Below are 53,645 nucleotides of genomic sequence, written 5' to 3' on the forward strand. Positions count from 1 at the left end.
ATTGCGTCGACAAAGTTCCGAACCGTTTCGAGCTAGTGATGCTTGCCGCGCACCGCGCGCGCGAGTTGTCCTCGGGCGCCGGTCTGACCGTCGACCGCGACAACGACAAGAACCCGGTCGTCGCCCTGCGCGAGATCGCGGACGAGACGCTGACCGCCGAGACGCTGCGCGAGAGCGCGATCGAGAGCAACCAGCGTCAGATCGAGGTCGACGAGCCCGAAGAGGACTCGATGGCGCTGCTGATGTCGAACGACCAGCCCGCCCCGGCCGAGGACGACCAGTCCGAAGAGAAGTTGCTGCGCGCCCTGATGGAGGCGCAGGGCGAGGGGTGAACCCGCCTTGACCGAGATGCTGAGCGACGACGAACTTGTCGACCTCATCAAGGTCTACAACCCCCGGTCCGACGAGTCGCTGATCCGCGCCGCCTATGCCTATGGCATGGCGGCGCACGAGGGCCAGCTGCGCTCGTCCGGGGAGCCCTACTTCAGCCACCCGGTCGAGGTCGCGTGCCTGCTGGCCGAGCAGCGGCTGGACGACGCCACCATCGTCACCGCGTTGCTGCACGACACGATCGAGGACACCGGCTCGACCTTCCGCGCGCTGGAGAAACGCTTCGGCGGCGATGTCGCGCAGCTGGTCGACGGCGTCACCAAGCTGACCAACCTCGAGCTGTCCTCGGTCGAGACCGAGCAGGCCGAGAACTTCCGCAAGCTGCTGATCTCGATGTCCAAGGATCTGCGGGTGATCCTGGTCAAGCTTGCCGACCGTCTGCACAACATGCGCACGATCAAGTTCCTGCCGCACGAGAAGCAGGTCCGCAAGGCGCGCGAGACGATGGACATCTACGCGCCGCTGGCCGGCCGCATGGGCATGCAGTGGATGCGCGAGGAACTCGAGGACATCTCGTTCCGGGTGCTGAACCCGGACGCGCGCCAGTCGATCATGCGCCGCTTCATCACCCTGAAGAAGGACACCGGCGACCTGATTCCCCGGATCACCGAGGACATCCGCAAGCTGCTGGACGACTGCGGCGTCGAGGCGCAGGTCATGGGCCGCGAGAAGAAGCCCTACTCGATCTGGCGCAAGATGCAGGAAAAGGGCGAGGTGTTCGGCCGCCTGTCGGATATCTACGGCTTCCGCATCATCACCGGCAGCGTCGAGGACTGCTATGTCGCGCTGGGCGCGGTGCATCGCCGCTGGGCGGCGGTGCCGGGGCGGTTCAAGGACTACATCAGCCAGCCGAAGTCGAACGGCTACCGCTCGATCCACACCACGGTGTCGGGGCGCAGCGCGAAGCGGGTCGAGATCCAGATCCGCACCCGGCAGATGCACGAGGTCGCCGAGACCGGCGTCGCCGCGCACTGGTCCTACCGCGAGGGCGAGCGGTTCGAGAACCCGTTCGCGGTCGACCCGGTGCGCTGGCTGGCGCAGCTGACCGAGCGCTTCGAGGCGGCGGACAACCCGAACGACTTTCTCGAGCACGTCAAGCTGGAGATGTTCACCGACCAGGTGTTCTGCTTCACCCCCAAGGGCGAGGTCATCAAGCTGCCGCGCGGCGCCACGCCGATCGACTTCGCCTACGCGATCCATACGCGGATCGGCGATTCATGCGTCGGCGCCAAGGTCGACGGCCAGCGCGTGCCGCTGTGGACCCGGCTGCGCAACGGCCAGTCGGTGACCATCATCCGCGCCGAGGGCCAGCGACCGCAGGCCAGCTGGGAGGACATGGTGGTCACCGGCCGGGCGAAGGCGGCGATCCGCCGCAGCCTGCGCGAGGAGCACCGCGCCGGACACATCGCCCTGGGCCGCGAGATCGCCCGCGTGGCGCTGGAGCGGATCGGCAAGAAGGCCAGCGACAAGGCGCTGCGCACCGCCGCCAACCAGATGGGCCTGCCCGACGCCGACGAGTTGCTGGCGCGGCTGGGCGCGGCCGAGGTCACCGGGCGCGACCTGGTCGGCACGCTCTACCCCGAGCTGATCGACCAGTCCGGGCGCCCCGGCCACGCCGCCGACGCCGACGCCGAGCGCCCGATCGTCGGCCTGGGCGACGGCCAGCGCGCGCAGCCCGCGCCCTGCTGCCAGCCGATCCCGGGCGAGCGGATCATCGGCATCGCGGTCAAGGGTCAGGGCGTGCAGGTGCATGCCATCGACTGCCCGACGCTGGCCGCGCTGGAGGACGACGCCGAGAACTGGATCGACCTGGCGTGGACGCCCTCTGCCGCACGCGTGCCCCATTTGGCGAGTATCGAGGCGACGGTGGCGAACGACGCCGGTGTACTTGGACGGATCTGCACCTTGATCGGCGAGCAGCACGCGAATATCAGCGACATCGTGTTTACCGATCGGAAACCGGATTTCTATCGGATGGTTATCGATCTGGAAGTGCGCGACATGAAGCATCTGCACAACGTGCAGACCGCGCTGGAGGCCGATTCGGACATCAGCCAGGTACGCAGGTTGCGCGGGGCATCGGCCGAACCGGTGCGTCACAAGGTATGAAATCCCGCCCCCGCGGGGGGCCGGGCGAGGAAACGGGAAGGGGCGTTCCGGCGTCATGGTGTTCAAGCGCCGCAAACCGCTGTCGACGGTCAGGCAGGTACGGGAGTTCATCTACCCGTCCTCGGGCTGGCGGCGTGCGATCGAGTATTTCGGCCACCGGCTGAAGCGGCTGCCCGACACGCCGCACAAGATCGCCCTGGGGTTCGCCTGCGGCGTCTTCGTGTCGTTCAGCCCGCTGTTCGGGCTGCATTTCATCTATGCCGGGATCCTCGCGCTGATCGTGCGCGGCAACCTGCTGGCGTCGTTCCTGGGCACGCTGTTCGGAAACCCGCTGACCTTTCCGTTCATCGCCGGCACCGCGCTGGGCCTGGGCCGCAAGATCATGGGCGCGGCGCGCAGCGGCGAGAGCATGCACAGCCTGAGGGAAGGCTTCGCCGGCGCGACCTCGGGCCTGTGGCAGTCGACCAAGGCGATGTTCGGCTTCGGCGAGCCCGCCTGGCAACCGCTGGGCACCTTCTTCTGGGAGGTGTTCGTGCCCTACTTCGTGGGCGGCATCCTGCCAGGGCTGGCCACCGCCACGGCAATGTATTTCCTGACCCGGCCGCTGGTCGCCGCGTATCAGGCGCGGCGCCGCAAGCGGCTGTTCGAGCGGGCGCAGCAGCGCATCGCCTCGGCCGCGCCGGCGCGCAAGCGCCTGATCGAGGAGGGCGGCCGATGACCGGGCAGCCGACGACCGGACCGGATATCCCCGGATTGAAACGTCCGCTGGGCCGCCTGCGTCTGGGCGTGAACATCGATCACGTCGCCACCGTGCGCAACGCCCGCGGCGGCGACGTGCCCGACCCGGTGCGGGCCGCGGTCCTGGCCGAGGCCGCCGGCGCCGACGGCATCACCGCGCACCTGCGCGAGGACCGGCGCCACATCCGCGACCGCGACATCGAGGCGCTGCTGGCCCAGATCTCGGTGCCGCTGAACTTCGAGATGGCCGCCACCGACGAGATGCAGGCGATCGCCCTGCGCCACACCCCGCACGCGGTCTGCATCGTCCCCGAAAAGCGCGAGGAGCGGACCACCGAGGGCGGGCTGGAGGTGGCGCAGGACGAGAACCGGCTGGCGCATTTCATCGCCCCGCTGCGCGACGCCGGCTGCCGGGTGTCGATCTTCATCGCCGCCGACCGGCGCCAGATCGAGGCCGCGCACCGCATCGGCGCGCCGGTGATCGAACTGCACACCGGCGCCTATTGCGACGCCCATGCCGAGGGCCGCACCGAGGACCGCGAGCGCGAGCTGGCGCGCCTGCGCGATATGGCCCGCTTCGCGCACGAGCTGGGGCTGGAGGTGCACGCCGGCCACGGCCTGACCTACGACACGGTGCGCCCCGTCGCCGCCTTCCCCGAGGTGATGGAGCTGAACATCGGCCACTACCTGATCGGCGAGGCGATCTTTTCGGGCCTCGACAGCGCCATCCGCCGGATGCGTGCCGAGATGGACGCCGCCCGCCGCGCCGCCTTCGGCGAGGGCGCGGCCTGAGCCACCGCCGCGGTGGCGTTGCCCCCGGCGCGCGTTGCACCTACAAGGGCGCGGTCAGGCATCAGACAGATTATCCCCCGGCAGGCAGCATGATTCTCGGCATCGGCACCGACCTGTGCAACATCGACCGCATCGGCGCGACGCTGGAGCGTTTCGGCGACCGGTTCCGCACCCGCGTCTTCACCGAGACCGAGCAGCGCAAGGCCGAGCGCCGCGCCGATACCGTCGGCACCTATGCCAAGCGCTGGGCGGCGAAGGAGGCGTGCTCGAAGGCGCTGGGCACCGGGCTGCGCATGGGCATCGGCTGGAAGGACATGTCGGTCAGCAACCTGACCACCGGGCAGCCGGTAATGCACGTCAGCGGCTGGGCGGCCGAGCGGCTGCGGCAGATCACCCCGCCCGGCCACGAGGCGGTGATCCACGTCACCCTGACCGACGACCACCCGTGGGCGCAGGCGTTCGTGGTGATCGAGGCGCGGCCGGCGGCCGGCGCGCCGCCCGCGCCGGGCCCCGGTGGCGACATCGGGGCGGACGCTTGACAGAGGCAGGGTCAGGCGCGACAAGCGGCCCTGTTTCCCGGGACGAGGACATTCGAGCAGATGAGTAAGCGGGCGAAGGCCGCAGGCGGCGGCCTGCTGGAACTGATCAAGACCCTGGTCTATGCGCTGGTGCTGGCCGGGATCATCCGCACGCTGCTGTTCCAGCCGTTCTGGATTCCGTCCGGCTCGATGAAGGACACGCTGCTGATCGGCGATTTCCTGTTCGTGAACAAGTTCGCCTACGGCTATTCGGCGATGTCGTGCCCGTCCTACAAGAGCTTCAACCTGTGCGGCGCGTTCGAGGACAAGGAAGGCCGGCTGCTGGGCTCGATGCCCGAGCGCGGCGACGTGGTGGTGTTCCGCCATCCCGCCACCGGCGAGGACTACATCAAGCGGCTGATCGGCCTGCCCGGCGACACCGTCGAGACCCGCGGCGGCCGCGTCATCCTGAACGGCGAGCCGGTGCCGCAGGACCCCGCCGGCAGCTTCACCGAGACCTACCTGGCACAGGGCCCGATGGGCAGCTTCCCGCGCTGCCTGCGCGACGGCCCGGTCGGCCTGGGCGGCGAGTGCAGCAAGGAGAAGTTCACCGAGACGCTGCCCGGCGGCAAGAGCTACAGCGTGCTGAACATCGACGACACCCCGGCCGACGACAAGGGGCCTTTCACCGTGCCCGAGGGGCATTTCTTCTTCATGGGCGACAACCGCGACAACTCGGTCGACAGCCGCTTCAGCCCCGCCGCAAACGGCGTCGGCTTCGTGCCCTACCGCAACCTGATCGGCCGCGCGGACCGCATCATCTTCTCGTCCGCCGGCGCCTCGATCCTGTATTTCTGGACCTGGCGCGGCGACCGCTTCTTCAAGGCGGTGAATTGAAGCTGAACCCGGCACAGGCGGCGTTCGCGACGCGGCTCGGCCACGACTTCACCGACCCGCGCCTGCTGGTGGAGGCGCTGACCCATGCCTCGCTGTCGGGGCCGGTGCGGCGCGACAACCAGCGGCTGGAGTTTCTCGGCGACCGGATCCTCGGCCTGGTGATCGCCGAGGCGCTGCTGGCCGCCGACACCAACGCCCGCGAGGGCGCGCTGGCGCCGCGCTTCAACAACCTGGTCCGCCGCGAGGCGCTGGCCGAGGTCGCCGAGGCGATCCAGCTGGGCGACGCGCTGATGATGGGCAAGTCCGAACGCGCCACCGGCGGGCGCCGCAAGCAGGCGCTGCTGGCCGACGCGATGGAGGCGGTGATCGCCGCCGTCTACCTCGACGCCGGCTTCGAGCACACCCGCGCGCTGGTGCTGCGGCTGTGGCACGACCGCATCGCCCGCGCCGACGAGCACGGCACCGACGCCAAGACCGCGCTGCAGGAATGGGCGCAGGCGCGGGGCATGGCGCCCCCGGACTACATCGAGGAGGCCCGCGCGGGCCCCGACCATGCGCCGGTGTTCACCATCGCCGCGACCCTTGCCTCGGGCGAGCGTGCCACCGCCACCGCGAATTCGAAACGCGCCGCACAGCAGGCCGCCGCCGCCATGCTGCTGGAGCGGCTGGAGAGCACAGATGACCGATGAGCAGACCCGCTGCGGCTTCGTCGCGCTGATCGGCGAGCCGAACGCCGGCAAGTCGACGCTGCTGAACCGGATGGTCGGGGCCAAGGTCTCGATCGTCACCCACAAGGTGCAGACCACCCGCGCCCGGATCCGCGGCGTCGCGCTGGAAGGGGCCGCGCAGATCGTCTTCGTCGACACGCCCGGCCTGTTCGCGCCGCGCCGCCGCCTGGACCGGGCGATGGTCAGCGCGGCCTGGTCCGGTGCCGCCGACGCCGACATCGTCGTGCTGATGGTCGAGGCGCACCGCGGCATCACCGAGGGCGTGGAAAGCATCCTCGAGGCGCTGGCGGAGCGCGTCGGCAAGCCGGTCGTGCTGGCGATCAACAAGATCGACCGGGTGAAGCGCGAGGCATTGCTGGCGCTGAGCCAGCAACTGAACGCCCGCCGCGATTTCGCCGCGACGTTCATGATCTCGGCCGAGAAGGGTCATGGCGTCGCCGACCTGAAGTCCTGGCTGGGCGCGCGGATGCCCGACGGCCCCTGGCTCTACCCCGAGGACCAGATCGCCGATCTGCCGCTGCGGATGATCGCCGCCGAGATCACCCGCGAGAAGCTGACCCTGCGCCTGCACCAGGAACTGCCCTACCAGCTGACGGTCGAGACCGAGCAGTGGGAGGAACGCAAGGACGGCTCGGTGCGGATCGAGCAGGTGGTCTACGTCGCCCGCCCCGGCCATCGCGGCATCGCGCTGGGCCCCAAGGGCCAGACGATGAAACAGGTCGGCACCATGGCCCGGCAGGAGCTGTCCGCGTTCCTGGACCGCAAGGTGCATCTGTTCATCGAAGTGCGGGTGCGCGAGAACTGGCAGAACGAGGCCGAGCGCTATTCCGAGATGGGGCTGGATTACTCGGACGGCAGCTGAGCCGGCGCACGGCAGGGGCCGTGGCGGCCGCGGCCCGGCCGCCGGCGCGTTAGCCTTGCGCCGCGGCCGGCGCGTGCGCGACGCCCAGCGGAACGCGGATCTGGACCCGGCAGCCGCAGGCGTCGATGTGGCGCTCGAACCGCCCGCCCAGCCGGCCCTCGATCATGCCCGAGATCAGCCGGCTGCCGAAGCCGACGCGCGCGGTCGGATCGGCGCTCAGCGGCTCGGTCCGTCGTTCGTGCCAGTACAGCACCAGATCGCCGGAATCGGCGTCGATCTCGCCGCGGATCATCAGCGCGAGATCGCCGGAGTCGTGATCGCCGTGCTTCAGCGCGTTGGTGGCCAGCTCGTTCAGGACCAGTGACAGCGGCATCACCATGTCGCTTGCGATCTTCAGCGCCGGCACGTCGACGGGCACCTTCCCGGACTCGGGCACCAGACCGATCGCCTCGCGGACCAGATCCACAAGCTCGACGGACTGGTCCGCCTCCTGGATCGCCAGCCGGTTGGCGTTGCCGACCGCCGTCAGCCGGCCGAGGAACGCGGCGGACAGATCCTCGATCGTGGCGGCGCTGCGGGCGCAGTTGCGGTAGATCGAGGCGAGGATCGTGAGGCTGTTGCTGACCCGGTGCGCAAGCTCGCCGCGCAGCGTCTCGCGGCGTTCCGCCTCGTGCTTGCGCTGGATCGCCAGGCCGATCTGGCTGCCCACGGTCCGCACCAGGCGCAGGATGTCGGGATCGAAACGCGACGCCTCGGTGCCGAAGAATTCGAGCACCGCGTGGACATTGCCGCCGCGCAGCACCGGCAGGGCTATGCCGCAGGTCAGCCCGGCACCGGAAAAGGCGTCGCGCCGCGCGAAGCCGAGGTCCGACGCCAGGTCGGGCTGATACACCAGGCTGCCCTCCCGCCACGCGCGGCCGGGCAATCCCTCTCCGTACCCCAAGCGCACCTGCCGGGTGGCGTCGATCACCGGCGCGAACCGCCGCTCGCTGATGTGCCAGATGTTGCTGGGCACCAGCGTCCGCTCCCGCCCGCTGCCGCGCACGGTGAACAGGTGCCCCGCATGCAGCCCGGCCAGCGCGCAGACCTCTTCGAGGCAGAACAGGGTGAAATCCTCGAACGAGATGTCCTCGAGCAGCTTGTCGGCCACCTGCAGCAGGATTTCGGCCTCGCGGGTGCGCAGTTCCTGTTCGCGGCGGTGGCGCACCTCGGCGGCAAGACTGCGCATGAAACCATAGAAGATCCGCCTGCCGCCGTCCTCCTTCATCGGGAAGATCGACAGCTCGATCGGGAACCGGTGCCCGTCCCGGTGCCGCGCATCGATGCGGATCCGCGTCTCCAGCACCGGGCCCTCGCCGGTCCGGTTATAGTGTTCGAGACCGCGCTCGTGCGCCTCGCGGTGTTCGGGCGGCACGATCAGATCGCCCAGCCGGGCACCGATCACCTCGCTTCGCGACCAGCCGAAGATCTCCTCGGCCGTCCGGTTCCAGGCGGTCACCCGGCCGCATTGGTCCATCCCCACCACCGCGTCGAGCGCGCGGGCAAGAAGGGACTCCAGATCGTTCACCGCAGCCCTCCTGTCAGCATCGAACCTGAGTATTCCTGCCGGCACGCGCTGTCGAGCCGAAACGGGCCCTGCCACCGAGGATGGCGATGCATCGCCGCGCGCCCTTTCGCGGCGTGGCGTTCTGTGCTTTCAGGCGCGGATGAAACAGCGCAGCATTTTCCGGTCATGACCCGCGTCACCGCCGATTTCTGGGTCCGCGCCTACCTGGCGCGGCTGCGGCTTGCGGACATTCCCGCCTTCGTCGTCGCCAGCGGCGACGCCACCGCCGGCGCGGTTCTGGTGAAGCTGAACACGCTCGACGGGCAGGCCCGGCTGTTCCAGCGGCAGTTCGGGATGGACGGCGTGCGGATGTGGGGCCTGCTGGCCGAGGGCGAGGAGGCCGAGGTCGACGCCGCCGCCGCCCGCCAGCGCGGTTTCGATCCGGACCTGTGGGTGATCGAGGTCGAGGACCGGCAGGGGCGCACGCTGCTCGACCAGCCGGGTCTGGCGGACTGAGCGGCCGGATCGGGATCGAAGCCGCGCCGGCCGGCGGCGACCGACACTGACCCAGGTGCGATATCGCGCAGGCCCGCAATTCTCGTAGTCAGCTCGCCGCTACGCGGATCGTCCCGGGGTTGCCGCGCGGACCGTCCGCCCGGCGTCGCCGCCGGGCGCGGCTGCGGCGCAGGCGCGGCGTCAGAACCGGTCGAGCAGGCGGCGCAGGTAATCGAGTTCCTCGGTCGGGCGGGACTGCTCGCCGGCGCGGCGGCGGATCTCGTCGAACAGCTCGCGCGCGCGCTGCATGGCGTCGACACCGGGCAGCATGTTCTCGTCGGAGCGGATGTTGCCGCGCGCCCCCGACGGCCGGCCCAGCGGGTCGCGGTTGTCGTTGGCATAGCCCTCGCCCGGCTGCTCGCCCATGTTGCCCTGGTTCTGCTGCGCCTGCTGCATTTCCTCGCCCAGCCCGCGGATGCCGTCGCGCAGCGCGTCCATCACGTCGGCCTGTCGGTCGAGCGCGCCGCTCAGGTCGCCCTCGTCCAGCCGGTCGCGGGCCTGGCCCATGCTGTCCTCGGCGTCGCCCAGGCGCTCGCGTGCGTCGGCGCCCTCCTCGGTGCCGGGCGCCGGCAGGCGGCCGCGCAGCCCGTCGAGCATCTGGCGCAGCGCTTCCTGCCGCTCGGCCAGCTGTTCGGCCGACAGGCCCGGCTGGCCGTCCTGCCCCGGCTGGCTCGGCATCGGCTGCTGCCCCGGCTGACCGGGCTGGTTCTGCCCCAGCTGTCCCTGCCCCGGCATCTGCGGCTGGCCCTGCTGACCCGGCTGGCCCTGGTTGAACTGGCGCTGCAGTTCCTGGAAGCTGTCGTCGGCGAGACCCTGCTGCTGGCGCAGCGTGTCCTGCAGCTCCTGCATCATCTGCTGGCCCTGCTGGCCCTGACCGCCGCGCTGCACCTGCATCTGCAGGTTCTCCAGCATCTGTCGCAGCTGTTCCAGCAGCGCCTGCGCCTGTTCCTGCTGGCCGCTCTCCGCCAGTTCCTGGATCCGGTCCAGAAGCTGCTGCAGCTGGTCCTGGCTCAGCTGCATCTGGTTCTGCTGGTCCTGCTGCGCCATGTCATCGGCATTGCGCAGCGCCTCCTGCGCCAGCTGCTGCATGTAGTCCTGCATCGCCTGGCGCAGCTCTTCCATCAGCTGCGCGATCTCGTCGTCGGTGGCGCCGTTGCGCAGCGCCTCGGACAGCCGGTCCTGCGCCCGGCGCAGGCGCTCGCGCGCGTCCGACAGGGTGCCGTCCTCGATCGCAAGCGCGGCATTCCACAACAGCTCGGCGACATCGTCGCGCTCGGCGGCGGAAAGCTCGCCGTCCTCGCGCGCGTAACCCAGCCGGCGCAGCGCCATGCGCACCAGCATGAACGCCGTCGGGCCGGTGAAGATGTCCTCGGGCGCGTGGGTGATGGTGCGCAGCATCATGTCGACGCGCGGCGCGTTCTCGCGGTTCCACAGCAGGTCGCGGCGCTGTTCCAGCACCGCCCGCGCCAGCGGGTCGAAGAAGCTGCGGCCGGGCAGCGTCACGTCGCCGGCTTCGGCCTCGGCGGTCTGCTCGGCGGCGTCGAACACCTGCAGCTCGATGGTGACCGGCAGCCCGGACCAGGGATGCCGCGACAGATCCTCGACCAGGGTTTCGTCGATCCGGTCGGTGTCGCCGGTCAGCGGCAGCGGCAGGTCCAGCACCAGCGCCTCGCGCGGCTCGGGCGCTGCGTCGAGGCCGAAGCGGCGGTCCACCGCGTCCAGGTCCAGGGTGATGCGGGCGGTGCCGCCGGCGACGCCATAGTCGTCGCTGGCGCTGTAGGCCAGTTCCATCGCCCCCGAGACGTTCTGCGTCACCTCCTCGGCGAAGGCCACGTCCGGCGGCTGGTCGGGCAGGATCGAGACCTGCCATTCCGCCAGCTCGCGCCCCTGCTGGGTCAGGCCGAACGCCCCGGGCCGCCGCGCCTCGAACGTGGTCGACAGGATGCCCTCGGCGATCGGCTCCAGCCCGGCGCCGGCGCCGGAGACGCTTTCGCTCAAGGCGAAGCCGGCCTCGCCGCCGTAGACCCGGACGGTGATCTCGGTGCCGATCGGCAGCTCCAGGTCGCGCGGCCGGTCCTCGGTCAGGTAGACCGTCGGCCGGCCGGTGTAGGCCGGCGGGTTGGCCCACGCCTCGTAGCTGGGTCCGGCGGCGATGTCGGCGACGGACGGCCCGCCGGGGCCGACCGGCACTGCCAGTTCGACCGGCGCCGGCGCCCGCGCGAACAGCGCGGCGGCGATGATCGCGACCAGCGCCAGAAGGCGCAGCGCCCAGGGATCGCGCGACGAGACCCGCAGGTCGGGCCGCGCGGCGCGCGCCGCGGCGGCGCGCTCGGCCATGCGTTCCAGGTGCCGCGCCCACAGCGCCTGCGTGCCGGGGTCGTTCGCGCCGATGGCGATCCGGTCCTGCAGCGCCGAGATCGGCCGCCCCGGCAGCCGCGCGTCCAGCCGCGCCACCGCCTCGGCCCGCGTCGGCCAGCGGAAGCCGCGCGCGCCGCGCCACAGCGCGACCAGCAAGGCCAGACCCAGCAGCACCAGCGCCGCCAGCGCCCCCACCGGGCCGATCGCCGCCAGCACGCCGAACGCCCAGACCGCGCCCGCCAGCATCGCCAGCGTCGCCACCGGCCAGAATCCGCGCACGACGCGCTCCGCCGCCAGCGCCCGGCGCGCCCGGCGGATCTGCGTCGCCAGCCGCGCCTCGGCGGTCGCGATGGGGTCGTCGGTCGTGGTGGGGTCTTCGGGGGTCTGCATCGCTGCCTCCAGCCACGGCGAAGCCGGGTCTCGGGCCCGATTCACTCCAACCAATGGGGGATGGTATCGCGTGAGAGCATTTCGTCAAAGCTCGGCCGGGCACGCACCACGGCGAATTGATCCCCGCGCACCAGCACCTCGGGCACCAGCGGGCGCGAATTGTACTCGGACGCCATCACCGCGCCATAGGCCCCGGCCGAGCGGAACGCCACCAGATCGCCCGCGGCAAGCGGCGGCAGGTTGCGCGCGCGGGCGAAGGTGTCGCCGGTCTCGCAGACCGGGCCGACCACGTCCATCGGGCGCGGCGCGACGCCCGGCGCGGGCTCGACCAGCGGCACGATGTCGTGGTGCGCGTCGTACATCGCCGGGCGCACCAGATCGTTCATCGCCGCGTCGAGGATCAGGAAATCGCGGCCCTCGCCGTGCTTGACGTAGATCACCTTCGACACCAGCAGCCCGGCGTTGCCGGCGATCAGCCGGCCCGGCTCGATCTCGATCTCGGCGTCAAGATCGCCCACCGTCTCGCGCACCACGCGGCCGTAGTCGAACGGCAGCGGCGGCGCGGTGTTGCTGGCCTCGTAGGGAATGCCGAGCCCGCCGCCAAGGTCGATGCGGCCGATCCGGTGGCCGTCGGCGCGCAGCGCGCGCACCAGTTCGGCGACGCGGGTGAAAGCGGCGCGGTACGGCTCCAGCTCGGTCAGCTGCGAGCCGATGTGCACGTCGACGCCGACCACCGCGATCCCCGGCAGCGCGGCGGCGCGGGCGTAGACCTCGCGCGCGCGGGCGATGGGAATGCCGAACTTGTTCTCGGACTTGCCGGTGGCGATCTTGGCGTGGGTTCTGGCGTCCACGTCCGGGTTCACCCGGATCGCGATCGGGGCGGTGGCGCCGATCGCGACGGCGACCCGGCTGAGCAGTTCCAGTTCCGGCTCGCTCTCGACATTGAACTGGCGGATGCCGCCGGTCAGTGCCGTGCGCATCTCGCCTTCGGTCTTGCCGACGCCCGAGAACACGATCCGCGCGCCCGGCACGCCGGCGGCCTGCGCCCGCGCGTACTCGCCGCCCGAGACCACGTCCATGCCGGCGCCCAGCCGCGCCAGCGTGCGCAGCACCGCCTGGTTCGAGTTCGCCTTCATCGCGTAGCAGATCAGGTGGTCCAGACCGTCCAGCGCCTCCTGGAACACGCGGTAGTGCCGCTCCAGCGTGGCGGTGGAGTAGACGTAGAACGGCGTGCCGACCTGCGCGGCGATCTCGGCCAGCGGCACGTCCTCGGCCATCAGCTGTCCGTCGCGGTAGAGAAAGTGATCCATCGGTTCAGTCCAGGGGGCGCGAGCGCAGGAAAAGATACAGGGGCAGCCCGCAGGACACCCCGACGAGAAAGGTTGCCGGGATCGCCGCCAGCGACAGCCAGTCGCGGCGCACCGTCGCCTCGGCGATGACGAACACGGTCAGCGCCACCGCGGCGATCGTCAGGTCCCAGACCAGCCCCGAGGTCGCGGCGTTGGCGTGCCAGGCAGCTAGCATCGCCGCCGGCGACCAGCCGTTGACCGCCAGCCAGCCGACGAAATAATACGTCGGCAGCGCCGTGCCGATCAGCGTCAGGGCCAGATAGGTGATGCGGAGCGCGGACATGGGGCGGACCTGGGGGCTGTGGGACCAGCGCGGCGTAGCTTGGCCCCGGCGCGCGGTCAACCCTGAGGGATCGACGGCTAGAGCATGACCGCGTAGGCGAAGATCGCACCGACCACCGGCATCACCAGCGGTAGGGTGCGCGAGATCAGCACCTCGTCCTCGGCCGCCAGGCAGTTGCGGTCCACGCCGCGCACGATCTGCCGGCGTCGCACCAGCCCCTCGAACACGCGCGCCACCAGCGGCCCCGAGGTGGTCAGGATCGCGACCACGGTAAGGTGCACGCCCCGGTTGCTGACCGCGAAGCAGTAGACGATCATCAACGCGATGGTGGCGAGGATGAGCAGCGAGCCGACGATCAGGACGGAAGCGATTTCCTTGCGGATGTTCATGGGCCGGGCCTCGGGCTCGCTGCGGGCGACGTCAGGGTATCAAACCCGCGCGCGCACGCGATAATCACGCTTTTGACGGAATTGTTTCGCCTGCCGCGTCGGCCGGCAGCCCGGTGGCCGGGGCACGGCGCGCGGCCAGCCCTCAGGTACCCGATCCCGACAGCCCGAAACCGCCGGCGGCGCCCACTTCGCGCGCCGCGGTCAGCCTCGTCGCGGCCCGTCGCCGGGCTCGCCGCCTCAGTCCGTGCGCTGCTCGTAGGTCACGCCCAGGCCCGCGCTGCCCGAGATCGACAGATCGAAGCGCGGCTCGGTCGCGGCAACCGATGTGCCGCCGGGCACCGGCGCCGGGTCGCCCTTGATGCCGCAGGCCGACAGGGCCAGCACGGCGGCGAGGATCAGGCGGGTCATCCCAGTCTCTCCTTCCAGGCGTCGATCTGCGCGCGCACGTTGGCCGGCGCGGTGCCGCCAAGGCTGGTGCGGCTGGCCACCGAGTTGTCCACGCCGAGCACGCCGAACACCGCGTCGGTGATGCCGTCGTGCACGGCCCGCATCTCGTCCAGGGTCAGCCCGTCCAGATCGCAGCCCTTGTCCTCGGCGGCCTTGACCAGCGCGCCGGTGACATGGTGCGCCTGCCGGAACGGCATGTCCAGCGCCCGCACCAGCCAGTCGGCCAGGTCGGTCGCGGTGGAAAAGCCGGACCCGGCAGCGGCGGCCAGCGCGGCGCGGTTGGCGGTCATGTCGCCGACCATGCCGGTCATCGCCGCCAGCGCCAGCATCAGGCTGTCGGCGGCGTCGAAGACCGGCTCCTTGTCCTCCTGCATGTCCTTGGAATAGGCCAGCGGCAGGCCCTTCATCACCGTCATCAGGGTGACGTTCGCACCGAAGATCCGGCCGATCTTGGCGCGGATCAGCTCGGCCGCATCGGGGTTCTTCTTCTGCGGCATGATCGACGAGCCGGTCGAGAACCGGTCGGACAGCGCCACGAAGCGGAACTGCGCCGAGGACCAGATCACCAGTTCCTCGGCCATGCGCGACAGGTGCATCGCGCAGATCGAGGCGGCGGCCAGGAATTCCAGCGCGAAGTCGCGGTCCGACACGGCATCGAGCGAGTTCGCCATCGGCCGGTCGAAGCCCAGCGCCTGCGCCGTCATCTGCCGGTCGATCGGAAACGAGGTGCCGGCCAGCGCCGCGGCGCCCAGCGGGCTTTCGTTCATCCGCCTGCGCGCGTCGGCGAAGCGGGCGCGGTCGCGGGCGAACATCTCGACATAGGCCAGCATGTGGTGGCCCCAGGTCACCGGCTGCGCCGTCTGCAGATGGGTGAAGCCGGGCATCACCCAGTCGGCGCCGGCCTCGGCCTGGGCCAGCAGCGCGCGGATCAGCGCCTCGAGCCCGGCGTCGACGGCGTCGCACTGCTCGCGCACCCACAGCCGGAAGTCGGTCGCCACCTGGTCGTTGCGCGAACGGGCGGTGTGCAGCCGCCCGGCAGGCTCGCCGATCAGCTCGCGCAGGCGCGACTCCACGTTCATGTGGATGTCCTCCAGCGCGGTCGAGAAGGCGAAGTCGCCGCGCTCGATTTCTGACAACACCGTGAGCAGCCCTTCCCGGATCGCCTCGGCGTCGCTATCGGTCAGGATACCGCACGCCGCCAGCATCGCCGCGTGGGCGCGGCTGCCCGCGATGTCCTGGGCCGCCAGCCGCCGGTCGAAACCGATCGAGGCGTTGATCGCCTCCATGATCGCGTCCGGCCCGGCGGCAAAGCGTCCGCCCCACATCTGGTTGCTGGCAGTGTCCGACATGAATGACCCCGGTCGAGAGCTGAGACAAAGGCAGGCCCGCATGACCCGTCCCCGGAACACCACCCCGCAGCGCGCCGCACGGTGCGTTCTTGCGGCGCTTCTATACGCAGCGGCGGCGGTCGGTGCAAACCCCGCGCTCGCCGCGCCGCTGACCGCCGAGCTGCGCACCGAACTGGAGGCGCTGCGCAGCGGCGCGATGAAGAAGCTGGTGATCCACGATGCGCCGCGCGCGATCCCGGCGCTGAGCGTGGAGACCCCCGACGGCGGCACGGTGGCGCTGGCCGACAGCAACGGCAAGCTGCGCATCCTGAACTTCTGGGCCACCTGGTGCGCGCCCTGCCGGATGGAGAAGCCGTCGCTGGACACGCTGAACGCCGAGCTGGCGGGGCCTGATTTCGAGATCATCGCCATCGCCACCGGACGCAACAGCCTTGAGGGCATCAAGAAGTTCAACAGCGATGTCGGCGTGACCACGCTGAAGACCTATCTCGACCCGCAGCAGCATGTCGCGCGGCAGATGGGCGTGCTGGGCCTGCCGATCACCGTCGTCCTGGACCGCGAGGGCAACGAGATCGCCCGGTTGCAGGGCGGCGCCGACTGGCAGTCGGACAGCGCCCGGGCGATCCTGGCCCGGCTGCTCGAGGCCGGCGTCTAGGTCCGGCCCCGCCGGAGGCGTCAAAGCCTGGCTGCGCCGGGGGCTTCTAGACCAGCTTCGCCACAGCGGCGTGGCGCGGGCAGGTCACGACATGGTCGTTGACCATGCCCACCGCCTGCATGAAGGCATAGACGATGGTCGGGCCGACGAAGGTGAAGCCCTCGGCCTTCAGGTCCTTCGAGATGCGCTGCGACAGCGGCGTCTGTGCCGGCACCTCGGCCATGCTGGCGAAGCGGTTGCGGATCGGCTGGCCGTCGGTGTAGCGCCACAGGAAATCGGCGAAGCCCTCGCGCTCCTCGATCCGCTCCCACGCCTGCGCGCCCCTGATCGCGGCGCGGATCTTGCCGCCGTGGCGCACGATGCCCGGATCGGCCAGCAGCCGCGCCTCGTCCGCGGCGTCGAACCGGGCCACCCGCGCCGGGTCGAACCCGGCGAAGGCGGCGCGGAACGCCTCGCGCTTGCGCAGGATGGTGATCCACGCCAGCCCGGCCTGGAACCCGTCCAGCACCAGCTTTTCCCACAGCGCCCGGCCGTCGCGCTCGGGCACGCCCCATTCGGTGTCGTGATAGGCGACGTAAAGCGGATCGTCCCCGCACCAGGGGCAGCGGTCGGTCATGGCGGATCTCCTTTCCAAGCCATGAGAACATTTTTAGAACAAATGCGCAATTTTCACGAACGCTTAAGGCCGCGCCGCCATGGTTGAAGCAACGGAATCAGGGACGGCTGAAGATGTACAGGAACGGATCGGCGGAACAGACCAATGCGGCGGCGCACCTGCCCGCACCGATGCGGATCGCCCCCGCGCAGACCGTCGCGGCGACGCGCGCGATGGTGATCCGGGCGCTCGGCGAGGACCGCGTCACCGCGGTGTTCCAGCCGGTGGTGGACACGCGCGACACCCGCCGCATCGCCTTTCACGAGGCGCTGGTCAGGATCCGCACCGCAAGCGGCGCGTTGCTGGCGCCGAACCAGTTCCTGCCGGCGCTGTCGGACACGCCGCTGGCCGCGGCGGTGGACCGGGCGATGCTGCGCCAGGTGCTGGCGGCGCTGCGCCGGCACCCGGACCTGCGGCTGGCGGTCAACGTCTGTCCCGCGACCTGCGACGGCGGCGGCTGGCTGCGCGAACTGGACGCGGCGGCACGGCATGCGCCCGATCTGGCCTACCGCCTGATCGTCGAGGTCGCCGAGGACACCGGCCCGCTGGAGGACCCCGGCCGGCACGACTTCCTGTCCCGGCTGCGCCACATGGGCGTCAGCACCGCGCTGGACGATTTCGGCGCCGGGCGGACCGGGTTCGCGCAGTTCCGCCAGCAGCGCTTCGACATCGTCAAGATCGACGGCAGCTACGGCGACGGGCTGGCGCGGGACCGCGACGCGCAGGCGCTGGTGCGGGCGCTGGTCGCCCTGGCCAGCCACTTCGAGATGCTGTCGGTGATCGAGTTCATCGACAACGCCGAGGACGCGCGCTGCGCCAAGGCGCTGGGGGTGGACGCGATGCAGGGGTTCCTGTTCGGCCGTCCAGTGGTACGCCTGCCCGGAAGCGACGACGACAGCGACGATCACGGCGGCCGCGCCGCCTGCTAGCCCCGGCTCAGCTGTCCTTCACCAGCCGGGTCAGCTGGTCCTGCATGGCCTTCAGCTGGGTCTTCAGCTCTTCCAGCTCGACATCCTTGGACTGGGGCGCATTCGGCGCCTCGGTCCCGGCCTCGGTCCGGGCGCGGTCAGTGCGGTCGGTGCGGGCCGAGAACGGCGTGAACATCCGCATGGCGTTCTCGTAGATTTCCATGTTGGTGCGGGTCAGCGCCTCGAAATTGGCCATCGCCGGGTTCGCGCCCAACGCCTGCGTCACATGCTCGCGCAGCCGCTCCTGGTTGCGCAGGAAGGTCTCCATCGACGCTTCCAGATAGCCCGGCACCACGCCCTGAAGCGTGTCGCCGTACAGCCGGATCAGCTGCCGCAGGAAGTTCGCCGGCAGCATGGTGTGGCCCTTGGCCTCTTCCTCGAAGATGATCTGGGTCAGCACCGAGCGGGTGATGTCCTCGCCGGACTTGGCGTCGCGCACGACGAAATCGACCTCGTTGCGCACCATTTCGGCCAGGTTCTCGAGGGTGACATACGCCGACTTCTGCGTGTTGTAGAGCCGCCGGTTCGCATATTTCTTGATGACGACCGGATCGTCGGAATCGCTGCGAGCGCGGGCCATCATATCCCTCCCTGGGAACGCTAACCCTGCATAGCATCGCGTGTTTCCGCGCTGCAACGACATTTTTGCATACGCGAAGGGGCGCGCGCCATGCTAATCGGGCGGGGATGAGCGACACACCCGCCAAAGCCCCCGGGGCCGCGCCCCGCGACGGACCTGCCGCAGAACCGGCCGGCGCTGGCCCGGGCGCGCGCCGGGACGCGGCGGCGCGCTACCTCGACCAGTGGGAGCTGCATCTGAGCCTGCTGGCGACGGCCGGCACCCGCCGCCCGCCGGGAGAGGCATGAGCGGGCCGGCCGCGCATCGCATCGGGCATCCGACACCGCTGGTCTTTCATCTGGGTTCGGCGGCCACCGGCTATCTGCAGGCGATCATGGCCGCGCCCAACGCGTCCGAGCCGGGGTTCCCCTGGCACCCTGCCCTGCCGGCGATCCGGGGGCCGTCGCCGACACCGATCGACGTCACCGCCGAGGCCGCCCGCCGGCTGATGCTGATGCTGCGCGGCATCGAGCGCTGGCAGCGCCATCCCTACCGCCGCGCCGTCGCCGAGCCGCCGGCGGTGTGGGCCGACGGCAGCAGCCGGCTGCTGGACTACGGCGCCACCCCCGGCGCCACCGCGCCGACCGGCCCGGTGGTGCTGGTGGTGCCGTCGCTGATCAACCGGGCCTACGTGCTGGACCTGACGCCGCGCACCTCGTTCCTGCGCGCGCTGGCGGCGGCGGGGCTGCGGCCGCTGTTGCTGGACTGGGGCGTGCCCGGGCGGGCCGAGGCGCGCTTCGACCTGGAGGACTATGCTGCCCGCCGGCTGCGGCCGGCACTGGCGGCGGCGGCCCGGGCCGGGGGCGGCCCGCCGGCGCTGCTGGGCTATTGCATGGGCGGCACGCTGGCGGCGCTGCAGGCGATGCGCGATCCGCACCTGCGGGCGCTGGTCACGATCGGCGCGCCGTGGGATTTCGACGCCGCGCGGGGCGCGCCCTTCGCCGTGCGCGCCGCCGCGCGCCAGTACGGAGCGGCGCGGCTGCGGTTGCAGATCCGGGCGCTGGCCGACGCCTTCGGGCTGGTCCCGGTGACGGTGTTCCAGCACCTGTTCGCGATGGTCGACCCGATCATGGCGGCGCGCAAGTTCCGCCGCTTCGCCGCGCTGCCCGAAGGCGGCGCCCGGGCCGAGCTGTTCGTGGCGCTGGAGGACTGGCTGGCCGACGGCGTGCCGATGGCGGGACCGGCGGCCGAGACCCTGCTGGTCGACTGGCACCTGGAAAATTCGCTGCGCGGCGCCCGCGGACGGCCTTCCGCCGTGCCGCCGGCGCTGATCGTCACCGGCACCGGCGATTCGATCGCGCAACTGCCCGCCGCCGGGGCGCTGGTCCGCGCCCTGCCCGGCGCGCGGCAGCTGCGCCCGACGCTGGGCCACGTCGGCATGATCACCGGCGCGCACGCCCCGCGTGAGGTCTGGCAGCCGGTGGTGGAATTCCTGAAAGGAACCGCCTAGGCTTTCTCCTGCGACGGAATGCGCAGTGGGGTCGGGTTCTCGAATCCGTATGTTGCACCGCAACAAGGCGGAGAGCCGAATCTCTGCGAGACTTGTACGGCGGAAACAGACCAGGGAAATGGACATGACCAACATCGTGATCGCCTCTGCGGCCCGCACCGCGGTCGGCAGCTTCAACGGCGCCTTCGCCAACACGCCCGCGCACGAACTGGGCGCGGCCGTGATCCAGGCCGTGCTGGAGCGTGCCGGCGTCGACGCTTCGGACGTGTCCGAGACCATCCTGGGCCAGGTGCTGACCGCCGGCCAGGGCCAGAACCCGGCGCGGCAGGCGCACATCCTGGCCGGGCTGCCCAAGGAAAGCGCCGCCTGGAGCATCAACCAGGTTTGCGGCTCGGGCCTGCGGGCGGTGGCGCTGGGCGCGCAGCACATCATGCTGGACGACGCCAGCATCGTCATCGCCGGCGGCCAGGAATCGATGAGCCTCGCGCCCCACGCCGCGCACCTGCGCTCGGGTCAGAAGATGGGCGACATGAATTTCATCGACACGATGATCAAGGACGGCCTGTGGGACGCCTTCAACGACTACCACATGGGCACCACCGCCGAGAACGTCGCCCAGAAGTGGCAGATCAGCCGCGAGCAGCAGGACGAGTTCGCCGTCGCCAGCCAGAACAAGGCCGAGGCCGCGCAGAAGGCCGGCAAGTTCGATGACGAGGTGATCGCCTACACCGTCAAGACCCGCAAGGGCGACATCGTCGTCGACAAGGACGAGTACATCCGCCACGGCGCCACCCTGGACAGCGTCGCCAAGCTGCGTCCGGCGTTCTCGAAGGACGGCACGGTCACCGCCGGCAACGCCAGCGGCCTGAACGACGGCGCCGCCGCGACCCTGCTGATGACCGCCGCCGAAGCCGAGAAGCGCGGCATCGAGCCGCTGGCACGGATCGCCGGCTACGCCACCGCCGGGCTCGACCCGTCGATCATGGGCGTGGGCCCGATCCACGCCAGCCGCAAGGCGCTGGAAAAGGCCGGCTGGAAGGTCGACGACCTGGATCTGATCGAGGCCAACGAGGCCTTCGCCGCGCAGGCCTGCGCGGTGAACAAGGACATGGGCTGGGACCCCGAGAAGGTGAACGTCAACGGCGGCGCCATCGCCATCGGCCACCCGATCGGCGCCTCGGGCTGCCGCGTGCTGAACACCCTGCTGTTCGAGATGAAGCGCCGCGACGCCAAGAAGGGCCTCGCGACGCTGTGCATCGGCGGCGGCATGGGCGTGGCGCTGTGCGTCGAGCGCGACTGAGCACTGCGTTGCGGCGCGCGGCCCCGATCCTGGGCTGCGCGCTGATCCTGGCCCCTGCGGCGGCGGCGCAGAACCGGCAGCCGATCTCGACCAGCATGGTGGAGTGCGCGGCGATCTACGGCGAGATGGCCGGCGTCGCCGAGCGCCGTCGCCGCGACGCCGCAGACATCCGCCTCATCAGGGACGGCGCCGCGCGTTTCGCCGAAGCCGCCGCCGACCAGGCGCGGGCCGAAGGCCATGCAGACGCCCAGGCGCACCTGTCGCCGGTCTACGCCGGGATGGCGCGCAAATGGGACGGCCGCCTCGCCAACCCGCTGCATCTGTTCGAGAACAGGAACTGGATAAACTATTGCCGCGCGCTGGGGCGCGACCGAGGCATTCTTGACTGAATCACACCGAAAACTTCCAGCAAAAGAAGGGGGAGACATCACATGGGACGCGTTGCACTGGTCACCGGAGGCTCGCGCGGAATCGGCGCGGCGATCTCGGTCGCGCTGAAGGAGGCGGGCTACATCGTCGCCGCGAACTACGCCGGCAATGACGAGGCCGCGAAGGCCTTCACCGACAAGACCGGGATCAAGACCTACAAGTGGTCGGTCGCCGACTACGACGCCTGCACCGCCGGCATCCGCCAGGTCGAATCCGACCTCGGCCCGATCGAGGTGCTGGTCAACAACGCCGGCATCACCCGCGATGCGATGTTCCACAAGATGTCCCCCGAGCAGTGGCGCGAGGTGATCGACACCAACCTCAGCGGCCTGTTCAACATGACCCACCCGGTCTGGCCCGGCATGCGCGAGCGCAAGTTCGGCCGCGTCATCAACATCAGCTCGATCAACGGGCAGAAGGGCCAGGCGGGGCAGTCGAACTATTCCTCGGCCAAGGCGGGCGATCTGGGCTTCACCAAGTCGCTGGCGCAGGAAGGCGCGCGGGCCGGAATCACCGTGAACGCGATCTGCCCCGGCTATATCGGCACCGAAATGGTGCGCGCCATCGACGAGAAGGTGCTGAACGAGCGGATCATCCCGCAGATCCCCGTCGGCCGCCTGGGCGAGCCGGAAGAGATCGCCCGCGCCGTGGTGTTCCTGGCCGCGGACGACGCCGGCTTCGTCACCGGCTCGACGATCACCGCCAACGGCGGCCAGTACTTCGCCTGAGCCGAACCGGGCTCCGAGCATCAGGGGGCCGGCGGCAACGCCGGCCCCTTTTGCGTCCGTCATCCAGACGGCTGGACGACCCCGGCGCCCCGGCACGCCGCCCCGGCGGCGCAAGACCGCTTGCCCCCCGGCCGGCGGCTCGCCACATATCGGGCCAGAACGGAGGCACGAAAGATGCGAATCGGCATTCTCAAGACCGGCGACCTGCCCGAGGACATCACCGCCCGGCACGGCGACTACGGCGACATCTTCGCCCGGCTGCTGCAGGCGACGGATCCGGGGATCGAGCCGGTCAAGATCGACCTCGACGGCGGCGCGGCGCCTGGCCGGCCGCAGGACGCCGACGGCTGGATCGTCACCGGCTCGCGGCACGGCACCTACGAGGATCACCCTTGGATCCCGCCGCTCGAGTCGTTCCTGCGCGCGGCGGTGGCGGCGCGGATTCCGGTGTTCGGCGTCTGTTTCGGCCACCAGGTCCTGGCCCAGGCGCTGGGCGGGCGAGTGGCGAAATCCGAACGCGGCTGGGGGCTGGGCGTGCAGGGCTATGACAAGCACGGCGCCCCGGCGTGGCTGCAGGCGCTGCCCGATCGCTGGGCCGGCTACGCCATCCACCAGGACCAGGTGATCGCCCTGCCCGAGGGCGCGACGGTGCAGGCATCCAGCCCGTTCTGTCCGTTCGCGGTGCTGGCCTATGGCGATCCGGACGCGCCGCACGCGGCCTCGGTGCAGTCGCACCCGGAATACTCCCCTGCGCTGCTGCGCGACCTTGCCGCGGGCCGGCTGGGCCGGAAGGTGCCGGCCGAGGTGCTGGAGCCCGCGCTGGAAAGCCTCGCGGCGCCGGTGGACAACCCCGCCTGGGCCCGCACGATGGTCGATTTCCTGAAGGCCGGCGCGGCACGCCGGCGCTCTGCCGCCTGAGCCGGCACCGGTCGGGCGGCTGACCACGCAGGCTGGTGGCGGCGGGCGGCCGCGCCTTGGCCGCGCCGCCGCCTGCGCCTCACATCCGGTGCGAGATGCGCTCGATTTCTTCCTTGATGTGCAGTTTCTGCCGCTTCATGTCGGTGATCTCGAGATCGTCGGAACCGGGGCGGCGTTGTTCCTCTTCGATCTTCTTTGACAGGACTTCGTGCTTCTTCCGGAGCTCGTTCAGATGGGAACCCAGATTCATTCAGCCGTCTCCTTCTCTCACATGAATCCCTTGCAGCCCGGATTGCAGCATGAAAAGCCGCGCGTGTCACCTCCGCGATTGCGTGGCCCGCGAGAACGGCGACGCGCCGCGATCAACCCCCGAGCGCAAGCGCCGCGCCCCGGGCCAGCACCGCAGCGGCGGCATCCGAATAGTCCGGCGCGTCCGCCGCATGGCGCGCCCCGGCATGGACCGGCAGCGGCGGCAGCAGCGTCAGCGGCGTCGCCCTTCCCTTGCGGGCGCGGACGATCACCCGGCCGGCCGGGCGGCCCGCCCGCGGCGCCAGCGGCAGCACGCGGATATCCCCGGCGCGGCCGGCCAGCGCCGCCAGGATGTCGCCCAGCCGCTCGGTGCGGTGGATCAGCGTCAGGCTGCCGCCCGGTCGCAGCCGCCGCAGCCCGAGATCGATGAACGCGTCCAGCCCGGCCGGGCCCTCGCCGTGCGCCCGCGCGCGACCCGCGTCCGCCGCCGCGGTGCCGCTGCCGGCGGCGAAGAACGGCGGGTTCGACAGCACGTGATCGAAGCTTCGTGCGCGCAGCGCGGCCGGCGGCGCGGCCACGTCGCCGGCAAGGATCTCGGCCGGCAGTCCGTTCAGCACCGCGTTGCGCCGCGCCAGCGCGGCATAGCCGGGCTGCTGTTCCAGCCCCGCCAGACGCAGCCCGGGCACCCGCACGCCCAGGCAGAACAGCGCCGCGCCCGCGCCGCAGCCCAGATCCAGCACCGACTCGCCTGCGCGCGCGGGCACGGCCGCGGCCAGGAACACCGGATCGGTCGCCGCGCGATAGCCATGGCGCGGCTGCAGCAGCCGGACGCGGCCACCCAGGAAGCCGTCCTCGGTCAGCGCCGCTTCGGCGAAGCCCGCCTCAGTCGGAAAGCTCGATGTCATTGTCGGTCAGGATCTCGCGGGCGCGGGCGGCATCGGCGCGGCGCACCATCAGCCGCCGCGGCAATATGCCGATCGAACCTTCCATGACGCTCATGTGGACGTCCATCGCAAAGCATTCTATATCCTCGGCGCGCAGCAGGGCACTGGCGAACGGGATCAGCGTCGGGTCGTTGGTGCGCAGGATTTCTTCCATGGGCGCCAGCTTAGCCGCCCTGCGGAAAGGCGTCGAGACATACACACGGGATCGCACGTGACCGCAACGACCACCGCCGGAGCCTTCGACCGCCTGCAGCGCCTGCTGTCGGACGACATGGCGCGCGTGAACGCGCTGATCGCGACGCGCATGGCCTCGGAGCACGCGCCGCGCATCCCCGAGGTGACGCGACACCTGGTCGAGGCCGGCGGGAAGCGCCTGCGCCCGCTGCTGACCCTGGCCGCGGCGCGGCTGTGCGGCTACGAGGGCGAGCATCACGTGCGCCTGGCCGCCACGGTCGAGTTCATCCACACCGCGACGCTGCTGCACGACGACGTGGTCGACGAAAGCTCCCAGCGGCGCGGCCGGCCGACGGCGAACCTGCTGTGGGACAACCAGTCCTCGGTGCTGGTCGGCGACTACCTGTTCGCGCGCTCGTTCCAGCTGATGGTCGAGACCGGCAGCCTGCGGGTGCTCGACATCCTGTCGAACGCCGCCGCGGTGATCGCCGAGGGCGAGGTGCTGCAACTCAGCGCCGCGCGCAGCCTCGGCACCGGGCAGGACACCTATCTGCAGGTGATCCGCGGCAAGACCGCCGCGCTGTTCGCCGCCGCGACCGAATCCGGCGCGGTGATCGCCGGCGCGCCCGATTCGCATGTCGCCGCGCTGCGCACCTACGGCGACGCGCTGGGCATCGCGTTCCAGCTGGTCGACGATCTGCTGGACTACGGCGGCGTCAGCGCCACGCTGGGCAAGAACACCGGCGACGACTTCCGCGAGCGGAAGATGTCGCTGCCGGTGATCCTGGCGGTCGCGCAGGCCGACCCCGAGCAGCGCGCCTTCTGGACCCGGGTGATCGAGCGCGGCGACCAGCGCGACGGCGATCTGGAACATGCGCAGACGCTGATGCGCCGCCACGGCGCGCTCGAGGAAACCCGCTCCCGCGCCTTCGCCCGCGCTGACGAGGCGCGTGCGGCGCTGGCCGCGCTTCCTGCCAGCGCGTTGCGCGACACGCTGTCGGATCTGGCCGGGTTCGTCGTCTCGCGCGTCGCCTGACGTCACGGCGCGTGCGGCGCCGCACGGGCGCCGGCGCATCTAGCCTGCCACCGCGGCCGCGCGGCACCACCATGCCGGGGACGCCGCCGAAAGCGCCGCTTCCGCCGCCCGGGCCTCGGCCGCGCGGGCGAACAGTCCGAACACGGTCGCGCCCGATCCCGACATCCGCGCCAGCAGGCAGCCCGGCTGCGCCGCCACCGCGTCGCCGGCGCGGGCGATTTCCGGCACCAGCGCCCGCGCCGGCGGCTCCAGGTCGTTGCGGGTGCCGCACAGCCAGTCGGCCAGCGCCGCGGCATCGGCGAACGCGTCGGGAAAATCCGGCAGCGGCGGATTGTCGGGCGAGGCCAGCGCGCCGAACACCGGCCCCGTGGGACAGGCGACGCCCGGGTTGACCAGCACGCACCAGAGCGGCGGCAGCGCCGGCACCGGCGCCAGCACCTCGCCGATGCCGCGCATCCGCACCGCGCGCCCGTGCAGGCAGACCGGCACATCGGCGCCCAGCGCCAGCACCGCGCCCGGCGCGGGCAGCGGCGCGCGGTACAGGTCGGCCAGCGCGCGCAACGCCGCCGCCGCGTCGGCCGAGCCGCCGCCGATCCCGCCCGCCAGAGGCAGCTGCTTGTCCAGCGCCAGCGCCGCGGGGCAGCCAGGCATCAACGCCGCCGCGCGGCGCACCAGATTGTCCGGCCCCGCGTCCAGCCCGGCGGCAAACGGCCCGGCGACGGTCAACGAGGTGCGTGCGGCGCGGCGTGCGCGCAGCCTGTCGCCGGTGTCGGCGAACACCACCAGACTGTCGAGCAGGTGAAAGCCGTCGGCCCGGCGGCCGGTGACATGCAGGGCCAGGTTGATCTTGGCGCGGGCCAGCCGCGCGGCCGTCGCGGGAACGTCAGTTCCCGCTGGCGGTCTCAGCGGTCTTCTCCTCGCCGATGGCGGCCTCTTCGGCCAGCACCTTGTCGAGACCGGCGTCCAGCTTGCGGCGGATCCGGACGGCCTCGTCCTCCTCGGGCTCGAACGACAGCGCCCGCCTCCACTGGAAGCGCGCCTCCATCTTGCGGCCGACCTTCCACAGTACATCGCCAAGGTGATCGTTGATCACCGGGTCGACCGGCTCCAGCTCGACCGCGCGCTCCATCGGCCCGACCGCCTCGTCGAAGCGGTCCAGCCGGTAATAGACCCAGCCCAGGCTGTCGGTGATGTAGCCGTCCTGCGGGCGCTGCGCCACCGCGCGCTCGATCATGTCCAGCGCCTCGTCCATGTTCCGGCGCAGCTCGACCAGCGAATAGCCCAGGTAGTTCAGCACGTTGGGCTGCTCGGGGTTCAGCTCCAGCGCGGTGCGGAAATCGGCCTCGGCCTTGTCCCACTCGTCGGTGCGCTCGTAGCTGATACCGCGCACATAGAACAGCCGCCAGTGCTGCTGGGCCGGCTCCTCGATCAGCTCGACCGCGCGACTGTAGGCCTCGGCGGCGCGGGCGAATTCCTCGTTGTTGCGCAGCGTGTCGCCCAGCGCGTTGTGCACCGAGATCACGTCCGGCCGCTCGCGCGAAAGCTTCGACAGCACCTCGATCGCCTCGTCGTGGCGGCCGGCGCCGTCCAGCGCCGCGGCGCGGCCGATCTCGGCCGCGATGTACCAGGGCGAGCCCGGCGCCACTTCCTCGTAGGTGGCGATCGCCAGTTCGTACTGGCGCTGCTCGGCGAGTATGTCGGCGATCAGCGCGGTCACCTGGTCGTAGCGCGGGCGGATGTGCGTCGCGAGGCGTCCGTAGAACAGCGACAGGCGCAGCGCGTCCTCGCGCAGCAATGCGTCGGCAAGCACCGCGTAGGCGGATGCGGCACCGTCGGCGGGCCGCGCGATCTGGTCGAACTCCAGCGCCTCGCCGGCAAGCAGCCGCTCGCGCATCTGCTCCAGCTGGGGGTCGGCGCCGCCGTTGGCCAGCAGACGGTCGACCAGTTCCAGCGCGTCCGAGCCGCGGTCGATCTGGCTCAGGCTGACGAGATGGGTGGCGATCGTCAGCCGGTCGACGTGCAGCGGGCTGTCGTCGTCGCCGTCGAGGATCCGCGCGGCGGTCTCGAAATCCCCGGCGAAGGCATGGGCGTAGGCCAGGTGCACCTTGCCGTAGATCTCGACCGCGGCGTTGCCGCTCATGCCCTCGAACACCGCGACGCCGCCGGCGAAATCGCCCTCGCCGATGCGCGACCAGCCCTCGACCAGCTGCGCGAACATCGGGTTCAGCTGCCGGGCGGGGTCTTCGGCCATGCGGCGCGCGGCGGCGTAGTCCTCGTCGCGCAGCGCCTCGGCCAGCAGGGTCAGCGACACCAGCTGGTTGGCGCCGTCCACCGGCTCCAGCCGGCGCGCCATGTCGAGGCCGCGGTTCAGCCGCCCGGCGATCACGTTGACCACCATCGCCGCATTCAGCAGCGACGCATCCTCGGAGGCGACGCGAATCGCGTCGTCGTAATAGCGCGAGGCAGGCAGGTAGTCGTCGCGCAGATCGGCCTGGCTGCCGGCAAGATAGGGACCGGCCAGACCCTGGGCGCCGGCGGCGGGGGCCGTGGCGATGACCGCCAGCGCCAGCGCCGAGGCCTGCAGTCCGGTCCAAAGGCGGGATGTCATCCTCGTTCCTCCGATGAAGCTTTGGCAGACATTATGACGGCTCCGCCGGCTTGGCAAACAGGCAGGCCACCGTCGGCCCCGCCGGAAAGTCATGGCCCGCGCGCCGCCCGGTTCACATGTTCGGATAATTCGGCCCGTCGCCGCCCTGCGGCGTCACCCAGACGATGTTCTGGCTGGGATCCTTGATGTCGCAGGTCTTGCAGTGCACGCAGTTCTGCGCGTTGATCTGGAAGCGCGGCGGCTGGCCGGCCTCCTCGACGATCTCGTAGACGCCGGCGGGGCAGTAGCGCTGCGCCGGCTCGGCATATTTCGGCAGGTTCACCCGCACCGGCACCGCCGGGTCCTTCAGCTGCAGGTGGCTGGGCTGGTCCTCGGCGTGGTTGGTGCCCGAGAAGCTGACGTTGGTCAGCCGGTCGAAGGTCAGCTTGCCGTCCGGTTTCGGGTAGTCGATCGGCGCGAACTTCGCCGCCTCGCCGGTGGCGGCGGCGTCGGTCTTGCCGTGCTTGCGCGTGCCCAGCGGATTCCAGCCGGTCAGGCTGGACACCCACATGTCGAACCCGCCCAGCGCCAGCGACGCCCAGAGCCCGCGGTTCGACCAAAGCGGCTTGACGTTGCGCACCGGCTTGAGGTCCCTGGCGATCGGCCCGGACCGGACCGCGGCGTCGTACTCGGCCAGCTCGTCGCCCTCGCGGCCCGCGGTGATGGCGGCGTGCGCCGCCTCGGCCGCGGCGATGCCCGAGTGCATCGCGTTGTGGTTGCCCTTGATCCGCGGCACGTTGACCATGCCCGCGGCGCAGCCCAGAAGCGCGCCGCCGGGGAACGCCAGCTTCGGCAGCGACTGCCACCCGCCCTCGGTGATCGCGCGGGCGCCGTAGGCGACGCGCTTGCCGCCGTCCAGCAGCTTGCGGATCTCGGGGTGGGTCTTGAACTTCTGGAACTCGGCGTGGGGGTACAGGTACGGGTTGGCGTAGTTCAGGTGCACGACGAAGCCCAGGAACACCTGGTTGTTCTCGGCGTGGTAGATGAACGAGCCGCCGCCGGCCTGCTTGCCCAGCGGCCAGCCCATGGTGTGCACCACCCGTCCCTCGCGGTGGTTCTCGGGCCGGACCTCCCAGATCTCCTTCATGCCGAGGCCGTACTTCTGCGGCTCGGCGTCCGCGTCCAGCCGGTGGCGGGCGATCGCCTGCTTGGAAAGCGAGCCGCGCACACCCTCGGCCAGGAACACGTACTTGCCGCGCAGCACCATGCCCGGCTCGTAGGACGGGCCCTTGCTGCCGTCCTTCTCGAGGCCGAACTCGCCGGCGACGACGCCGGCCAGGCGCTCGCCCTCGTAGACCAGCTCGGAGCAGGCCATGCCGGGGAAGATCTCGACCCCCAGCGCCTCGGCCTGCTCGGCCATCCAGCGGCAGACGTTGCCCATCGAGACGATGTAGTTGCCGTGGTTCGACATCAGCCGCGGCATTGGCCAGTTCGGGATCCGGACGTGCCCGCCCTCGCCCATCATCAGGAACCGGTCGTCGGTCACCGGCACGTTCAGCGGCGCGCCGCGCTCCTGCCAGTCGGGGATCAGCGCGGACAGCCCGGACGGATCCAGCACCGCGCCCGACAGGATGTGCGCGCCGACTTCGGAGCCCTTCTCGAGCACCACGACGTTCAGGTCGGCGTCCAGCTGCTTCAGCCGGATCGCCGCGCTCAGCCCGGCCGGGCCCGCGCCGACGACGACCACGTCGTAGTCCATGCTCTCGCGCTCGATCTCGCTCATCCGGCTCTCCCTTCACGACCGGCGACAGGTAAGCGCGGTGTGCAGTCGGGGTCAATGCGGACACTGCGTCGCGCGGCCGTTGCCGTTGCGCCGCCATCGCCGCGGCCTGTGGATCGGGGGCGCTTGAACTCGCCCGCGCGCGCTCCTATCGTTCCGGCTTGACGGGCCGCCCGGCGACGGGCGGCTCTTTGAATGCAGATACCCCTGAAACGTAGGAGGTGAGGAAGCGTGGAGAAGATACCGCTGACCAGGAAGGGGTTCGCGAAGCTCGACGCCGAGCTGAAGCAGTTGAAATCCGAGGCCCGGCCCCGGGTGATCCGCGCCATTGCCGAGGCGCGCGAGCACGGCGATCTGTCCGAGAACGCCGAATACCACGCCGCCCGCGAGCAGCAGAGCCACATCGAGGGCCGCATCGCCGAGCTGGAGGGAATCATCGGCCGCGCCGACGTGATCGACGTCGCCCGCATGTCCGGTCCGATCAAGTTCGGCGCCACGGTCAAGCTGGTGGACGAGGACACCGAGCAGGAAAAGACCTACCAGATCGTCGGCGAGGCCGAGGCCGACATCGAGAACGGCCTGCTGAACGTCAAGTCGCCCCTGGCCCGCGCCCTGATCGGCAAGGAGGCCGGCGACAGCGTCGAGGTGAAGACGCCCGGCGGGGTCAAGGACTACGAGATCCTCGACGTCCGCTACGTCTAGCCGCCGGAACCCGACACCGATGATGCCCGCGCCAGCACAGCCGCAGGACGACCGGCCCGCCCGCGCCCGCCGCGCGGCGCTGCTGGCCAGCCTGGTGTGGGCGGGCTGCGTGCTGGCCTACGCCGCCGGCTATCTCGGCACCGGCGCACCGGGCGGCGCGGCGCTGCTGCTGGCGCTGGCCGGGCTGGGCGCGGCGCTGATCCTGCCGGTGGCGGTGTTCTGGGCGCTGGCGCTGCTGTACGCCGGGCTGCTGGCGGCGCAGGCGGATAGCGGCGCGCCGGACCGCAGCGCCGCGCTGCAGCGCCGGATCGAGGCGCAGGACAAGCGCATCGAGGCGCTGGAGCGGCGGCTGAAGACCACCGACACCGCGCTGCGCCGGGCCGAGCAGACGCTGGCGGCGCGGCCGATCCCCGCGCCCGCGCCGACCGCCGCACCGGCTGCCGCGCCGCAGCCCGCCGCCGCACCGCCTGCGGCCGACGCGCCGCCGCCGGCGGCGGCCGCCGAGGCCGCGCAGCCCGACCTGCCGCTGCACGGCGGCGGCGACAACCATGCGACGCTGTCGCTGGACGATGCGGTGCGGGCGCTGAATTTCCCGCGCGATGCCAACGACCGCGAGGGCTTCGCGGTGCTGTCGCGCGCCATGGGCGAGCCCGAGCTGGCACGGCTGCTGCGTTCGTCCGAGGACACGCAGACGCTGCTGGCGCAGAACGGGCTCTACATGGACGATCTGATGCCCGCCCCCGCCACCTCGGGCGACTGGCGGCAGTTCGCCAAGGGCGGCGCGGCGCGCGCGGCGCTGATGCCGCTGAACGGCATCACCGACAGCCAGGCGCTGGAGACGGTGCGCGGCCGGATGCGCGCCGACCCGATCTTCCGCGACACCGCGCTGCACTTCCAGCGCAAGTTCGACCACATGCTGCACCGGATCGCGCCCGAGGCTTCGGACGCGACGCTGCTGAACCTGGTCGACACCCGCTCGGGCCGGGCCTATGTGCTGCTGGTGCAGGCCAGCTCGGCGCCGGACGCCGGCTAGACCTTCAAATGTCCAGCTCCGCGCCGCGCCAGCGGCTGCGCAGCCGCAGGATCAGCACCAGGCCCGCCGCCGACATCGCCACCGCGATGCCGTAGGTCAGCCCGCCCGCGCGCGGGTAGACCACCGCCGCCAGCCCCATGCCGACGGCGGTCATCACCCCGCCGCCCAGGCCGAGGTATGCGCCCTGCGCCGAGGCGCCGTAGCGCTCGGGCACCGCCGCCTGCACGAAGGCGATGGCGCCGAGGTGGCCGGCGACGAAGGTCAGCGAATGCATTGCCTGCAGCGGCCACAGCCAGGCGACGCCGGGATCGAACATCATCGCGCCCCAGCGCAGGATGCCGCCGATGCCCGACAGCGCCATCATCCCGATCGGCCCGATCCGCCGCAGAAGGTAGGGGGCGGCCAGCAGCATCACCGCGATCTCGACCGCGACGGAGAACGCCCACAGCGCGCCGATGGTGCCGTCGGCGATGCCCAGCGCGCGCCAGTGCACCGAGCCGTAGACGTAATAGACCGCGTGGCTGGACAGGCTCAGCGCGATGCCGAGGGTGAACAGCAGGAAGACCGGATGCGTCAGCATCCGGCCGATCTGCGGCAGCGACGGGGGCTTGTGGCCGCGCAGCGTGCCGCCGCCCGGGTGCCGCCGGCCCAGCGCCGCCGTCAGCAGCAGGCCGGCGACGATCCACCACAGCACCGCGCCCGGCCCCAACGGCGCGATCAGCGCGCCCAGCGCCAGGTTCGCCACCAGGAACGCGACCGAGCCGATGGCCCGCACCGGGCCGTAGGCAAAGCCGCCGGCGCGCGCCGCGCCCGCGCCCAGGGCCTCGCCCAGCGGCAACACGCCCGCCAGCGCCGCGCCGGTGAGCAGCGTGGCGACCAGCAGCAGCGCCCGGTCGCCGATCGCCGCGTGCGCCGCGAACACCGCCGCCGCCGCCAGGCACAGCGCCACCATCACCAGCCGGCGCCGGTCCAGCCGGTCGGCGAGCACCGGAAAGCCCAGCCCGGCGACGACCCGGGTCGCGACGCCGAGGGTCATGAACAGGCCGACCTCGCCGGCGCTCAGCCCCCAGTCCGCCAGCCAGATCGGCCAGAACGGCAAATGCGCGCCCATCACCGCGAACATCGCCGCGTAGAAGGCGGCGGTGTGCACCTGCGCGGCCCGCCGCGCCGCACGCGGCGCGCCCGGCGCTGCGACGGTCACACGCCGAATCCGGCGAAGGGCAGGTACCGCACCGGCGTGCCGGGCGCGACGTCGAGCGCGGCGTCGGGCAATTCGACCAGCCCCTCGGCCCAGCTGAGCCCCGAGATCCGCCCCGAGCCTTCCGAGGCGAAGACCTCGGCCCGGCCCTGCGCGTCGAGGCGCGCACGCAGGTATTCCCGGCGGCCCGGCTTCTTGCGCTTGGAAAAGGCCGCCGGCACGGTCAGCGCCAGTGGTGCACGCCATCCCGCGCCGGCCAGCAGCAGCAGCGCCGGGCGGGCGAAGACCAGCGCGCAGACGAAGGCGGCGACCGGGTTGCCGGGCAGCCCGAACACCGGCACCCCGTCCCAGTTCGCCAGCGCCAGCGGCCGGCCCGGCTTCATCGCGATCCGCCAGGTCTCGAGCTTGCCCGAGGCGCGCAGCACCGCCGAGACGTGGTCCTCGTCGCCCGCCGACGCGCCGCCGGTGGCGATCACGGCGTCGGCCTGCGCCGCGCCGCGCTCCAGCCGCGCGCGCACCTGCCCGGCGTCGTCGGCGGCCGCGCCCAGGTCCACCGGCACCATTCCCCAGCGGGCGAGCAGCGCCAGCAGCATCGGCCGGTTGGCGTCGAAGGTCTGGTGCGGCAGCGCCGCCGCGCCGGCCGGGCGCAACTCGTCGCCGGTGGACAGCACCGCGACCCGCAGCGGCGCGCGCACCGCCAGCGCGCCGTGTCCCAGCGCGGCGGCAAGGGCCAGATCCTGTGGCCGCAGCATGTGCCCCCCCGGCAGCGCCTGCGCGCCCGCGGCCACGTCCTCGCCGGCGCGGCGGCAGTTGGCGCCGCGCCTAAGCCCGGCGCGGAAGCGGATCGCGCCGCCCGCCGCGGTCACGTCCTCCTGCAGGATCACCGTATCCACGCCCTCGGGCAGCACCGCGCCGGTCAGCACCCGGACGGCGTGCCCCGGCGGCAGCGACCCCGCGAACGGCGCGCCCGCCGCCGCGCGCCCCTGGGCCAGCTGCAAGGTGACCTCTCCGGCGTCGGGCAGGTCGGCGTGGCGCAGGCCATAGCCGTCGACGGCGGTGTTGGCGCTGGGCGGGTTGGCGCGCGCGGCGACCAGCGGTTCCGCCAGCACGCGCCCCAGCGCGCGGTCCAGCGGCACCGTCTCGGCCCCCGTCACCGGCGCCAGCCCGTCGCGCAGCCGCGCCAGCGCGGTGTCGACCGGGGTCCAGTCGACGCCGGCCGGCAGCGCGAAGCAGTCGTTGCGCAGCTTCGGCGTTCCGCTCATTCCCCGGCATCCCGCAGGATGAAGGCGGCGATCGCCGCGACGTCGTCCGCGCCGAAAACCGGCAGCCCGGCCGGCGCGGCCGAGCCGTCGCCGGCCAGCGCCCGGATCGTCGGGTTCTGCTGCGCCAGCGGCGGCTCGGACGCGCCGCGCCAGACCTCGATCTTGCGGTGCGGGGCGGACTTGTAGCCCTCGACCAGCACCAGGTCGGCCGGTTGCATCGCGGCAAGGATGCGGGGCAGGTCCCACGCCTCGCCGCGCAGCTCGTGCAGGAAGGCGAGCCGCGCGTCCGAGGCCAGCACCACCTCGCCGGCGCCGGCCTGCCGGTGCCGGTGGGTGTCGGTGCCCGGCACCTCCAGATCGACGCCGTGGTGGGTGTGCTTGACCGTCGAGACCCGCAGGCCCCGAGCGCTGAAATGCGCCACCAGCCGCTCGACCAGCGTGGTCTTGCCCTGGTTCTTGCGTCCGGTGACCCCGTAAAGCCTCACGGCGCGGCCCCGAGGCGCTGGCGGGCGGCGTCCAGGTCCGCCGGCGTGTTGACGTTGAAGAACGGATCGCCCTCGGGGCCGTCGGCGGGGAACATCGCGCTGGCCGCGCCGTGCCGGTCGGTCCAGGCGACCACCTTGCGGGTGCCGCCGGCCAGCGCGGCGCGCAGATCGTCGCGCAGCGCGACCGGCCAGAGACCGAAGGTCGGGTGCCGGGCGATGCCGCGGTCCGGATCGGGCGTCGCCGCCAGCGCGATCGGCGTGCCCTCGGCGCGGGCGGCGGCGGTCAGCGCGGCCACCAGGTCGCGGGGAAAGAACGGCGTGTCGCCGGCAACGGTGACGATCTGCGCCAGCCCGCGCGCCGCCGCCGCGTCCAGCCCCGCCAGCACCCCGGCCAGCGGGCCGGGGCGATCCGCGACGCCGTCCGGCACCACGTCCAGACCGTATCCCGCGAACCGCGCCGGATCGCCGTTGGCGTTCAGCACCACCTCGGGCACCTGCGGTCGCAGCCGGTCCAGCACGACGCTCAGCAGCGTTCCCTGCCCCAGCGTCAGCAGGCACTTGTCGCCGCCGCCCATTCGCGTGGCCAGCCCGCCGGCCAGCACCACGCCCAGGATCTCAGCCATCGGCGGCCCCCTTGCGGCGCGCGCCGCGCGGCTCCTCGGGGGCGCGGCCGGGGTCGGCGTCGCGCTGCAGCCGCGCCTCGCCCGCGAGACACAGGAAACGCTGGCCGCGCATCCGGCCGATCAGCGTCAGGCCGATCTGACGGGCGATCTCCACCCCCCAGGCGGTGAAGCCCGAGCGGGACGCCAGCACCGGAATGCCCATCAGCGCGGTCTTGATCACCATCTCCGACGTCAGCCGCCCGGTGGTGTAAAGGATCTTGTCGCCGCCCGCCACGCCCTGCAGCCGCATCCAGCCGGCAATCTTGTCGACGGCGTTGTGACGGCCGACATCTTCCATGTAGACCAGCACCTCGGGCCCCTGGCACAGCACGGTGCCGTGGATCGCCCCCGCCGCCAGATAAAGGCTGGGCAGCGTGTTGATCCGGTGCGCCAGCGCATAGAGATCCGAGGTCCGGACCGGCGCATCCGGCAGGGTGAGGCCCTCCAGCCCCTCCATCATGTCGCCGAACACCGTGCCCACGGCGCAGCCCGAGGTGCGGGTCTTGCGCTGCAGCTTGTCCTCGTAGTCGGTGGCGCGGGCGGTGCGCACGACCACGGCCGCGACCTCGTCGTCGAAGCTGACGCCGGTGATCTCGTCGGCGTCCAGCAACATGCCCTGGTTGCGCAGATAGCCCACCGCCAGGAACTCGGGATGATCGCCGATGGTCATCGCGGTGACGATCTCCTGGCTGTTGAGATAGATCGTCAGCGGCCGTTCCTCGACAACGCGGATCTGCTGCCGCACGCCGTGCTGGTCGACGGCCTCGACCGGCCGTGTCAGGCGCGGATCGTCGGGGTCGGGCAGGATCGGTAGGTCGGGCATCGCAAGGGCCTCCTGTCGGGCGGCACGAAACCACCACGACCGGAAATTGGCAAGATCACGGAAGATGGTTTTACAATCCGCATGCGGCATCGTAGGCGAGGCCGCATGAACACCGCGCGCACGCATTTCCTGGCCGGCTTCCGGGGCGGCCTGCCGTTCCTTCTGGTCCTGATCCCGTTCTCGCTGCTGTTCGGCGTGCTGGCGGTCGAAACCGGCCTGGACCTGGGTCAGACCATGGCGATGTCGGCGCTGGTGATCGCGGGCGCGTCGCAGTTCACCGCGCTGCAGCTGATCGCCGACAACGCGCCGCTGCTGGTGGCGCTGGTCACGGCGCTGGCGGTCAACCTGCGGATGGCGATGTACTCGGCCTCGCTGGCGGCGCACCTGGGCCACGCGCCGCTGTGGCAACGGGCGCTGGTGGCCTATACCCTTGTTGACCAGACCTACGGCGCCTCGATCACCTATTTCCAGGACCGGCCGGGGCTGGGCCTGCGCGACAAGCTGGCGTTCTATTCCGGCGCGGTGCTGGCGGTGTGCCCGGCCTGGTACGTGTTCACCTTCGTCGGCGCCGTTGCGGGCACGGCGATCCCCGAGGCGCTGGCGCTGGATTTCGCGGTGCCGGTCACCTTCCTGGCGCTGGTCGCGCCGCAGCTGAAAAGCCTGGCCCACGTGACGGCGGCACTGGTCTCAGTGGTGCTGGCGCTGGCGCTGGCGTGGATGCCCTTCGGCCTCGGCCTGCTGGTCGCGGCCGGCTGCGCGATGCTGGCCGGCGCGGCGGTCGAGACCTGGGGGCCGGGGCGCCCGCGGCAGGAGGCGCGGCCATGAGCGGCGGCTGGGGCGAGCTTCAGGTCTGGGCGCTGATCGCGGCTCTGGGGCTGGGTACCTACCTGATCCGGCTGTCGTTCCTGGGGCTGATCGGCGACCGCGAACTGCCGCCGTTCGTGATGCGCTGCCTGCGCTATGTACCGGTCGCGGTGCTGCCGGGGCTGGTGGCGCCGCTGGCAGTGTGGCCGGCAGCGACCGGCGGCCAGCCCGATCCGGCGCGGCTGCTGGCGACCGGCGCGGCGCTGGCGATCGGCGCCGCGACCCGGTCGGTGCTGGGCGCCATCGTCGGCGGCATGGGCGTGCTCTATCTGGGCCTGTGGCTGCTCTAGGCGGCGCGGCCGGCCAGCAGGTCGCGGATCTCGGCCAGCAGCTGCTCCTGCGACGGCCTGTCGGGCGCGGGCGCTTCTTCGGGGCTTTCCTGCGCCTCGCGCCACGCGGCCTCCTTGACCCGGTTCACCAGCTTGACCAGCATGAACACCACGAAGGCGATGATCAGGAAATTGATCAGCGCGGTAAGGAACTTGCCGTAGTTGAAGGTCGCGGCGCCGGCCTCCTCGGCCGCGGCCAGGGTGGCGTAGTCGCCGCCGTCGAGGGTGACGAAGTAGTTGGTGAAATCCACCCCGCCCAGGATCAGGCCGATGATCGGCTGGATCAGGTCGTTGACCATCGAGGTGACGATCGCCGTGAAGGCGGCGCCGATGATGATCCCCACCGCCATGTCCATGACGTTGCCGCGGGCGATGAAATCCTTGAATTCTTTCAGCATGCCGTCTCGCTCCGATCAGATCTGCACCTGCGTGTGCCGATCGAGGCTAGTCAGCGGCGGTCACGGCGCGCAAGCGCCGCGCGGGGCTCGGGCGGAAATGGCCGCGCGCTGTTGCACGCCTAGTGCAGGGTGAGCAGTCCGTCGACCTTGCGCCACTCGCCCGGGCGCACCAGGTGCTGGTGCGAATAGCGCACCGAATGCAGCGGCCCGTCCAGCCGTTCGCGCCAGAACTCCAGAAAGGCGTTAAGCCGCGGAAATTCGGGCGCGGTATCGTATTCCTGCCAGGTGAAGGACTGCAGAAGGGTCTGGCAGTCCGGCATCCGGTAGAGGATCTCGGCCGTGGTCAGACCGTGACCCAGAAGCATCTTTTCGGTTTCGCTGGAGATCCGCATGCAAGCCCCTGTCGTTGACCCGATGCGGAAATGGTGGGTGCGGACCCTGTCACGGGCAAGTCATTTTTTTGTTTTTTGTGTGCATTATCAGCATATTGTCAGCAGCACCCGGTGAGTGCTGCCAACATTTCTGCCGTGATCAGCCGCGCGGCAGCGCGCCGGTCAGAACGTAGCGCAGCAGCGACACCACCTGTGCGGGGGTCTCGGCGACGGCCTGGGCGGCGGCGTCGACCTCCTTCAGGGCGTGGGCATGCTCGGCGCCGTGCAGGACGATCAGCGACTTGCCCAGCGCGGCGGCGTAGCCGGCGTCGAACGCCGCGTTCCACTGCCGGTACTTGTCGCCGAAACGGACCACGACCACGTCGGCATCCTCGATCCCCTTGCGGGTGCGGATGCTGTTCAGCAGCGCGCCCTTGTGGTCGTGCCAGAACTTGTCCTGCTCGTCGCCCAGGATGGCGACGCCGCAGTCGTCCGAGGCCGCGTGATCGGTCACCGGCTCCGAAAACCGCACGTCCAGCCCCGCGGCCTTGACGCCGGCGCGGATCTCGTCGCGCCAGTCGGTGTGGATCTCGCCGGACAGATAGACCTTAAGCTGCATGACCTCTCCCTTCGTTCGTCTTCCGCCCCGCGCCCCGGCCGGCGCGCGGGGGCCGTCCTCAGCCGCGCAGCGTGCCGCCGGTGGCCTTCTTCACCTGCGCCACCACCTTGTCGGCGACGGCCTCGATCTGCTTGTCGGTCAGCGTGCCCCCGGTCGGCTGCAGACGGACGGCGATGGCGACGGACTTCTTGCCCGCCCCCATCTGCGCCTCGGCCTTCTCGCCGGCGAACACGTCGAACACGCTGACCGCGTCGATCAGCTGCTTGTCCGCGCCCTTCGCCGCGCGCAGGATCGCGTCGGCGGGGGTGTCGGCGTCGACGACGAAGGCGAAGTCGCGCTCCACCGCCTGGTAGTCCGACACCCGCAGCGGCGGCCGCGACGCCTGCGCCTTGCGCGGCATCGGCACGTTGTCCAGAAACAGGCTGAAGGCCACCGCCGGCCCCTGCACGTCCAGCGCCCGAAGCACCGCGGGGTGCAGCTCGCCGAACGCCGCCAGCGGCGTCTTCGGTCCCAGCCCCAGAACGCCCGAGCGTCCCGGATGGAACCAGCCGGGCGCGGTGGCGGTGACCGTCAGCCGGTCGGGCGCGCCGATCGCCGCCAGCGCGGTCTCGGCGTCGGCGCGGGCGTCGTAGACGTCGTGCGCACGGCGCGCGCCGAACGGATCGCGCGGGCCGCTGTGCCCGACTCGCAGGCCCGCCGCCAGGCGCAGCTGGTCGTCCGGCTCGCCGCCGGTCCAGGCCGGACCGACCTCGAACAGGCCGAGGTCGGCGAAGCCGCGCGCCTGGTTCCGCGCCGCCGCGCGCAGCAGCGCGGGCAGCAGGTCGGGGCGCATGTGGCTCATCTCGGTCGAGATCGGGTTGGCCAGGGCGGTCGCCTGTGCGCCGCCGCCGAACAGCTCCGCCGCCGCGCGGTCGATGAACGAATAGGTCACGCACTCGTTCAGCCCCAGCCCGGCGAGCGTGCGCCGCACCGTGCCCTCGCGGGTCTGCATCGGCGTCAGGATCGGCTTGGCGACGCCGGGCGCACGGCCCATCGGCCTGCTTTCCAGCCGGCTCAGCGAGGCGACGCGGGCGATCTCCTCGACCAGGTCGGCCGAGCCCTGCACGTCCGGCCGCCAGCTCGGCACCCAGACCTCGATCCCGCCGTGTTCCTTCGCCACGCCGAAGCCCAGCGCGGTCAGGATCCGGATCTGCTCGTGCTCGGCGATGTTCATGCCCACCAGGCTTGAGACGCGGCCGCTGTCGAGCGGGTAGAAGCGCGCGGTCTGCGGCATCGCGCCGGCGGTGACCACGGCCGAGGCCTCGCCGCCGCACAGCTCCAGGATCATCTGCGTCGCGATCTCGATGCCGCGCGGGGTGAACTCCGGATCGATGCCGCGCTCGAAGCGGTAGCGCGCGTCCGAAGCGATGCGCAGCTTGCGCCCGGTCTGCGCGGTCAGGACCGGGTCGAAATAGGCGCCCTCGAGGAACACGTTCACGGTTTCCCCGGTGCAGCCGGTGGGCGCACCGCCGATCACGCCGCCGATCGACTCGACGCCCGAGGCGTCGGCGATCACAGTCTCGGTGCCGTCGAAGGTATAGGTCTTGTCGTCGAGCGCCTCGAGCGTCTCGCCGGCGATGGCGGTGCGCACCAGCAGGTCGCCCTCGACCTTGTCCGCGTCGAACACATGCAGCGGCCGGTTCAGGTCGTGGGTCATGTAGTTGGTGATGTCGACCAGCGCCGAGATCGGCCGCAGGCCGATGGCGCGCAGCCGGTCCTGCAGCCACGCCGGCGACGGGCCGTTGCGCACGCCGCGGATGGTGCGGCCCAGGAACAGCGGGCAGGCGCGGTCGCGGACGCTGGCGTCCAGCGTCACCTTGATCGGGCTGTCGAACGTGCCCGGCACCGAGACCTCGGGCACCGGCCTGAGCGTGCCCAGACCGCGCGCGGCCAGGTCGCGGGCGATGCCGTGCACGCCCAGCGCGTCGGGGCGGTTGGGGGTGATGGCGATCTCGATCACCGGGTCGGTCTTGCCGGCGTAGTCGACGTAGCGCGCGCCGACCACGGCGTCGGCGCCCAGCTCGATGATGCCGTCGTGCTCGTCCGAGATTTCCATCTCGCGCTCGGAAAGCATCATGCCGTGGCTTTCGACGCCGCGGATCTTGCCGACCTGGATGGTGGTGTCGATGCCCGGGATGTAGTCGCCGGGCTGCGCCACCACGACCTTGATGCCGGTGCGCGCGTTCGGCGCGCCGCAGACCACCTGCTTCTCGCCGGCGGCTGTCAGCACCCGGCACACGCGCAGCCGGTCGGCGTCCGGATGCGGCTCGGCATGCAGCACCTCGCCCACGGTGAAGGCGCCCAGCCGGGCCGAGGGGTCGACGACCTCCTCGACCTCGAGGCCCAGGTCGGTCAGCGCCTCGAGGATCTCGTCGAGGGTGGCCTCGGTCTCCAGATGGTCCTTCAGCCAGGATAGCGTGAACTTCATTTCCATGCCTTTGCGTGGATCAGCGGTCTTCGGCCTATTAGCGGCTGCCCGCCGCAAGGGAAAGGGGGCGCGCCCGTCCCCGGCCTGCCTTCCGGCCCCGGTCGCGCCACAAAGGCGCCGCGATTCCGGCGATTCTCCGCCGGTTAACCTAAAGTTTGCAGGGCTGCCCCTCGACCGGCCCGACGATCGTCACAATCACGCCCTTTTCCGGCGATGATGTGCGTTCAGGTTGAACGCGAGGGATTGCGAGGTGCAGCATGCTTGGACAGCTTAGAATATTTCGAAGGGACGACTCCGGCGCGGTCACGGTCGACTGGGTCGTGCTGACGGCCGCCATCGTCGGTCTGAACATCATTGCCATCATGAGCATGATCAAGGACGGGCTCAGGGACAACGGCGACTATATCAACGGCAAGATCGACGAGGCCCGTGCGGACATGAGCCGCTGATCCGCCCCCCAGGGGCTTGGCGTTTCGGGTTCAGCAATGCGATTGCCGGGATGGGGGTCCCGGGCAGGCATCAGGAACCGGGCCGGGTCTGGCAGTCGGGGGAAGCGAACGGCGGCGCAGCGGCGCCGACCGGCAAGCAAAGGGGCCAGGCGGCCCCGTTTTCGTTTCCGGAACCAAGCGGAACCTGTCGCGTCGGCGAAGCCGTGCGCTCGGGGCGCCGCGCGGGTCTCAGGCGAAGGTGCGCGGCACGTCCAGCGCCGCGAACCCGTAGTGCCGCAGCCAGCGCAGGTCGCTGTCGAAGAACGCCCGCAGGTCGGGCATGCCGTATTTCAGCATCGCCAGCCGGTCGATGCCCATGCCGAAGGCGAACCCCTGGTATCGCTCCGGATCGACGTTCGCGGCGGCCAGCACCTTGGGGTGCACCATGCCCGAGCCCAGCACCTCCAGCCAGTCGTCGCCCTCGCCGATCTTCAGCGCGCCGCCCTCCCAGCTGCACTGGATGTCGACCTCGGCGGACGGCTCGGTGAACGGGAAGTGCGAGGCGCGGAAGCGGGTCTTCACCTCGCGCCCGAAGAAGGCGGCGAAGAACTCCTCCAGCGTCCATTTCAGGTTCGCCATCGACACGTCGTCGCCGATGCACAGCCCCTCGACCTGGTGGAACATCGGCGTGTGGGTCTGGTCGTAGTCGGCGCGGTAGACCCTGCCCGGGGCGATGATCCGGCAGGGCACGCCGTGCTCTTCCATGTAGCGGATCTGCACCGGCGAGGTGTGGGTGCGCAGCACATGCGGCGGGCGGTTGTCGCCCGGCTCGCGGTGCATGAAGAAGGTGTCGTGCTCCTGCCGGGCGGGGTGCTCGGGCGGGATGTTCAGCGCGTCGAAATTGTACCAGTCGGTCTCGACCTGCGGGCCTTCGGCGACGGCGTAACCGAGATCGGCGAAGATCGCGATGACCTCGTCCGTGACCTGGCTGACCGGGTGCACGCTGCCCTCGGTGCGCGGGCGCGGCGGCAGGGTGACGTCGACGCGTTCGGCCTGCAGCCGCGCGGTCAGCGCGGCCTCGGCCAGCACCGCGCGGCGGGCGAGCACGGCGTCGGTCAGCTCGGTCTTGAGCGCGTTCAGCGCCGGTCCGGCGTTCTGCCGTTCCTCGGGCGACATCGCGCCCAGCGCGCGCATCTTCAGGCTGACCTCGCCCTTCTTGCCCAGCGCCGCGACGCGCACCTCCTCCAGCGCCGCCTCGTCGGCGGCCGCCTCGATGGCGTCGGTCCACTTCTGCTTCAGCTCGGCCAGCCCGTCCATGCGCGCGTCACTCCGGAATCCTGCGTTCTGGGTCGGGGGTGGCCTACCACAGACCGGCCGGAATGCAAGGCGCCCCGGATTAACCCGCGGTTAACCAGAATGCGTCACCACGGGGCGAACCACAGCGAGGCCGCGATGTTCCTCACCCCCTTCGACGCGCCCTTCGGCGATGTGCTGCCCGACACCGACCGCCGCGACACCCTGCAGGGCTTTGACGGGCGCACCGTGTTCACGCTGAGCAACGACGGGCGGACCGACAGCGTGCTCGGGTTCGAGGACGGAACCGACCTGATCGACATCAGCGCCTGGGACGCGACCTGGGCGAAGATCTCGGTCCGGCAGATCAGCCTGACCGAATACGTCGTCGACTACCTGAACGAAGAGCGGATCCGCCTCACCTTCGACATGCCCGCCGCCGCCGACATCCCCGCGGACGGCATCCTGCTGACAGCCGACGATTTCATCTTCGCCGAAGGCGTGCCCGCGCCCAGCCTGCAGCTGCGCCCCGAGGCCACCGCCGCCGAGAAGGAGGTGATCTTCGGCACCTCGCTGCCCGATGTGTTCCTGTTCGAATACGACGGCGAACGCGACACCGTGCGCCGGTTCGAGATCGGCAAGGACCGTATCGACCTGGCCGACTACGGCACCAGCTTCGGCGCCCTCGAGGTCACCGAGCGCAAGGTCGGGCGGCTGTCGATCAAGATCCCGGTGCCCGACGCCGAGCGCGACCTGCCCCCCGACTGGCTGGTGCTGATCGACATCTCGCACCAGATCACCGCCGCCGACCTGAGCGCGGACATGTTCATCTTCTGAGCCGCACGTTTTCATCTTCTGAGCCGCGCGGTGCCTCGGCGGCGCCTCAGTGTCCCTTGTCGGCCTGACCGAAGGTTTCCTGCTGTGCGGCGCTGGCCTCGGTCTGGTGCTTCTCGCGCCAGGCGTCGTAGGGCTCGCCGTAGAACGCCTCGCGGGCGGCGTCCTTGTCCATCTCGATGCCGCGCTCGTTCGCGGCTTCCTGATACCAGCGGCTCAGGCAGTTGCGGCAGAAGCCCGCCAGGTTCATCAGGTCGATGTTCTGCACGTCCGTCCGCTCCTGCAGATGCGCGCGCAGGCGGCGGAAGGCGGCGGCTTCCAGTTCCACGCGGGTCGTATCGTCCATCAAGGCCTCCGTTCGATGCTCCACAGTTAGGTGCCCGGCGGGCGGTTGTCATCGACCGCGTTCAAGCATCCCCGGCCACCGGGATCAGCCCGGCCAGCAGCCGCACCAGCCGCGCCGCCCAGGCCGCCTGCCCCGGCGCGTCGGCGATCAGGTCGTTGCGCAGCTCGATCAGGACATGCGGCAGGCCGCGCCGCGTGCCGTGCCGGTCCATGCAGTCGCCCTCCAGCCGGCCGGTGTAGGGTTCGTTGTCGCCGACCACCAGGTCGCCCTCGGCGCGCAGCCGCGCGATCAGCGGCGGCGCCAGCCGGTCGTCGTGCGCCCACAGCACGCCGACGTGCCACGGCCGCGGCGGCTTGCCGCGCAGCTTCGGCGCGAAGCTGTGGATCGACACCAGGTGCGGGGTGGTGCCGCGCGCCAGCATGGCGTCGATCCGCGCGGCGATCGCGTCGTGATAGGGGTCGTAGGCCAGCGCCCGCCGGCGCGCGACCTCGGCCGGCCCGGCATCCCGGTTCGCCGGAATGATCGAGCCATCGTAGAGCTTCATCACCAGCGTCGGGTCGTCCGCACCCCGGTTCGGATCGATCACCAGCCGCGAGAAGCGCGACATCACCGCCGGCGCGCGCAACTCCTGCGCCAGCCGCCGGGTCACCCCGGCCGCGCCCGGATCCCAGGCGATGTGCCGGGCCATGTCGGCCGCCGACAGGCCCAGATCGCCGCCGGCGCACCACGCGGGCACCGCGTTCGAGGCGTGGTCGCACAGCAGCAGCGCCGGCCCCGGCGCATCCGGGTCCAGCAGGTCGAACGGCGCGGGATCGGGCGAATTGACTGAGGTCATGCCGACCCGATACCCCGACCCCGCGACGGGGAAAAGGCCCCCGTTCGGCAAAAAACCGCACCCGTCGCCGGAATTTTTCACGGACATTCCCGGTTCCTGCCGTTATAAGCCGCGCCGAGGCCCCCCGAACGTGCAGGAAGATCGATGTTACGACGCAATCGCAACGTGAAAATCGTGGCCACTCTCGGCCCGGCATCCAGCGACTACGAGACGATCAAGGCGTTGTTCGAGGCGGGCGCCGACGTGTTCCGCCTGAACATGTCGCACGGCACGCACGACGACATCCGCAACCGTCACGAAATCCTGCGCGATCTCGAGGTCGAGTTCGAGCGCCCGATCTGCATACTTGCCGACCTGCAGGGCCCCAAGCTGCGCTGCGGCACGTTCAAGGACGGCCCGGTCATGCTCGAGGAAGGCCAGGCGTTCCGCTTCGACCTGGATGACAAGCCCGGCGACGCCAAGCGCGTGCAGCTGCCGCATCCCGAGATCTTCCAGGCGCTGAGCGAGGGGTCGACCCTGCTGGTGAACGACGGCAAGATCCGGCTGACGGTGAAGTCGGTCAGCGCCGACCACGCCGACTGCGAGGTTGCCGTGGGCGGCGAGATCTCGAACCGCAAGGGCGTGAACGTGCCCGACGTGGTGCTGCCGCTGGCGGCGCTGTCGGAAAAGGACCGCGAGGATCTGGAATTCGTCTGCGAGCTGGGCATCGACTGGCTGGCGCTGTCCTTCGTGCAGCGCGCCGCCGACGTCGACGAGGCCCGCGCCCTGGCCAATGGCCGCGCCGCGATCCTGGCGAAGATCGAGAAACCCGCTGCGGTGAAGGCCTATGCCGAGATCCTCGCCGCCTCGGACGGCATCATGGTCGCCCGCGGCGACCTTGGCGTGGAGTTGCCGGTGCAGGCGCTGCCGCCGATCCAGAAGCGCCTCGTGCGCGAGTGCCGCATGGTCGGCAAGCCGGTGATCGTCGCCACGCAGATGATGGAGAGCATGATCTCCAGCCCGGTGCCGACACGGGCCGAAGTCTCGGACGTGGCGCAGGCGATCTACGAGGGCGCCGACGCGGTGATGCTGTCGGCCGAATCCGCCGCCGGCGACTACCCGATCGAGGCGGTGCGCACGATGAGCGCCGTCGCCGAATCGGTCGAGAACGACGAGATCTACCGCCAGGTGATCGAGGCGTCGCGCACGCCGTCGAAAGCCTCGGTCGGCGAGTCGATCACCGCCGCCGCGCGCGAGGTCGCCGAGACCACCGACGTCAAGGCGATCTGCTGCTTCACCCACTCGGGCACCACCGCCTCGCTGATGAGCCGCGAGAAGCCGCGGGTGCCGATCATCGCGCTGACGCCGAAGACCGGCACCGCCCGCCGGCTGTGCCTGACCTGGGGCCTGACCTGCGTGCTGACCGCCGAGGTCGAGCGCTTCAAGATGGCCGTGGTCAGCGCCGCCCGCGCCGCCAAGGCCTACGGCTTCGGCGGCGACGAGGACTTCATCGTCGTCACCGCCGGCGTGCCGTTCAACACGCCGGGCACCACCAACATCCTGCGCGTCGCCCCGGTGGACGAGGCCAAGATCTTCGCCGGCGGCCCCGAGTAACGCCGGCCGCATCGCGCGTCGCGGCCGCCGGCGCCCCCGGCGGCCGTCCGCTTTCGGGCCAAGCCCTTGCACGGCGCGCGTTTCCCGGCTATAGCCCCGCTTCCATTGGCGCGGCCGGCCGAAAGGGCTGCCGAGTCGCGCTTCACGATCCCTTCCCGAGAGGAGACCGAAATGCCCAAGATGAAGACCAAGTCGAGCGCCAAGAAGCGCTTCAAGGTGACCGCCACCGGCCGCGTGCTGGCCGGCCAGGCCGGCAAGCGCCACGGCATGATCAAGCGCTCGACCAAGTTCATCCGCGACGCCCGCGGCACCAGAACGCTGAGCGCACCTGACGAGAAGATCGTCAAGTCGTACATGCCCTACAACCGCTGACCGGAGGCCGCATCCATGTCCCGTGTTAAAGGCGGCGCCGCCGCTCACGCCCGTCACCGCAAAGTCGTCAAGGCCGCCAAGGGTTACTACGGCGCCCGCTCGCGCAACTTCCGCACCGCCACGCAGGCGGTCGACAAGGCGCAGCAGTACGCCACCCGCGACCGCAAGAACAAGAAGCGCACGTTCCGCGCGCTGTGGATCCAGCGCATCAACGCCGGCGTCCGCGCCCATGACGAAAACCTGAACTACTCGCGGTTCATGGGCGGGCTGATCAAGGCCGGCATCGAGGTCGACCGCAAGGTGCTGGCCGATCTGGCGGTGCACGAGCCCGAGGCGTTCAACGCCATCGTCGATCAGGCCAAGGCCGCGCTCTGAACGCCGCGCCCGCGCCGCAGTGATCAGGCCCCGCCCCGCGCGGGGCTTTTTCTTGCCTGCCATCCACGAGAAAAAGCAGGGCTGTTGTGAACGCCCGGGCCCGCCTGCCTCGGACCGGTCTCGGCCACGCCATGACGTGGTCGCTTCCGGTCCCGGGAAACCGGCCGACCTTCCGGGTTTCCCCGAAGCGGGGCTGCTCCGGGATCACCGAACCGAGGTCCCTGGGCGATACCCGGAAGAACATGTCGACTGAACGCCTTCAGGGGCGACAATCGGTTCTGTCCGCGGCAAGGCATTGAAGGGCCGGACAGCCGGTTTTCGCTGCGTTTGGCGTGAACGTCCGGAACGGTCGGCACGCTCCGAATTCAAGCATGCAAGGGTCGATATCTGGTCCGGTCAAAGATCCCCTTGCCCTTATGCGCGTTCTGCCTGCCAATCGGCGATAAAGCGCACGAAGAGCAGCGTCAGGCTTTCCCGGCGAGAGGTGTCCGGCCAGACGGCGAAGAAGCCCAACGGGATCATTCGCCATTCAGGCAACAGACGCACCAGCTTGCCCGCGGCTTCGCCACGGGCGGCGAGGTGCTCGGGCAGGACCGTCGCGCCGAGGTTCTGAAGCGTGAAGTGATAGAGCGCGTCGATGCTGTCGGCCTCGAGCCGGGCCTGCCCCAGAACCCGGACCGCATTGCCATCCGGTCCGTGCAGAGTGGTATAGTCCGAGCGGTGCTTGTAGCGCAGCCAGTCCCAGTCCTCCAGTTCCGAGGGATGCTCGGGGCGTGGGCGGGTCGCGGCATAGTCCGCCCCCACCACCAGCGCGCGCTCGCTTTCGCCCAGCTTGCGCGACATCATCGAACTGTCGTCCAGCCATCCGGCGCGGATGGTCACGTCGAACCCGTCTTCCAGCAGTTCCGTGCGCCCGTCGGTGAAGGTGATCGATAGCGCGACCTGCGAGTGCCGCCGGACGAACTCCGCGATGGCCGTCGCCAGCGAGGACGAGGACATGAACGCCGGCATCGACACCCTCAGCGCACCCACAGGCTCCAGCGACAGGGCGTTGAGCTCGTTCAAGCCATTCTCCGCGCTGCGCAGCATCTCGGCCACGCGGGCGTAGAACATCCGCCCCTCGTTGGTCAGCGCAATCCTGCGCGTCGTCCGATACAGCAGCGTCACGCCAAGGAACGCCTCGAGCTCGGACACGGTCTCGCTCACCCGGGACGGCGCAAGACCGATGGCCTTTGCCGCCGCCCGGAACGACCCCTCGTCGACGACCCGCGCAAAGATCGCCATGTGGCGCAGATGCTCGATCATTATTCCGCCTGCCCGAACTATGTCTTCCGTGAACGATGGATACCCGGATCAATGCGGCGGGGATAGATGTTCCTTGCAACACGAGGAACGACACCATGAAGGCCAGCACATTCTTCGCCACGGCACACGCCGAGCGCTACCTGGGCACGCTTTGCAAGCATTTCGGGCACAAGGTTCCGGTCACACATGAATCCGGCTCCGGGCGGATCGAACTGCCGTTCGGGCAGTGTGACTTGCGCGCCGACGACGCGGGGCTGGGCCTGACCGCCCTGGCCAGCGACCGGCCCACGCTCGACAAGATCATCCAGATCATTTCCAGCCACCTCGACCGCTTCGCCTTCCGCGAAAACCCGGAGCTGACATGGATCATCACCGAGGGTGCCGAGGCCTGAACCGGGCCACCTGACACCCGCCCGAGCACTGCAAGACATGCCCAACCCGCCCCAGCCCGAAGCGCGAACCGGGCATGTCCCGACCACCCCCGAGGAGACGACAATGAACCCCGCCCAGCTTCCGGTATCGGCGGCGATCGTCGCGACCCTGCCGTTCACGGCGCTGCCTGTCGATGCCGACAACGGCGCCTTCGTTCCCGAAGCGCCGGAAAACACGCCGCTGGCGGCCGACGCGGATGTGGTCGAGCAGTATTTCGCCAGGGAACATCATCCAGCACAACGACAGTGCCGACCGCCTACTAGGACCTGTTCCGCCTCGCAGGCGGGCTGATCGTCGAACTTCGGGACGTCATCGCGCCCATGCCCGCCGCCGATGCCCCCCCACAACGAAGCCGGCAAATTCCGACCGCAACCAGCCGCCCCAACCGGATACGGGCGCCACAACGGAGCAAGACATGAACCGCAGAACGCTACTGAAAACCTCGCTGGGCGCATCGCTCGCGATCATCCTTGGACAACACGCAGGAGCACGGGAAATGGACGACCGGACACAGGCGAGCCTTGACACCGTCATGGCCTTCATGGGCGCGATGGGATCGGGCGACATGGACACCATGGGCACGCTGATGGCCGATGACATGGTCTGGCACAACGAAGGCGACGCCAGCCTGCCGTGGATCGGCGGCGCGACCGGCAAGGAGAACGTCTTCGCCTTCCTCGGCAAGTTCTCCGAGAACTTCCGGACCACCGCCTGGGAAAACACCGACGCCTTCGCCTCGGGCGACACGGTCGCCGTCTTCGGCAGGATGAACGGCATCACCATCCATTCCGGCAAGGAGGTGGGCGAATTCAGCTTTGCCCTGCGCGCCAAGGTCAAGGACGGCCAGGTGGTGCTGTGGCATTGGTTCGAGGACAGCTTTGCCGTCAGCCAGGCCTATAACGGCTGACCCGCCCCGCCTTGGCGGGGCCGCTGGAACCGGCGGCCCCGTCCATCGCAGTTCTGATCGAGGAAAGATCATGACGATACTCGCCGTGACCGGCGTCTCCGGCCAGCTCGGCCGCGAAATCGCGCGCAGACTTGTCGCCCTGCCCGACCGCGCGCCGGTCATCGGACTGGCCCGCACGCCCGGCAAGGCCGGCCATCTGGGGATCGAGGTGCGCCCGGGCGATTATGACCAGCCGGAACTGCTGCAAACCTCGCTGGCGGGCGTCGATGCGCTGGTGATCGTGTCCGGCATGGCGCCGCCGGATCACCGGATTCGGCAGCACCGCAACGTGATCGGCGCCGCCCGTGCGGCGGGTGTGCGAAAGCTGGTCTATACCAGCATCGAAGGCCCCGAGGACGGCACCCGATTTTCCCCGGTGGTCAAAAGCAACCGGCAGACCGAAGCCGACATCCGCGCCAGCGGTCTGGACTGGGCCATCGGGCGCAACGGCATCTATATCGAGCCGGATGTCGAATTCATCGACAGCTACAGGGCACGCGGCGAGATCGCCAACAGTGCCGGCAGCGGCAAATGCGGCTACACCGCGCGCTCCGAGCTGGCCCATGCCTATGCCGCGCTGTTTGCCCGCGATGATCTGAACGGCGGCACCTTCGATCTGAACGGCACGCCGATCGCGCAAGAAGAGCTGGCGGAGTATCTGAACCGCACCTTCGGGACCAGTCTGAGCTACCATGAGATGACGCCCGAAGACTTTGCCGCCGACCGCAGCGCCGAGCTGGGGGATCATATCGGCCCGATCATCGGCGGGATCTACGAGGGAATCCGCCAGGGCGCCTACGACCGTCCCGGCAACTATGCCGAAGTCACAGGCCGCCAGCACCAATCCTGGAAGGATTATTTCTCGTCGCTGGCCTTTCGACAGAAGACACGTCCGGTGGCTTAGCCGACCGATCCGCGACCGGCGACATCTGGGGCTAAGCGCAATGGCTGCACCGGGCCGGGGCCGCGCCGTCGCCGGCGATGGCGCGCAGGCTGGACCGGATGCGCGCGCTGCCGGAAATGCGCGCGCCGTCCGGGTTTTTCCGCGCGCCCTAGACGGCGGACTTCAGCGCCTCGGAGACGTAGATCTCGCGCAGCCGCCGCGCCACCGGGCCGGGCGTGCCGTCGCCGAGCGCCGTGCCGTCGATCTCGACCACCGGCTGCACGAACGACGAGGCCGAGGTGACGAACGCCTCGGCGGCGTCCTGCGCCTCGGCGATGGTGAAGGGCCGCTCCTCGATCCGCATCTGCGCCTCGCGCGCCAGGCGCAGTACCGCGGCACGGGTGATGCCATGCAGGATGCTGTGCGACAGATCCCGGGTCACGATCGCGCCGTCGCGGGTGACGATATAGGCGTTGTTCGACGTGCCCTCGGTGACGAAGCCGTCCTCGACCATCCACGCGTCGTCCTTGCCCGCCGCCTTCGCCGCCATCTTCGCCATCGACGGCGCCAGCAGCTGCACCGTCTTGATGTCGCGCCGGCCCCAGCGGATGTCGTCCAGCACGATCACCTTCAGCCCGCGCGCGGCCGCCGGCGTGTCGATCAGCGGCTTGCTCTGGGTGAACAGCACCAGGCTGGGCGCGGCGCCGTCGGGGTACAGGAAGTCCCGGTCCGCGGCGCCGCGGGTGACCTGCATGTAGACCAGCCCCTCGGTCACGCCGTTGCGCGCCAGCAGCTCGCGGTGGATCGACTCAAGTTCCTCGCGCCCCGCGGGGGCGGCCATCTCCAGCTCGGCGAGCGAGCGCTCCAGCCGCGCCATGTGACCGGCGAAATCGACCAGCCGGCCGTCCAGCACCGAGGTCACCTCGTAGACGCCGTCGGCCATCAGGAAGCCCCGGTCGAACACCGAGATCGTCGCCTCGGCCTCGGCCACGAACGCCCCGTTCACGTACACGATCCGGCTCATCCGCCTGTCCTTCTCCCCGCCTGTCCGTTCAGCCCCACAGCGCCCGCTCCGCCGGGTGCAGCCCGTCGGCGCGAAACGCCATCGCCGGCATCCGGTCCTGCGCCAGCAGCAGCGGGCCGTCCAGGTCCACCACCTCGGCGCCCTGCGCCACCAGCAGCGCCGGCGCCATCGCCAGCGAACTGCCGACCATGCAGCCGACCATCACCCGGAAGCCGGCGTCGCGCGCCGCATCGCGCAGCGCCAGCGCCTCGGTCAGCCCGCCGGTCTTGTCGAGCTTGATGTTCACCATGTCGTACTTGCCGTTCAGCGCCGGCAGCGAGGCGCGGTCGTGGCACGACTCGTCGGCGCAGACCGGCAGCGGGCGGTCGATCCCGGCCAGCGCCGCGTCCCCGTCCGCGGGCAGCGGCTGCTCGACCATCTCGACGCCCAGATCCAGGAACACCGGCCCCAGCCGGCGGTATTCCTCGGCGCTCCAGCCCTCGTTGGCGTCGACGATGATCCGCGCCGCGGGAGCGCCGGCGCGCACCGCCTCGATCCGCGCGACATCCGCGGCGCCGCCGCCCAGCTTGACCTTCAGCAGCGGCCGCTGGGCATGGCGGCCGGCCTGCTCGCGCATCGCGTCCGGCGCGCCCAGCGACAGGGTATAGGCGCTCAGCACCGGCTGCGGCGCCGGGATCCCGGCAAGCTGCCAGACCGGCTGCCCGGCGGCCTTCGCCTCCCAGTCCCACAGCGCGCAGTCGACCGCGTTGCGCGCCGCGCCGGCGGGCAGCGCCTGCTGCAGCGCGGCGCGGTCGATGTCGCCGGGAAGCGACTGGATCTGCGCGATCACGCTTTGCACCGACTCGCCGTAGCGCGGATAGGGCACGCACTCGCCCTGCCCGGAGATCCCGCCGCGGGTCACCACCACATGCACCACCTCGGCATGGGTACGCGAGCCGCGCGAGATGGTGAACACCTCGCGCAGCGCGAACCGCTCGGCGGTGGCGGTGAAGCTCATTCCAGGGCGTCCACCAGCGCGGCGGCGCCGTGGCGGTAGGGATCGACCGCCGGCATGCCGTTCTCCTTCTCCAGCCGCGCCAGGTAGGCGCGCGCCTCGTCCTCGCCCAGCCCGGCGGTGTTGACCGAGATGCCGACCACCCGCACCGCGGGGTTGACCACCCGCGCCAGGTGCAGCCCGGTTTCGCTCAGGCTCGCCAGCGACGGCAGCTGGTAGTCCGGCAGCCCGCGCATGTGGCTGCGCGTCGGCTCGTGGCACAGGATCAGCGCGTCCGGCTGGCTGCCGTGGATCAGCGCCAGCGTCACCCCCGAGAACGAGGCGTGGAACAGGCTGCCCTGCCCCTCGACCACGTCCCAGTGATCGGGCGCGTTGTCCGGAGTCAGATGCTCGATCGAGCCGGCCATGAAATCCGCCACCACCGCGTCCAGCGGCACACCGCTGCCGGTGATCAGGATCCCGGTCTGGCCGGTGGCGCGGAACGTCGCCTTCATCCCGCGCGCGCGCATCTCGCGCTCCATCGCCAGCGCGGTGTACATCTTGCCGACCGAGCAGTCGGTGCCGATCGCCAGCACCCGCT

61 protein-coding genes (2 of these 61 running past the window's edge) are annotated in these 53,645 nt (G+C 70.8%); 30 read left to right on the plus strand and 31 right to left on the minus strand.

Features of this window, described 5'->3' with window-relative positions; translation table 11 throughout:
* From rpoZ to era, 8 genes are all read left to right on the plus strand, one after another.
* Positions 1-332 carry the 3' portion of a DNA-directed RNA polymerase subunit omega gene (gene rpoZ / locus GE300_RS00870; protein ID WP_154443968.1) on the plus strand. The gene continues 22 nt to the left of window position 1, outside the view, so only the last 332 of its 354 coding nucleotides appear in the window; the start codon falls outside the window, past its left edge; its stop codon occupies positions 330-332.
* Positions 333-348: 16 nt separating this feature from the next.
* Positions 349-2,499, plus strand: coding sequence for a RelA/SpoT family protein (locus tag GE300_RS00875; RefSeq protein WP_154444751.1), 2,151 nt, complete (start codon positions 349-351; stop codon positions 2,497-2,499).
* A gap of 55 nt (positions 2,500-2,554) precedes the next feature.
* Positions 2,555-3,217: a DUF2062 domain-containing protein gene (locus GE300_RS00880; RefSeq protein WP_154443970.1), complete on the plus strand. Its 663-nt coding sequence runs from the start codon at positions 2,555-2,557 to the stop codon at positions 3,215-3,217.
* Positions 3,214-4,029: a pyridoxine 5'-phosphate synthase gene (locus GE300_RS00885; RefSeq protein ID WP_154443972.1), complete on the plus strand. Its 816-nt coding sequence runs from the start codon at positions 3,214-3,216 to the stop codon at positions 4,027-4,029. Before GE300_RS00880 ends, GE300_RS00885 begins: the two co-directional genes overlap by 4 nt.
* Before the next feature lie 89 nt (positions 4,030-4,118).
* Positions 4,119-4,568 (plus strand): holo-ACP synthase, encoded by a 450-nt coding sequence (gene acpS, locus GE300_RS00890; RefSeq protein WP_154443974.1) that lies wholly within the window; start codon positions 4,119-4,121, stop codon positions 4,566-4,568.
* Between the two features lie 60 nt (positions 4,569-4,628).
* Positions 4,629-5,444: a signal peptidase I gene (lepB, locus tag GE300_RS00895; protein WP_154443976.1), complete on the plus strand. Its 816-nt coding sequence runs from the start codon at positions 4,629-4,631 to the stop codon at positions 5,442-5,444.
* Positions 5,441-6,133, plus strand: coding sequence for a ribonuclease III (gene rnc, locus GE300_RS00900; protein ID WP_154443978.1), 693 nt, complete (start codon positions 5,441-5,443; stop codon positions 6,131-6,133). The genes lepB and rnc overlap by 4 nt, the downstream gene beginning before the upstream one ends.
* Positions 6,123-7,034 carry a GTPase Era gene (gene era, locus GE300_RS00905; RefSeq protein WP_154443980.1) on the plus strand — a complete coding sequence of 304 codons (912 nt, stop codon included), beginning with the start codon at positions 6,123-6,125 and terminating at the stop codon, positions 7,032-7,034. Before rnc ends, era begins: the two co-directional genes overlap by 11 nt.
* Positions 7,035-7,083: 49 nt before the next feature.
* On the opposite strand, the gene GE300_RS00910 is transcribed toward era, so the two are convergent.
* Positions 7,084-8,601 carry a sensor histidine kinase gene (locus GE300_RS00910; protein WP_154443982.1) on the minus strand — a complete coding sequence of 506 codons (1,518 nt, stop codon included), beginning with the start codon at positions 8,599-8,601 and terminating at the stop codon, positions 7,084-7,086.
* A gap of 165 nt (positions 8,602-8,766) precedes the next feature.
* Between GE300_RS00910 and GE300_RS00915 the strand changes: the two genes are divergently transcribed.
* Positions 8,767-9,096, plus strand: a complete 330-nt coding sequence (locus GE300_RS00915; protein WP_154443984.1) for a DUF1491 family protein — start codon at positions 8,767-8,769, stop codon at positions 9,094-9,096.
* Positions 9,097-9,276: 180 nt separating this feature from the next.
* On the opposite strand, the gene GE300_RS00920 is transcribed toward GE300_RS00915, so the two are convergent.
* The 6 genes from GE300_RS00920 to argH form a co-directional block, all read right to left on the minus strand.
* Entirely contained in the window at positions 9,277-11,883 is a 2,607-nt protein-coding gene (locus tag GE300_RS00920; RefSeq protein ID WP_154443986.1) for a TIGR02302 family protein, read from the minus strand.
* A gap of 41 nt (positions 11,884-11,924) precedes the next feature.
* Positions 11,925-13,193 carry a diaminopimelate decarboxylase gene (lysA, locus tag GE300_RS00925; RefSeq protein WP_154443988.1) on the minus strand — a complete coding sequence of 423 codons (1,269 nt, stop codon included), beginning with the start codon at positions 13,191-13,193 and terminating at the stop codon, positions 11,925-11,927.
* A gap of 4 nt (positions 13,194-13,197) precedes the next feature.
* Complete coding sequence (locus GE300_RS00930) at positions 13,198-13,515, minus strand: DUF2834 domain-containing protein (protein ID WP_154443990.1); 318 nt, start codon at positions 13,513-13,515, stop codon at positions 13,198-13,200.
* Positions 13,516-13,592: 77 nt separating this feature from the next.
* The gene (locus tag GE300_RS00935) at positions 13,593-13,904 is read right to left on the minus strand and encodes a hypothetical protein (protein WP_154443992.1); all 312 of its coding nucleotides are present in this window, start codon (positions 13,902-13,904) and stop codon (positions 13,593-13,595) included.
* A 237-nt stretch (positions 13,905-14,141) separates the two neighbouring features.
* On the minus strand, positions 14,142-14,312 hold the full coding sequence (locus GE300_RS00940; RefSeq protein WP_154443994.1) for a lipoprotein: 171 nt from the start codon (positions 14,310-14,312) through the stop codon (positions 14,142-14,144).
* The gene (argH, locus tag GE300_RS00945; protein ID WP_154443996.1) at positions 14,309-15,700 is read right to left on the minus strand and encodes an argininosuccinate lyase; all 1,392 of its coding nucleotides are present in this window, start codon (positions 15,698-15,700) and stop codon (positions 14,309-14,311) included. The genes GE300_RS00940 and argH overlap by 4 nt, the downstream gene beginning before the upstream one ends.
* Before the next feature lie 40 nt (positions 15,701-15,740).
* Here argH and GE300_RS00950 point away from each other — a divergent pair, with 40 nt between their 5' ends.
* Positions 15,741-16,355 (plus strand): TlpA family protein disulfide reductase, encoded by a 615-nt coding sequence (locus tag GE300_RS00950; RefSeq protein ID WP_233416689.1) that lies wholly within the window; start codon positions 15,741-15,743, stop codon positions 16,353-16,355.
* A gap of 46 nt (positions 16,356-16,401) precedes the next feature.
* Here GE300_RS00950 and GE300_RS00955 read toward each other — a convergent pair whose 3' ends face one another.
* Positions 16,402-16,971 carry a DNA-3-methyladenine glycosylase I gene (locus GE300_RS00955; protein WP_154444000.1) on the minus strand — a complete coding sequence of 190 codons (570 nt, stop codon included), beginning with the start codon at positions 16,969-16,971 and terminating at the stop codon, positions 16,402-16,404.
* 113 nt (positions 16,972-17,084) lie between these two features.
* Here GE300_RS00955 and GE300_RS00960 point away from each other — a divergent pair, with 113 nt between their 5' ends.
* Positions 17,085-17,939, plus strand: coding sequence for an EAL domain-containing protein (locus GE300_RS00960; RefSeq protein WP_154444002.1), 855 nt, complete (start codon positions 17,085-17,087; stop codon positions 17,937-17,939).
* A gap of 7 nt (positions 17,940-17,946) precedes the next feature.
* Here the strand turns inward: GE300_RS00960 and phaR are convergent, their stop codons facing one another.
* Entirely contained in the window at positions 17,947-18,558 is a 612-nt protein-coding gene (gene phaR, locus GE300_RS00965; RefSeq protein ID WP_154444004.1) for a polyhydroxyalkanoate synthesis repressor PhaR, read from the minus strand.
* 283 nt (positions 18,559-18,841) lie between these two features.
* On the opposite strand from phaR, the gene GE300_RS00970 reads away from it, so the two are divergent.
* The 5 genes from GE300_RS00970 (at position 18,842) to GE300_RS00990 (ending at position 23,422) form a co-directional block, all read left to right on the plus strand.
* Positions 18,842-20,047, plus strand: coding sequence for an alpha/beta fold hydrolase (locus GE300_RS00970; protein ID WP_233416690.1), 1,206 nt, complete (start codon positions 18,842-18,844; stop codon positions 20,045-20,047).
* A gap of 124 nt (positions 20,048-20,171) precedes the next feature.
* On the plus strand, positions 20,172-21,347 hold the full coding sequence (locus tag GE300_RS00975) for an acetyl-CoA C-acetyltransferase (RefSeq protein WP_154444006.1): 1,176 nt from the start codon (positions 20,172-20,174) through the stop codon (positions 21,345-21,347).
* An 8-nt stretch (positions 21,348-21,355) separates the two neighbouring features.
* On the plus strand, positions 21,356-21,736 hold the full coding sequence (locus GE300_RS00980; RefSeq protein WP_154444008.1) for a hypothetical protein: 381 nt from the start codon (positions 21,356-21,358) through the stop codon (positions 21,734-21,736).
* Between the two features lie 42 nt (positions 21,737-21,778).
* Positions 21,779-22,504 carry an acetoacetyl-CoA reductase gene (phbB, locus tag GE300_RS00985; protein ID WP_154444010.1) on the plus strand — a complete coding sequence of 242 codons (726 nt, stop codon included), beginning with the start codon at positions 21,779-21,781 and terminating at the stop codon, positions 22,502-22,504.
* Positions 22,505-22,678: 174 nt separating this feature from the next.
* Positions 22,679-23,422: a type 1 glutamine amidotransferase gene (locus GE300_RS00990; RefSeq protein WP_154444012.1), complete on the plus strand. Its 744-nt coding sequence runs from the start codon at positions 22,679-22,681 to the stop codon at positions 23,420-23,422.
* 79 nt (positions 23,423-23,501) lie between these two features.
* Here GE300_RS00990 and GE300_RS00995 read toward each other — a convergent pair whose 3' ends face one another.
* From GE300_RS00995 to GE300_RS01005, 3 genes are all read right to left on the minus strand, one after another.
* Positions 23,502-23,672: a YdcH family protein gene (locus tag GE300_RS00995; protein ID WP_154444014.1), complete on the minus strand. Its 171-nt coding sequence runs from the start codon at positions 23,670-23,672 to the stop codon at positions 23,502-23,504.
* Positions 23,673-23,784: 112 nt separating this feature from the next.
* Positions 23,785-24,576, minus strand: coding sequence for a tRNA1(Val) (adenine(37)-N6)-methyltransferase (locus GE300_RS01000; RefSeq protein WP_154444016.1), 792 nt, complete (start codon positions 24,574-24,576; stop codon positions 23,785-23,787).
* Positions 24,554-24,769, minus strand: coding sequence for a putative signal transducing protein (locus GE300_RS01005; RefSeq protein WP_154444018.1), 216 nt, complete (start codon positions 24,767-24,769; stop codon positions 24,554-24,556). Before GE300_RS01005 ends, GE300_RS01000 begins: the two co-directional genes overlap by 23 nt.
* Positions 24,770-24,886: 117 nt before the next feature.
* Between GE300_RS01005 and GE300_RS01010 the strand changes: the two genes are divergently transcribed.
* Positions 24,887-25,825, plus strand: coding sequence for a polyprenyl synthetase family protein (locus GE300_RS01010; RefSeq protein WP_154444755.1), 939 nt, complete (start codon positions 24,887-24,889; stop codon positions 25,823-25,825).
* A gap of 39 nt (positions 25,826-25,864) precedes the next feature.
* Here GE300_RS01010 and GE300_RS01015 read toward each other — a convergent pair whose 3' ends face one another.
* From GE300_RS01015 to GE300_RS01025, 3 genes are all read right to left on the minus strand, one after another.
* Positions 25,865-26,686 (minus strand): 4-(cytidine 5'-diphospho)-2-C-methyl-D-erythritol kinase, encoded by an 822-nt coding sequence (locus tag GE300_RS01015; protein ID WP_233416727.1) that lies wholly within the window; start codon positions 26,684-26,686, stop codon positions 25,865-25,867.
* 22 nt (positions 26,687-26,708) lie between these two features.
* Entirely contained in the window at positions 26,709-28,433 is a 1,725-nt protein-coding gene (locus GE300_RS01020; protein WP_154444021.1) for a tetratricopeptide repeat protein, read from the minus strand.
* 112 nt (positions 28,434-28,545) lie between these two features.
* Positions 28,546-30,195, minus strand: coding sequence for an electron transfer flavoprotein-ubiquinone oxidoreductase (locus GE300_RS01025; RefSeq protein WP_154444023.1), 1,650 nt, complete (start codon positions 30,193-30,195; stop codon positions 28,546-28,548).
* Positions 30,196-30,423: 228 nt separating this feature from the next.
* Here GE300_RS01025 and greA point away from each other — a divergent pair, with 228 nt between their 5' ends.
* A complete protein-coding gene (gene greA / locus GE300_RS01030; protein WP_325063051.1) occupies positions 30,424-30,894 on the plus strand; it encodes a transcription elongation factor GreA in 471 nt (156 codons plus the stop codon).
* A gap of 19 nt (positions 30,895-30,913) precedes the next feature.
* Complete coding sequence (locus tag GE300_RS01035; protein ID WP_154444025.1) at positions 30,914-31,927, plus strand: hypothetical protein; 1,014 nt, start codon at positions 30,914-30,916, stop codon at positions 31,925-31,927.
* A 4-nt stretch (positions 31,928-31,931) separates the two neighbouring features.
* Here GE300_RS01035 and GE300_RS01040 read toward each other — a convergent pair whose 3' ends face one another.
* The 5 genes from GE300_RS01040 to GE300_RS01060 are packed head-to-tail and all read right to left on the minus strand — an operon-like array spanning position 31,932 to position 36,357.
* Positions 31,932-33,128 carry an MFS transporter gene (locus tag GE300_RS01040; RefSeq protein ID WP_154444027.1) on the minus strand — a complete coding sequence of 399 codons (1,197 nt, stop codon included), beginning with the start codon at positions 33,126-33,128 and terminating at the stop codon, positions 31,932-31,934.
* A complete protein-coding gene (locus GE300_RS01045) occupies positions 33,125-34,387 on the minus strand; it encodes a molybdopterin-binding protein (RefSeq protein ID WP_154444029.1) in 1,263 nt (420 codons plus the stop codon). Before GE300_RS01045 ends, GE300_RS01040 begins: the two co-directional genes overlap by 4 nt.
* Positions 34,384-34,872 carry a molybdopterin-guanine dinucleotide biosynthesis protein B gene (gene mobB / locus GE300_RS01050; protein WP_325063052.1) on the minus strand — a complete coding sequence of 163 codons (489 nt, stop codon included), beginning with the start codon at positions 34,870-34,872 and terminating at the stop codon, positions 34,384-34,386. The genes GE300_RS01045 and mobB overlap by 4 nt, the downstream gene beginning before the upstream one ends.
* On the minus strand, positions 34,869-35,495 hold the full coding sequence (gene mobA, locus GE300_RS01055; RefSeq protein WP_154444031.1) for a molybdenum cofactor guanylyltransferase MobA: 627 nt from the start codon (positions 35,493-35,495) through the stop codon (positions 34,869-34,871). Before mobA ends, mobB begins: the two co-directional genes overlap by 4 nt.
* On the minus strand, positions 35,488-36,357 hold the full coding sequence (locus tag GE300_RS01060; protein WP_154444033.1) for a formate dehydrogenase accessory sulfurtransferase FdhD: 870 nt from the start codon (positions 36,355-36,357) through the stop codon (positions 35,488-35,490). Before GE300_RS01060 ends, mobA begins: the two co-directional genes overlap by 8 nt.
* A gap of 105 nt (positions 36,358-36,462) precedes the next feature.
* On the opposite strand from GE300_RS01060, the gene GE300_RS01065 reads away from it, so the two are divergent.
* Both GE300_RS01065 and GE300_RS01070 read left to right on the plus strand, forming a co-directional pair.
* The gene (locus GE300_RS01065; protein ID WP_154444035.1) at positions 36,463-37,182 is read left to right on the plus strand and encodes an AzlC family ABC transporter permease; all 720 of its coding nucleotides are present in this window, start codon (positions 36,463-36,465) and stop codon (positions 37,180-37,182) included.
* The gene (locus GE300_RS01070; protein WP_154444037.1) at positions 37,179-37,511 is read left to right on the plus strand and encodes an AzlD domain-containing protein; all 333 of its coding nucleotides are present in this window, start codon (positions 37,179-37,181) and stop codon (positions 37,509-37,511) included. Before GE300_RS01065 ends, GE300_RS01070 begins: the two co-directional genes overlap by 4 nt.
* Here GE300_RS01070 and mscL read toward each other — a convergent pair.
* From mscL to pheT, 4 genes are all read right to left on the minus strand, one after another.
* Entirely contained in the window at positions 37,508-37,948 is a 441-nt protein-coding gene (mscL, locus tag GE300_RS01075; protein WP_154444039.1) for a large conductance mechanosensitive channel protein MscL, read from the minus strand. The two genes, GE300_RS01070 and mscL, sit on opposite strands and share 4 nt — an antisense overlap.
* 119 nt (positions 37,949-38,067) lie before the next feature.
* Positions 38,068-38,340 (minus strand): usg protein, encoded by a 273-nt coding sequence (locus GE300_RS01080; protein WP_154444041.1) that lies wholly within the window; start codon positions 38,338-38,340, stop codon positions 38,068-38,070.
* Positions 38,341-38,479: 139 nt separating this feature from the next.
* Positions 38,480-38,938: a YtoQ family protein gene (locus tag GE300_RS01085; RefSeq protein WP_154444043.1), complete on the minus strand. Its 459-nt coding sequence runs from the start codon at positions 38,936-38,938 to the stop codon at positions 38,480-38,482.
* Positions 38,939-38,996: 58 nt separating this feature from the next.
* Positions 38,997-41,405 carry a phenylalanine--tRNA ligase subunit beta gene (gene pheT / locus GE300_RS01090; protein ID WP_154444045.1) on the minus strand — a complete coding sequence of 803 codons (2,409 nt, stop codon included), beginning with the start codon at positions 41,403-41,405 and terminating at the stop codon, positions 38,997-38,999.
* 257 nt (positions 41,406-41,662) lie between these two features.
* Here pheT and GE300_RS01095 point away from each other — a divergent pair, with 257 nt between their 5' ends.
* Positions 41,663-41,854, plus strand: a complete 192-nt coding sequence (locus GE300_RS01095) for a hypothetical protein (protein WP_154444047.1) — start codon at positions 41,663-41,665, stop codon at positions 41,852-41,854.
* Between the two features lie 228 nt (positions 41,855-42,082).
* On the opposite strand, the gene pheS is transcribed toward GE300_RS01095, so the two are convergent.
* Entirely contained in the window at positions 42,083-43,141 is a 1,059-nt protein-coding gene (gene pheS / locus GE300_RS01100; protein WP_154444761.1) for a phenylalanine--tRNA ligase subunit alpha, read from the minus strand.
* 144 nt (positions 43,142-43,285) lie between these two features.
* Between pheS and GE300_RS01105 the strand changes: the two genes are divergently transcribed.
* Positions 43,286-43,963 carry a hypothetical protein gene (locus GE300_RS01105; protein ID WP_154444049.1) on the plus strand — a complete coding sequence of 226 codons (678 nt, stop codon included), beginning with the start codon at positions 43,286-43,288 and terminating at the stop codon, positions 43,961-43,963.
* 46 nt (positions 43,964-44,009) lie between these two features.
* Here GE300_RS01105 and GE300_RS01110 read toward each other — a convergent pair whose 3' ends face one another.
* Together GE300_RS01110 and GE300_RS01115 are read right to left on the minus strand one after the other, a co-directional pair.
* The gene (locus GE300_RS01110) at positions 44,010-44,306 is read right to left on the minus strand and encodes a DUF1244 domain-containing protein (RefSeq protein ID WP_154444051.1); all 297 of its coding nucleotides are present in this window, start codon (positions 44,304-44,306) and stop codon (positions 44,010-44,012) included.
* Positions 44,307-44,367: 61 nt separating this feature from the next.
* Positions 44,368-45,141 carry an N-formylglutamate amidohydrolase gene (locus GE300_RS01115; RefSeq protein ID WP_154444053.1) on the minus strand — a complete coding sequence of 258 codons (774 nt, stop codon included), beginning with the start codon at positions 45,139-45,141 and terminating at the stop codon, positions 44,368-44,370.
* Positions 45,142-45,285: 144 nt separating this feature from the next.
* Here GE300_RS01115 and pyk point away from each other — a divergent pair, with 144 nt between their 5' ends.
* The 3 genes from pyk (at position 45,286) to rplT (ending at position 47,481) form a co-directional block, all read left to right on the plus strand.
* Complete coding sequence (gene pyk, locus GE300_RS01120) at positions 45,286-46,734, plus strand: pyruvate kinase (RefSeq protein ID WP_154444055.1); 1,449 nt, start codon at positions 45,286-45,288, stop codon at positions 46,732-46,734.
* Between the two features lie 171 nt (positions 46,735-46,905).
* The gene (rpmI, locus tag GE300_RS01125) at positions 46,906-47,106 is read left to right on the plus strand and encodes a 50S ribosomal protein L35 (protein WP_154444057.1); all 201 of its coding nucleotides are present in this window, start codon (positions 46,906-46,908) and stop codon (positions 47,104-47,106) included.
* Positions 47,107-47,121: 15 nt separating this feature from the next.
* Entirely contained in the window at positions 47,122-47,481 is a 360-nt protein-coding gene (gene rplT / locus GE300_RS01130; RefSeq protein ID WP_154444059.1) for a 50S ribosomal protein L20, read from the plus strand.
* Between the two features lie 414 nt (positions 47,482-47,895).
* Here the strand turns inward: rplT and GE300_RS01135 are convergent, their stop codons facing one another.
* Positions 47,896-48,786, minus strand: a complete 891-nt coding sequence (locus GE300_RS01135; protein ID WP_154444061.1) for a LysR family transcriptional regulator — start codon at positions 48,784-48,786, stop codon at positions 47,896-47,898.
* A 95-nt stretch (positions 48,787-48,881) separates the two neighbouring features.
* Here GE300_RS01135 and GE300_RS01140 point away from each other — a divergent pair, with 95 nt between their 5' ends.
* The 4 genes from GE300_RS01140 to GE300_RS01155 all read left to right on the plus strand — a co-directional run bounded on the left by GE300_RS01140 (position 48,882) and on the right by GE300_RS01155 (position 51,068).
* On the plus strand, positions 48,882-49,178 hold the full coding sequence (locus GE300_RS01140; protein ID WP_154444063.1) for a DUF2218 domain-containing protein: 297 nt from the start codon (positions 48,882-48,884) through the stop codon (positions 49,176-49,178).
* Positions 49,179-49,281: 103 nt separating this feature from the next.
* A complete protein-coding gene (locus GE300_RS01145; RefSeq protein WP_154444065.1) occupies positions 49,282-49,509 on the plus strand; it encodes a hypothetical protein in 228 nt (75 codons plus the stop codon).
* A gap of 205 nt (positions 49,510-49,714) precedes the next feature.
* Positions 49,715-50,125 (plus strand): nuclear transport factor 2 family protein, encoded by a 411-nt coding sequence (locus GE300_RS01150; RefSeq protein WP_233416691.1) that lies wholly within the window; start codon positions 49,715-49,717, stop codon positions 50,123-50,125.
* Positions 50,126-50,195: 70 nt separating this feature from the next.
* A complete protein-coding gene (locus GE300_RS01155; protein WP_154444067.1) occupies positions 50,196-51,068 on the plus strand; it encodes an NAD(P)H-binding protein in 873 nt (290 codons plus the stop codon).
* A gap of 148 nt (positions 51,069-51,216) precedes the next feature.
* On the opposite strand, the gene GE300_RS01160 is transcribed toward GE300_RS01155, so the two are convergent.
* The 3 genes in view from GE300_RS01160 to dgcN are tightly spaced (at most 28 nt apart) and all read right to left on the minus strand, a layout consistent with a single transcriptional unit that may run on beyond the window.
* Complete coding sequence (locus GE300_RS01160) at positions 51,217-52,071, minus strand: D-amino-acid transaminase (RefSeq protein WP_154444069.1); 855 nt, start codon at positions 52,069-52,071, stop codon at positions 51,217-51,219.
* Between the two features lie 28 nt (positions 52,072-52,099).
* A complete protein-coding gene (dgcA, locus tag GE300_RS01165) occupies positions 52,100-53,068 on the minus strand; it encodes an N-acetyl-D-Glu racemase DgcA (RefSeq protein ID WP_154444071.1) in 969 nt (322 codons plus the stop codon).
* Positions 53,065-53,645, minus strand: partial view of an N-acetyltransferase DgcN gene (gene dgcN / locus GE300_RS01170; RefSeq protein WP_154444073.1) — the 3' portion only. It continues 415 nt past the right edge of the window; the window shows 581 of its 996 coding nt (coding positions 416-996); the start codon falls outside the window, past its right edge; its stop codon occupies positions 53,065-53,067. Before dgcN ends, dgcA begins: the two co-directional genes overlap by 4 nt.

The organism is Halovulum marinum, assembly GCF_009697225.1.
GTDB classification, from domain to species: domain Bacteria; phylum Pseudomonadota; class Alphaproteobacteria; order Rhodobacterales; family Rhodobacteraceae; genus Halovulum; species Halovulum marinum.

Excerpts from the sequence above, each read along its gene's own strand:
- GE300_RS01145 (WP_154444065.1), top strand. The coding sequence starts at position 49,282 with ATGAACCCCGCCCAGCTTCCGGTATCGGCGGCGATCGTCGCGACCCTG.
- GE300_RS00990 (WP_154444012.1), top strand. The coding sequence starts at position 22,679 with ATGCGAATCGGCATTCTCAAGACCGGCGACCTGCCCGAGGACATCACC.
- dgcA (WP_154444071.1), bottom strand. The coding sequence starts at position 53,068 with ATGAGCTTCACCGCCACCGCCGAGCGGTTCGCGCTGCGCGAGGTGTTC.
- GE300_RS01155 (WP_154444067.1), top strand. The coding sequence starts at position 50,196 with ATGACGATACTCGCCGTGACCGGCGTCTCCGGCCAGCTCGGCCGCGAA.
- pheT (WP_154444045.1), bottom strand. The coding sequence starts at position 41,405 with ATGAAGTTCACGCTATCCTGGCTGAAGGACCATCTGGAGACCGAGGCC.
- GE300_RS00935 (WP_154443992.1), bottom strand. The coding sequence starts at position 13,904 with ATGAACATCCGCAAGGAAATCGCTTCCGTCCTGATCGTCGGCTCGCTG.
- mscL (WP_154444039.1), bottom strand. The coding sequence starts at position 37,948 with ATGCTGAAAGAATTCAAGGATTTCATCGCCCGCGGCAACGTCATGGAC.
- era (WP_154443980.1), top strand. The coding sequence starts at position 6,123 with ATGACCGATGAGCAGACCCGCTGCGGCTTCGTCGCGCTGATCGGCGAG.
- GE300_RS01140 (WP_154444063.1), top strand. The coding sequence starts at position 48,882 with ATGAAGGCCAGCACATTCTTCGCCACGGCACACGCCGAGCGCTACCTG.
- GE300_RS01000 (WP_154444016.1), bottom strand. The coding sequence starts at position 24,576 with ATGACATCGAGCTTTCCGACTGAGGCGGGCTTCGCCGAAGCGGCGCTG.
- GE300_RS00940 (WP_154443994.1), bottom strand. The coding sequence starts at position 14,312 with ATGACCCGCCTGATCCTCGCCGCCGTGCTGGCCCTGTCGGCCTGCGGC.
- acpS (WP_154443974.1), top strand. The coding sequence starts at position 4,119 with ATGATTCTCGGCATCGGCACCGACCTGTGCAACATCGACCGCATCGGC.
- GE300_RS01080 (WP_154444041.1), bottom strand. The coding sequence starts at position 38,340 with ATGCGGATCTCCAGCGAAACCGAAAAGATGCTTCTGGGTCACGGTCTG.
- GE300_RS01135 (WP_154444061.1), bottom strand. The coding sequence starts at position 48,786 with ATGATCGAGCATCTGCGCCACATGGCGATCTTTGCGCGGGTCGTCGAC.
- GE300_RS00915 (WP_154443984.1), top strand. The coding sequence starts at position 8,767 with ATGACCCGCGTCACCGCCGATTTCTGGGTCCGCGCCTACCTGGCGCGG.
- GE300_RS01150 (WP_233416691.1), top strand. The coding sequence starts at position 49,715 with ATGGACGACCGGACACAGGCGAGCCTTGACACCGTCATGGCCTTCATG.
- lysA (WP_154443988.1), bottom strand. The coding sequence starts at position 13,193 with ATGGATCACTTTCTCTACCGCGACGGACAGCTGATGGCCGAGGACGTG.
- GE300_RS01010 (WP_154444755.1), top strand. The coding sequence starts at position 24,887 with ATGGCGCGCGTGAACGCGCTGATCGCGACGCGCATGGCCTCGGAGCAC.
- GE300_RS01105 (WP_154444049.1), top strand. The coding sequence starts at position 43,286 with ATGTTCCTCACCCCCTTCGACGCGCCCTTCGGCGATGTGCTGCCCGAC.
- GE300_RS01095 (WP_154444047.1), top strand. The coding sequence starts at position 41,663 with ATGCTTGGACAGCTTAGAATATTTCGAAGGGACGACTCCGGCGCGGTC.
- rpmI (WP_154444057.1), top strand. The coding sequence starts at position 46,906 with ATGCCCAAGATGAAGACCAAGTCGAGCGCCAAGAAGCGCTTCAAGGTG.
- GE300_RS00875 (WP_154444751.1), top strand. The coding sequence starts at position 349 with ATGCTGAGCGACGACGAACTTGTCGACCTCATCAAGGTCTACAACCCC.
- GE300_RS01115 (WP_154444053.1), bottom strand. The coding sequence starts at position 45,141 with ATGACCTCAGTCAATTCGCCCGATCCCGCGCCGTTCGACCTGCTGGAC.
- phbB (WP_154444010.1), top strand. The coding sequence starts at position 21,779 with ATGGGACGCGTTGCACTGGTCACCGGAGGCTCGCGCGGAATCGGCGCG.
- rplT (WP_154444059.1), top strand. The coding sequence starts at position 47,122 with ATGTCCCGTGTTAAAGGCGGCGCCGCCGCTCACGCCCGTCACCGCAAA.
- GE300_RS01005 (WP_154444018.1), bottom strand. The coding sequence starts at position 24,769 with ATGGAAGAAATCCTGCGCACCAACGACCCGACGCTGATCCCGTTCGCC.
- mobA (WP_154444031.1), bottom strand. The coding sequence starts at position 35,495 with ATGGCTGAGATCCTGGGCGTGGTGCTGGCCGGCGGGCTGGCCACGCGA.
- GE300_RS00955 (WP_154444000.1), bottom strand. The coding sequence starts at position 16,971 with ATGACCGACCGCTGCCCCTGGTGCGGGGACGATCCGCTTTACGTCGCC.
- lepB (WP_154443976.1), top strand. The coding sequence starts at position 4,629 with ATGAGTAAGCGGGCGAAGGCCGCAGGCGGCGGCCTGCTGGAACTGATC.
- argH (WP_154443996.1), bottom strand. The coding sequence starts at position 15,700 with ATGTCGGACACTGCCAGCAACCAGATGTGGGGCGGACGCTTTGCCGCC.
- GE300_RS00920 (WP_154443986.1), bottom strand. The coding sequence starts at position 11,883 with ATGCAGACCCCCGAAGACCCCACCACGACCGACGACCCCATCGCGACC.
- GE300_RS00880 (WP_154443970.1), top strand. The coding sequence starts at position 2,555 with ATGGTGTTCAAGCGCCGCAAACCGCTGTCGACGGTCAGGCAGGTACGG.
- GE300_RS01110 (WP_154444051.1), bottom strand. The coding sequence starts at position 44,306 with ATGGACGATACGACCCGCGTGGAACTGGAAGCCGCCGCCTTCCGCCGC.
- GE300_RS01025 (WP_154444023.1), bottom strand. The coding sequence starts at position 30,195 with ATGAGCGAGATCGAGCGCGAGAGCATGGACTACGACGTGGTCGTCGTC.
- GE300_RS00950 (WP_233416689.1), top strand. The coding sequence starts at position 15,741 with ATGACCCGTCCCCGGAACACCACCCCGCAGCGCGCCGCACGGTGCGTT.
- GE300_RS01045 (WP_154444029.1), bottom strand. The coding sequence starts at position 34,387 with ATGAGCGGAACGCCGAAGCTGCGCAACGACTGCTTCGCGCTGCCGGCC.
- pyk (WP_154444055.1), top strand. The coding sequence starts at position 45,286 with ATGTTACGACGCAATCGCAACGTGAAAATCGTGGCCACTCTCGGCCCG.
- GE300_RS01020 (WP_154444021.1), bottom strand. The coding sequence starts at position 28,433 with ATGACATCCCGCCTTTGGACCGGACTGCAGGCCTCGGCGCTGGCGCTG.
- GE300_RS01070 (WP_154444037.1), top strand. The coding sequence starts at position 37,179 with ATGAGCGGCGGCTGGGGCGAGCTTCAGGTCTGGGCGCTGATCGCGGCT.
- GE300_RS01085 (WP_154444043.1), bottom strand. The coding sequence starts at position 38,938 with ATGCAGCTTAAGGTCTATCTGTCCGGCGAGATCCACACCGACTGGCGC.
- GE300_RS01065 (WP_154444035.1), top strand. The coding sequence starts at position 36,463 with ATGAACACCGCGCGCACGCATTTCCTGGCCGGCTTCCGGGGCGGCCTG.
- GE300_RS00975 (WP_154444006.1), top strand. The coding sequence starts at position 20,172 with ATGACCAACATCGTGATCGCCTCTGCGGCCCGCACCGCGGTCGGCAGC.
- phaR (WP_154444004.1), bottom strand. The coding sequence starts at position 18,558 with ATGGCCCGCGCTCGCAGCGATTCCGACGATCCGGTCGTCATCAAGAAA.
- GE300_RS00930 (WP_154443990.1), bottom strand. The coding sequence starts at position 13,515 with ATGTCCGCGCTCCGCATCACCTATCTGGCCCTGACGCTGATCGGCACG.
- GE300_RS00970 (WP_233416690.1), top strand. The coding sequence starts at position 18,842 with ATGAGCGGGCCGGCCGCGCATCGCATCGGGCATCCGACACCGCTGGTC.
- GE300_RS00885 (WP_154443972.1), top strand. The coding sequence starts at position 3,214 with ATGACCGGGCAGCCGACGACCGGACCGGATATCCCCGGATTGAAACGT.
- GE300_RS00995 (WP_154444014.1), bottom strand. The coding sequence starts at position 23,672 with ATGAATCTGGGTTCCCATCTGAACGAGCTCCGGAAGAAGCACGAAGTC.
- GE300_RS00960 (WP_154444002.1), top strand. The coding sequence starts at position 17,085 with ATGTACAGGAACGGATCGGCGGAACAGACCAATGCGGCGGCGCACCTG.
- GE300_RS01035 (WP_154444025.1), top strand. The coding sequence starts at position 30,914 with ATGATGCCCGCGCCAGCACAGCCGCAGGACGACCGGCCCGCCCGCGCC.
- GE300_RS01060 (WP_154444033.1), bottom strand. The coding sequence starts at position 36,357 with ATGCCCGACCTACCGATCCTGCCCGACCCCGACGATCCGCGCCTGACA.
- GE300_RS01160 (WP_154444069.1), bottom strand. The coding sequence starts at position 52,071 with ATGAGCCGGATCGTGTACGTGAACGGGGCGTTCGTGGCCGAGGCCGAG.